This is a genomic window from Microbacterium sp. NPDC019599 (assembly GCF_040632175.1).
In the GTDB taxonomy this organism is placed as follows: domain Bacteria; phylum Actinomycetota; class Actinomycetes; order Actinomycetales; family Microbacteriaceae; genus Microbacterium.
Map to the genome: position 1 here is coordinate 566,600 of NZ_JBEYBL010000002.1, position 54,291 is coordinate 620,890.

Here is a 54,291-nt window from a genome sequence, read left to right on the forward strand (position 1 = left end):
CGAAGGGCGCGATCACGAGCCCCGCCAGTCCGCCGATCGCCACGCCCGAGAGATACACGCGCCCGGTCCAGCGGTGCACGCGAGGCCGCCGCTCGCGCAGTCCGCGCCAGAACTGGAGGGGTCCGAGCATGAGCGCGACGGCCGCGCCGACGATGTGCGCGTAGAGCGCGACCTGGACGAACGCGGGCTGGCCGGCGTAGTGGCTCGCGAGGCCCACCTCCTCGCCCGCGAGCTGGGGCAGCGACGCGGTGAAGTACGGGACGGCCGCGAAGGCGACGATCGCGAGCGACCCGAGGGCCATCACGAGCCATGCGACGCGTCCCGCACCGCGCCGCGGGCGCGGCGAGACGGTCGCGGGAGGGGGTGCGAGGAGTCGTTCGGTCACGACTCCGACGCTAGGGAGAGGGCACGGCGCGCGGGATGGTGCTGTCCCCCGCGTCCGCCCGGGGGCTGGCCCGGCCGGCCCGGCCGCGAACTCGCCGCCGCCGGCTCAGCGGCGCGCGTCGAAGAAGGCGCGCAGGAGCGAGGATGCCTCGTCCTCCGCGACGCCCCCGACGACTTCGGCGCGATACGGCAGACGCCGGTCGCGCAGCACGTCGTACATCGAACCGGCCGCGCCGGCCTTCTCGTCCCATGCGGCGAACACGACGCGCGAGACGCGCGCCTGGAGCGCCGCGCCCGCGCACATGAGGCAAGGCTCGAGCGTCACGACGAGCGTCGAGCCCTCCAGGTTCCAGTCGCCGGTGCGCTGCGCCGCGGCCCGCAGGGCGACGATCTCGGCGTGCGCGGTGGGGTCTCCCGTGTGCTCGCGCAGGTTCAGGCCCTCGCCGATGATCGTGCCGGCAGCATCCGTCACGACCGCCCCGACCGGCACGTCTCCGTGCGCGCCCGCGTCGGCCGCGAGGGCGAGCGCGCGATCCATCGCGGCGCGGTCGATCGGGTCGGCGAGCATTCCTGCATGCTACGCGGCCGCCCGCGTCGACTGCCTAGACTCGACAGGTCGACAGGGAGGAACGGATGCCGGATCTGCGGGTGGATCTCGAGCGCATGCGCGCGGTGGGCGCGGACCTGAACCGGGTCGCGCACGAGTTCGAAGGCGCCGATGTGCGCAGCGACGGCATCGCCGACGCGACCGGGCACCCGGGACTCGCGGACGCGGTCCGGTCGTTCGCGCACTCGTGGAACGACACGCGCGAGGAGATGACCGGCGGCATCCGCGCCTTGGGCGATGCCGCGTCGGCGATCGCCGACGGGTTCGGTCAGACCGATGCCGATCTCGCGGCCGCGATCTCGGGAGAAGGCTCATGAGGCCGGCGGACTGGTCGGCCGCGGGGCTTGCGGCGGATCCGATCCCCGGCGACCCCGTCGCCGTCTCGGTCGGCGGGCGCGACTACCTCGCCGTGGCCGACGCGATCGACCGGACCGCGCGGAGCCTGCGCTCCCTCGGGGTCGACGGCCAGCACGCCGAGGCGGTCTACGCGCTCGCCGAGACCGCGGGCACTGTCGCCGACGACATCTCACGCGCCGAATCCCGCTACCGTGCCACCGGCGATGCGCTCGTCGAGTACGCCGGCGTGCTCGAGTCGGCGCAGTCGCAGTCCCTCGAGGCGCTGTACCAGGCCCGATCCGCTCGGGATGCCGCTTCTCACGCGTCTTCGGATCAGCACCGCTACCTCGCGCTGGCCTCGAATGAGACCGACCCGGCGACCGCCCTGCGGTACACCTCGCTCGGCGACGACGCCGCGTACGAGCTGCGCGTCGCGGACTCCCAGGTCGCCGCGGCTGTCGAGCGGATCGACGCCGCGCGGCGTGATCGCGATCGCGCCGCCGAGCACGCGAGGCAGCGCATCCACGACACGACCGCCGACGACGGGCTCAACGACTCGTGGTGGCAGGACTGGGGCAAGGACGTCCTGTCGGTCGTCACGGACGTCGCCGGCATCGTGGCGGCGGTCGCCGGGATCCTCGCCCTCGCCGTCTCGTGGATCCCCGTCATCGGCCAGGTGCTGGCCGCCGCCCTGCTCCTCGTCGCGGGCATCGCGGCGATCGTCAACGCGATCGGCAACGTCATCCTCGCTTCGACGGGAGACAGATCCTGGACCGAGGCGATCATCAGCATCGCCGGGGCGGCGCTGGCCGTCGTCGGTCTCGGGGCGGCGGCGCGCGTCGTGGGCTCTGCCGCCGCCGCGGGCCGCATCAACGCGGCGGCGCGGCTTCAGGCCGGATTCAAGGGCGAGATGCTGACGGTGCGCGAGGCGCTGCGCGTGCGGCCCTCCGCGATGGCCGAATCCGAGGCGCTGTGGCGGGCTCCGCTCAAGGAGGTCGCCGACGGTGACGTGGTCTACCGGCTGTACGGCACGCCGCCCGGTGTGCCGGTCGGCGAATCGGCACGGGCCTGGGGCGCGTCGTACTCGCCCACGGCGCCGTGGGAGCTGGCCAGCGTCCGCTCGTCACTCGGACTCCCGTCGGTCAATGCGGCCGACAACCTGGTCATCGCGGAGGTCACCGACGCATCGAGGAACGTGCTCACCCGCCACGCACTCCCGCTCGACGGCATGCCGGGCGGCGCGACGGAGTACATCTTCCCCGGCTCCTTCGGCGACCTGAAGGGCGTCGACATCCTCGACAACGTCGTCTTCCAGGTGCCATGACCCGCATCGCAGAGCTCGACTTCAGCCACAGCGTCGTCACCTTCGACGATCCCGAGCACCCCAGCGGCCTCGGGATCCCGACGACGCAGCCCCTGCAGGGCGACCCGTTCGAGGCCTTCGCAAGACTGGGTCCCGATCGCTACGCGTGGCTCACGGCGACCGCCGTGTGGGGAGAGAACGAGCATCCGTGGGCGCTCGTGCGCCGCTATGACGTCGACGGCGACAGCGACGCGCACGTGCCGAGCAGGCTGCCCGACCCTCGCCTGCGGCTGTCGGGCGAAATCGTCGTGACGGACGACCTCGAGGCGGGCAGAGCCGCGCGCTCCCCCGGCTCGGCGCCGCGCCGCCCGAGACGCGTGCAGACGCGCGCATGGACCGAGGACGATGCGCGGCCGTTCGACGTCGTCGTCACCGACGGGATCGCCGACGCGGATCCCGCGACGCTCGTCGTGCTGGCAGGCGGAGGCATTCCCTCGGGGGCGGCTTTCCTCACGGAGGCGGGTCTCGCGGGCCGCCTCGCGCAGAGCGAGGAGAACCTCACGGTCGACATCACGCCCCGCGGGGAGGTCGTCCCGCCGCCGGCGAGCTGGTGGCAGCGGCGCGCGCTCGCACGGCTTCCGCGCCGCATCGTCGTGGCAGGGACCGCCCGGCCTGACACGAGCGGGAGTGCCCATGTCTGACGGAGCCGAGAAGCGCATCGACATCGCACCGTCGACTGACGTGGGCTCGGAGCGTCTCGCAGCAGCCCTCGCCGCCGTCGATGTCGGCGCCATCGGGCGTGCGCTGCGCCACGACTACGTCATCGTCCCGCTCATGCGGGGCGCCGACGGCGAGACGCAGACCCGCGTCATCGAGGCGAACGATCCCGACGGCGAGCACCGCTGGGTGCTCGCGCTGTTCTCATCGACGCAGGCGTTCGCGCAGTTCATGGGCGACAGCCCCGAGCGCGAGTTCGCCATCCGGCGCGGGTCGTCGCTCACCGGGTTCATCGAGCAGTACCGGCATCTGCTGCGCCGCGTCGTCTTCGACCCCGCCGGCCCGCATCCCGTGCAGGCGTCCGTCGAGGACGTGCTCGCCTCACTCCAGCCCGCGGCCGGCGATGACGACGTGTCGTGGATCGCCGACGAGTCCGGCGCGCCGGCGCGCGGCATCCGTCCCGGCGAACGCGTCGTCGGGCTCGACCTTGCGCTTCCCGACGACTGGGCGACGATCGACCTCACCGACCCGAAGCGCACGAAGAAGGGCGTCGAGGCGCTGCTGAAGGCCCAGCTGCGCGGCATCCCGCAGGCCCCCGTGCTCACGGCGCAGCTCACTGCCTGGCTCACTTCGACGGCGCGCGATGCCGCGGCGGCAGGCGGCCAGGAGATGGCCTTCCTCACGCGGCGGACCGAGGTCCCCACGCCCTCCCCACTCGCCGCTGACGCGTCGAGCGGAGCCTCGGGGCGCGTGGGCCCGGCTGCGGCCGCCGTGTCGCTCACTCGCTACTGGCAGGACCTCGGAGCGCCGGGAGATCACCTCGACCAGCTCGCCGCTCGTCTGCACGCCGCGGGAGGCGACGCGCAGCTCGCGCGCGCCGAGACAGCGGCCGGCCCCTTCGTGCGCCACATCCACCGGCGGCTCGGTCCTCCCGAGCTCGCGGCGCGTCCCATCGTCGTGCTCGACTATTGGCTCGAGTTCCCCGACCGTCGCGGTCTGTGCCTCGTGAGCTTCTCGACACCGCACCAGGACGCGGTCGAGGCGATCGCCCGCCTGGCCGACGGGATCGTCCTGGCGGCGAGCTGGGAGCTCGCTCCCGGCGACGCGGGGTCGACGCACTAGCCTGAGCGTATGCGCCTGCACGTCGCGGATCACCCGCTCATCACCCACAAGCTCACGGTGCTTCGCGACGCCGGCACCCCGTCGCCGGTCTTCCGGCAGCTGACCGAGGAGCTCGTGACGCTCCTCGCGTACGAGGCGACGCGCAACGTCCGGGTCTCGCCCATCGAGATCGAGACCCCCGTCACCCGGACGACCGGCGTGAAGATCGGCGAGCCGCGCCCGCTGGTCGTGCCGATCCTGCGCGCAGGCCTCGGGATGCTCGAGGGCATGGTCAAGCTCATCCCCACGGCCGAGGTCGGCTTCCTCGGCATGGTGCGCAACGAGGAGACGCTCGAGCCGTCGACCTACGCCGAGCGCCTTCCCGAGGACCTGAGCGACCGGCAGTGCTTCGTGCTGGACCCGATGCTGGCAACGGGCGGCTCGCTCGGCGCGGCCATCGAGTTCCTCTTCAAGCGCGGCGCGCAGGATGTCACGGCGATCTGCCTCCTCGGCGCCCCCGAGGGCGTCGGGGCGATCGAGCGCCAGGTGGGCGACCGCGATGTGACGCTCGTGCTCGGCGCGCTCGACGAGCGCCTCAACGACCGCGGGTACATCGTGCCGGGCCTCGGCGACGCCGGCGATCGGCTCTACGGCACGGTCTGATCACCGCTGCGACGACCGGGAGCGCGGACGTTCGCACGACGGATTCGGGATGCTGTCACAGCATCCGTTCCAGGAAATGAGTGGTGCGGCACCCGCCCCTCGCCGAACGGGTACCGCACCTGCGCCTGATGGCGCTCGACAAGGTTAATCCGGCGGGGAAATCTGCCCTATGGGGTTGACATTTCCGAAGAGCGTCGCGTAGCGAACGGCACGCATCATGCCGTCGCCCCGTCCGCGACGAGGCGCGCGAAGCCGCTGAGCCGAGCGACCCCCTCGGGCGTATGCGGCAGATCGTCCAGCAGCCCCGGCGCGTGCACGATGTACGCCGTGTGCTTCGCGCGGGAGATCGCGACATTGAGGCGATTGCGCAGCAGGAGGAACTCGAGGCCGCGCGGCGCATCCCTTCCCGACGAGGCGGCGAGCGAGACGATCGCGACGACGGCTTCCTGACCCTGGAACCGGTCGACGGTGCCCACGGGGACCTCGCCGAACCCCGCCTCGTCGAGCACCCGCTCCACGTCGACCTGCTGCGCGTTGTACGGCGTGACGACGATGATGTCGGACTGGGCGAGCGGGCGTGCGGGCAGAACAGCGGCCGCGCCGTCGTCCGTCGAGGCGTCCGTCCAGGAGCGGCCGAGCAGATCGCGCACGAGCTCGACGACGACGGCGGCCTCTTCGGGCGACTGGGTCGCGTTGCCGTGATGCCGGATCGCCAGGGGATGGACACCCGGCGCGATCCCCTCGAGACGTCGCAGGGCCGCCGAGGGGTGCGACACGAGCTCTCCGTTGTAGGAGAGCCGCGAGACGGGCCCCGCGACCGCGGGGTGCATGCGCCACGTGCGGCCGAGGAAGTAACCGTACTCGGGCGGCACGACGTCGGCCCCGTCCATGACCCACCCGAGCGCCGACGTGTCGACGGGCTCGGGGTGCGTGCCCTGACTCACCTGCGGCAGCTGCTGCGGGTCGCCGAGGAGCAGCAGCCGAGGCGCCGCGAGCGACACGGCGATCGTCGACGCGAGCGAGAACTGCCCGGCTTCGTCGATGACGAGCAGGTCGAGACTGCCGCGCGGCACGCGCCCCTCGTGGCTGAAGTCCCACGCGGTCCCGCCCAGCACGAACCCACCCTGCTGCTCGGCGACGAACGCCGCGACGCCGTTCTTCCGGATGACGGTGAACGAGGTTCCCGTGGCCGCGGGGTCCTTGGGCGCTTTCGCGACCTGCCGCGACGGCACGCCGGCGGAAACGATGCGATCGAGCATGTTCTCGACGACGGCATGCGACTGGGCGACGACGCCGACCCGGTAGCCGTGGTCGACGACGAGGCGAGCGACCACGTGCGACCCGACGTACGTCTTGCCCGTGCCGGGTGGGCCCTGGACCGCGAGGTAGCTGCGATCGAGGTCGAGCAGGCTCCGCGCGATCGCGTCGACGTCGTCGCCGGTCGAGATCGCCAGCGCGCCGCTGCGGGTGCGCGGCGGCCGGCGGCGCAGGATGTCGGTCGCCGGGTCGTCCGGCAGGGCGGGCGCCGCGTCGAGCACCGAATCGGCCCACGCGTCGATCGCCGACTGCTGGTTGCCCGCGCGCGGGGGTGCGGCCGGAGTCAGCGCGGCCGGCAGGTCGGACCAGGTGACGCCGTCGACAGCCGTCTCCTCGACGATCGCGCCGTCGTCGAGCACCTCGACGACCGTGACGGACCGAGCCGCATGGATCCATCGCGGCGACGGCTCGTAGGGGAACGGCGCAGGCAGATCGTAGAGCGCGAACGGGTTCGAGCCCTCGGACAGGCGTGTTCCCGGGGCGAGCTCGCCGCGCAGCTCGACGAGCCGCCGCTCGCCGCCGCGGCCGCTCTCGCCGAAGTGCCAGTCTTCGACGACGCGAGAGCGCGCCGCGTCGATGACGACGATGTCGCGCGTCTCCTCCCACACCGAGATCGGCTCGCGCAGGCGCAGATAGTGCGTCGCCCAGAACGCCTTCGACTCGCGCGGGTAGTAGTCGATCGCCGCGGCGCCGAGGCGCAGCGACCTCGCGTCGAGAGAGTCGTCGGGATGCTGCGCCGCGAGGTTCGCGAGGGCGAGCGCGCGCGGCGACGGCTCGTACACCGACTCCCCCGGTTCGCGGTCGGACGCCGGCCGCAGCCCCGCCTCCTTCGCGCACTCGACGAGCCAGTCGCGCAGGCGCCGCGTCGAGACGCAGTCGTAGCGGTTGTAGTCCGCAAGATCGTCGAGGATCTCGCGCGCCGCACCCGGAGCACCGTCGTCCTGCAGAGCCCGCGCCTGCACGTAGCGCACGATCGAATCGTCGCCCTTCTGGACGTCGCTCGTCCGCACTTCCGCGCCCATGTAGAGCGGCTCGAGCTTCTTGATCGAGTACGACCGCGAGCCGACCCGGAGAGCGCGGCGCACGATCGGGTACAGGTCGACGAAGACACCGTCGCGCAGGAGCCGATCGACCTCCGCCTCGCGGGCCCCATGACGGGCCGCCATCGACAGCAGGTGCGTCGGCTCGTAAGGCGCGTAGTGGTAGATGTGCATGCCGGGATGCTGTGCGCGCCGCAGCATCACGAGGTCGATGAAGCGCTCGAGCGCCGCACGCTCTTCGGCGAAGCTGTGCGCCCACAGCGCGGAGTACTGCTCGCGGAGGTCGACGAATCCGAAGAGGTAGTCGATGCCCCACTGCACGGGATCGCCCGGCGGGGGCGTCTCGGTGTACAGCGGGTCGCCCTCGAAGTCGAAGAACAGATCGCCGAGGTCGGGTCGCGGCAGCGCGCCGAGCGCCTTGGGGTGCACGACCTCGTACGTCGGGACCGGCACGGGCGCGGTTGCGACGAGCATCGCCGTCGCCGAGCCCGCGGTCGCCGAGCCGGCGGTCACCGGACCCCCGGACGCCGCCGAACCCCCGGTCGCCGCGCTCGTCGAGGCGTCGAAGCCGGGACCCACGGGACGGTTCGACCCGTCGACGAGCTCGGGGACCGGAACCCCGAGCCCCGCGGGGCTCGCGAGCTGCAGGCGCGCCTGCGTACGCAGCGACGCGAACGTCTCGGGATTCATGCGGGGCGGAGCCGTGGATGCCTCGGCGAGCGCGTCGATCGTCTCGATGCCCCCCGACCGCAGGCGGTCGCGCTGCACGGGTCGCATGCCCGCGACGAGGAGGAGGTCGCGGTGCCGGACCACCTCGAGCTCGCAGGTCGCGCAGCGCCCGCATGCGACGACGCCGAGCTCGCCGCGGACGTCGCCCCACGCGATCTCTGGCCCGACCGCTCCGAGGTCGAGGCGCCGGTCGTCCACGAGCGCCCGGAGCCGGTCGCGCCTCAGCTCGAAGACCGGAAGCAGGTCGGACACCTCGTGCTCGCTGACCGATCCGTCGCCGAGCAGCAGCTGGACGTGGTCCGCACGAGACACGCCGAGCCGATCGAGCTGCACGACGTACGCCGCGAGCTGCATGAGCGCCGTCACGCGAGCGCGCCGCGCGAGCTTCGTGTCCTGCACGATCCAGCGCCTCGGCTGATCAGGCGCGCTCTGGGGCTCTCGGACGAGGAAGTCGGCGAACCCGACGAACTCGTCGGTCGCGAATGCCGCCTGATAGACGACCTCGACCGAGTCCGACGCCAGAGCCGCGTTCGTGAGAGCCACCGCGTCGGCGAGGGCGACAGCATCCGTCGATCGCGTCTCGGGGATCTCGACGACGCCGTCGCCGTAGGCGGACCGATACTCCGCGAGGACCCGTCGCTCGTGCTCGCCCCCGAGCCGGCCGGCGCGCTCGAGGGTCGCGTCCTCGGGCTCCTCGACCGCCGGGACGCGCCCGAGTCGGGCATCGATCGCCCGCAGCCAGGCGAACTCGCACTCTGCGGCGGCTTTGAGGTCGCTCGCGCTCCACACGATCCGGCCTTCGTCCTCGATGTATCGCATATCCGCCTTTCGCTCCTCGACCCTAGCCGCGGCATCCGACACTCCCCCGCAGTGTTCTCGGTCGTTGAGCGAGGGAGCGAAGCGACGGAGACGGAACGCACCGAAACAACGGGCAGCGCAGGTTCGGGGCGTTTCGTCTCGCTTCGCTCGCTCAACGACCGGGTTCCGCGCGAGTCTCCTGACAGACTGGGCGCATGAGCCTCCCGTTCGAGAGCGCGTACCGTCACGGCTTCGCACGCATCGCGGCGTGCACGATCCCGATCGCGATCGCCGATCCCGCAGCCAACGCCGACGCGGTGCTCGCGACCGCGCGCGAATGCGATGCGGATGCCGTCGCCGTGGCGGTCTTCCCCGAGCTGTGCCTCACGGGCTACTCGATCGAAGACCTCGTGATGCAGGATGCTGTGCTCGACGCCGTCGTGGCGTCCATCGAGCGGCTGGTCGAGGCATCCGTCGATCTCTTCCCCGTGCTCGTCGTCGGCGCGCCGCTGCGCCACGCGAACCGCCTCTACAACTGCGCCGTCGTGATCCATCGCGGCGAGCTGCTGGGCGTCGTCCCGAAGTCGTACCTGCCGACGTACCGTGAGTTCTACGAGCGCCGGTGGTACGCGCCCGGCGACGACCAGGCCGGGCAGGACATCCGCGTCGGAGCCTACGAGGCGCCCTTCGGCCCCGACCTCCTGTTCGAGGCGCTCGACGTGCCGGCGCTCGTCGTCCACGCCGAGGTGTGCGAGGACGTGTGGGTGCCGATCCCGCCCTCGTCGTCGGCCGCGCTCGCGGGCGCCACCGTCCTGCTCAATCTGAGCGGCAGCCCCATCACGATCGCGCGCGCCGAAGACCGCAAGGACCTGTGCCAGTCGCAGTCGCTGCGGTGCCTCGCAGCGTACGCGTACGCGGCGGCGGGTGCCGGCGAGTCGACGAACGACGTGTCGTGGGACGGCCAGACCATGATCTTCGAGGGCGGCCAGCTGCTCGACGAGACCGAGCGCTTCCCCGACGGACCGCGCCGCAGCGTCGCCGACGTCGACCTCGACCGGCTGCGCCAGGACCGCATCCGCCAGGGCACGTTCGACGACAACCGCCGCACGCACGACCCGTTCTTCCGCGTCGTGCACTTCGAGCTCGATCCGCCTGCGCGCGACATCGGACTGCGCCGTGCGCTCGACCGCTACCCCTTCGTGCCCGACGACCCCGCGCGGCTCGCGCTCGACTGCTACGAGGCCTTCAACATCCAGGTGTCGGGGCTCATCCAGCGCATGACCGCGATCGGCGGCCCGAAGCCCGTCATCGGAGTGAGCGGCGGTCTCGACTCGACGCACGCCCTCCTCGTCGTCGCGCGCGCGATGGACCGCATGGGGCGTCCGCGCAGCGACATCCTCGCGTACACGATGCCCGGGTTCGCGACGAGCGAGCACACGAAGTCGAACGCCATCGCCCTCGCAGAGACGATCGGCGCGACGATCGAGACGATCGACATCCGCCCGCTCGCGACCGAGATGCTGGAGCGCATCGGCCACCCCTTCGCGGACGGCGAGCCCGTCCACGACATCACGTTCGAGAACGTGCAGGCGGGCCTGCGGACGGACTACCTCTTCCGGCTCGCCAACCACCACGGCGGCATGGTGATCGGCACGTCCGATCTGTCGGAGCTCGCGCTCGGCTGGGCCACCTACGGCGTCGGAGACCACATGAGCCACTACGCCGTGAATGCCGGCATCCCGAAGACGCTCATCCAGCACGTCATCCGGTGGGTCATCGCGCAGGAGGGACACGAAGGCGGTTCGACCGATCTCAGCGAGCGCGCCCGCGAAGTGCTGCAGTCGGTCCTCGACACCGAGATCAGCCCCGAGCTCGTCCCGGCCGGGCAGGACGGCAGGATGCAGTCGACGGAGGACCGCATCGGCCCGTACGCCCTGCACGACTTCGCGCTGTACTGGATCCTCCGCTTCGGCATGCGGCCGTCGAAGATCGCCTTCGTCGCCGAGCACGCGTGGCGGGATCCGGATGCCGGCGCCTGGCCCCCCGGATTCCCCGACGAGGACCGCTACGCGTACGACCTTCCGACGATCGCCAAGTGGCTCCGGGTGTTCCTCAAGCGGTACTTCGCATTCGCGCAGTTCAAGCGGTCCGCGATCCCGAACGGCCCGAAGGTCTCGCCCGCGGGCTCGCTGTCGCCGCGCGGAGACTGGCGCGCGCCGTCGGACGGCAACGCCCGCACCTGGCTCGCCGAGCTGGATGCGGCACTGCCGGAGTACGCGCCGAGGTCCTGACGCGCGCCACGGGAGGCGCTGTCCCCTTCGGGAGGGCCGGATCACAGCATCCGACCTCACGAAGAGGACAAGACCTCCCGTTCGGGGCGGCCGCTCAGTCCTCGTTCGAGTACGCCAGCGTGATGATCCAGCCGTCGCGCGAGAGGTCCAGCAGCGAGTAGTGCACGGGGCGGTCGGGGATCCAGCCCTTGTGCTTGGACAGGTCGAGGCGCACGTACTCGGCCTTCATGCGCACGCCGCGGCCGTCCGCCTCGCGCACGGCCTGCACCTTCGTCCAGTGCGAGAGCAGCGAGTCGAGGTTCTCGACGTCGAAGATGCGGGAGTGGCGCTTCATCTCGGCGAGCGTCGCCTCGTCGGGGTGCGCGTCGCGGAGGTCGATGCCCAGGCGCACGCCGTCGTCGGCGATCGCGGCGACGGTCGCCGCGCGGAAGCTCGCGGTGCGGATCTCGATGGGCAGCTCCTGCCCGTCGATCTCGGCGAACAGCTGCGTGTGGAAGCCGAACTGCGCGGGCGCCTCGCGGTCGATGCGGACCGCCTTCTCCTCGACCTTCATGCGCGCTGCGACGAGCTGACGAGCGAGGATGCGCTTGCGGTCGTGCTCGGTGACCTTCGGATCCCAGCCCAGGCGGGCGCCGATTCCGGCCGGAGTGTCGAGCAGAACGGATTCCATGTGCGAGACCTCTTCCTGCGGAGCGAGCCGCACTTTCATACTGGCCCATCGCACCGCACCCTGCACTCTGATTGCCTCGGTGTCGTGCGAGCCACGGGGCGCGCCGTGACGTCAAGGCCCCTCGCAGGGCCGCAGGCCGGTGCCAGACTGAGCCTCATGGCGGAGCGCGCGACGGTCGTCGGCAGCGGGCCGAACGGGCTCGCAGCGGCCGTCGCGCTCGCCCGCGCGGGCTACCAGGTGCGGGTGCTCGAGGCGTCCGCCATGATCGGCGGCGGCACGCGCACGGCCGAACTGACCCTCCCGGGATTCCGCCACGACATCGGCTCCGCCATCCACCCCGCCGCGCTCTCGTCGCCGTTCTTCCGCGCCTTCGGCTTGAGGGAGCGGATCGAGTGGATCGTGCCCGAAGCGGCGTTCGCCCAGCCCCTCGACCCCGTGACGTCCGGCGGCGACGCCCGGGCCGCCATCGCATGGCACGATCTCGAGCGGACCGCCGCGGGACTGGGACGGGATGCTGGAGCCTGGCGCGCCGTCGTGCGCCCGCTCTCCCGGCACCTCGACGGGGTCGTCGACTTCACCGGGCATCAGCTTCTCCGCGTGCCGCGGCATCCCGTGACCACGGTGCGCTTCGGCCTCCGCGCGCTCGAGCTGGGCAGCCCGCTCAGCCGTCGGACATTCCGCACGGAGGAAGGCGCCGCCCTCTTCACGGGCGTCGCCGCGCACGCCAACGCGCCGCTGCCGACGGTCGCTGCCGCCGGCCCTGCGCTGTTCCTCCTCGCGCACGTCCACGCGGGCGACGGGTGGGCATACCCGCGCGGAGGCGCCCAGGCGATCGCGGACATCCTCGTCGCCGATCTCCGCGAGCACGGCGGCGTCGTGGAGACCGGCGCGCGGGTGACCGATCTCCGAGGTCTCGACTGGGGCGATCCCGCTGCGGGCGACGTCCTGCTGCTGGACACCTCGCCACGCCTCGTCCTCACGCACCCCGGCATCCCGCCCGCGTACGCGCGTGCCCTCCGCCGGTACCGCTACGGGCCGGCCGCCGCGAAGGTCGACTTCGCCCTCGACGGCCCCGTGCCGTGGGCGCATCCCGATGTCGCACTCGCCCCCACCGTGCACGTGGGCGGGACGCGCGACGAGGTCGAGGCGAGCGAGAACGCCGTCGCGAAGGGGCGGGTCAGCGAGCGGCCCTACGTGCTGGTCGTGCAGCCCTCGGTCCTCGACCCCACGCGCGCACCCGAGGGCAAGCACGTGCTGTGGGCGTACATCCACGTGCCGTCCGGCTCGACCCTGGACCCGACCGAGCTCGTGACGCGGCAGGTGGAGCGGTTCGCCCCGGGGTTCCGCGAGCGGATCCTCGCCTCAACGGCCATGCCGGCGGCTCACCGCGAGGCGTTCAACCCGGCCGACATCGGCGGCGACATCCTGGGCGGGGCGCTCTCGCTCGTCCAGGCGGTGCGTCGGCCCGTCCTCTCCCGGGCGCCGTGGCGCACGCCGATGCCCGGCGTCTACCTCGCCTCGGCCTCGACCCCGCCCGGCCCCGGCGTCACGGCGATGCCGGGGTGGTACGCCGCCCGTCAGGCGCTCTCCGACAACGCGGGGGTCGGCGTCGAGCTGGACGACCTCTTCGGCTGACGCCATGGACGGGTTCGCGGCTGTCGACTTCGAGTTCGCTCGGCAGGTGCTTCAGCGCGGGATCGGCATCCTGTATCTCATCGCCTTCGTGTCGACCCTCAACCAGTTCCGGCCGCTGCTGGGCGAGCGCGGCCTCCTCCCAGCCCCCGAGCTTCTGGCGTGGGCGAAGGCGCGGTCCCGGTGGCCCCTGCGCCCGACTCTCTTCCGGTACGCGCGGTACACCGACGGCCGGCTCGTCGCGCTGTGCATCGCGGGGATCGTGGTGGCGGCCGCGCTCGCGGTCGGCGTGCCCCAGCTGGGGCCGCCCTGGGTGCCCATGCTGTGCTTCCTCGTGCTGTGGCTCGCCTACATGTCCGTCGTGTCGATCGGCCAGACCTTCTACGGCTTCGGGTGGGAGATGCTGCTCCTGGAAGCCGGCTTCCTCGCCGCCTTCCTCGGATCGGACGACCAGCCGCCCGCGACCGCCGTCATCGTGCTGTTCTGGTGGCTCCTGTTCCGGCTCGAGTTCGGTGCGGGGATGATCAAGATCCGCGGCGGGCGCGAATGGCGAGACCTCACGGCGCTCACCTTCCACCACGAGACGCAGCCCATGCCGGGGCCGCTCAGCCGGCAGGCCCACCTGCTCCCGCGGTGGTTCCACAAGGGCGAGGTCATCGGCAACCACTTCGCGCAGCTGGTCGTGCCGTGGTTCCTGTTCGCGCCCATCGTGGGGCTGTTCGTACCGGGCCCGGTCCCGGCCATCGTCGGTGCCGTCGCGGCGGGGCTCGTCATCGCGACGCAGCTGTGGCTCGTCCTGACCGGCAACTTCGCGTGGCTCAACTGGGCCACGATCGTCATCGCCTTCTCGGCGGTCGGCGTTCCGGGCATCGGGGCGCCGTCGCGGCCTGCCGTGAGCGATCCGCCGTGGCTGGTGGACAGCATCCCGCTCCCGTGGCTCGTCGTGACGAGCGCCGTCGCCGTGCTGTACCTCGTCATCAGCTGGCCCGCCGCCCGCAACCTCGCGGCGCACCGGCAGCTCATGAACGCGAGCTTCAACCGCTGGCAGCTCGCGAACGCCTACGGTGCGTTCGGCACCGTGACCAAGCGCCGCATCGAGTACGTCGTCGAGGGCAGCTCCGGCGGCGCGGGCGACGATGCCGACTGGCGCGAGTACGAGTTCAAGGGCAAGCCCGGCGACGTGCGGCGCGTTCCGCGACAGTGGGCGCCCTACCACCTCCGGCTCGACTGGCTCATGTGGTTCCTGCCGCTCGGCCGGTCGCTCGACGACTGGTTCACCGCGTTCCTCGGCAAGCTGCTGGAAGCGGATGCCGCGACCCTCGCGCTGCTCGCGAGGGATCCGTTCCCCGGCGAGCGGCCGGAGTGGGTGCGCGTCGTGTCGTACCGCTATCGCTTCGCGACCCGCGAGGAGTTCCGGTCGACGAGGCAGCGATGGATGCGCGAGGACCGGAGAGTGCTCGTGCGACCGGTGCGCCTGCCGAGGTGAACCGGCCGGCGCACGGGTCGACGCCTATGTGGCGCGGGCTACGACGCCCACTGCGTCTTGGGCCAGGTGACCGCGGCGATCGCCGCCTGACCGGTGACCGACGGGTGGAAGTAGTCGCGCGTCGAGATGTGCGCCTTCGTGAACGCGAAGCTGTACAGAGCGCCCTGGTCGTACCGGCAGGTCGCGAACTCGGCGCAGACCCTCTGCAGGATGGCGTTGTAGTCGATGACCCGCTGCTGGACGGCAGCGCGGCGTGCGACGTCGGCGGACCTCGTGCTCGTCGGACTGGCCAGGAGCGACTGGCAGAGCCCCAGGAGCGCCCAGGTGAGCCGCGCGCTCGCGCTGCCCTTGTTGACCTCGTACATCAGCATGAGGTTCGGGACGCTCGCGATGAAGATCTGCCGCTGGGCGCCGTTCGCCGTGAGCGTCTGCAGGCTCGTCCGGATGTTGGTCTCGAACGTCCCGGTGGACGTCATGGCGCTGACGGTCCTCGTGCAGGCGTCGTTCGCGCCGATCTCAATCGTGACGTAGCCGGCGTTCTGGGTCACGGCCTTCTGCGCCTGCGCGAGCAGACCGCTCGAGTTCGCCGAGGTCGCGGCATTGGTGTGCACCGTGAGCGGTTGGCCGGGATACGCGGCACGCAGTCGGGACGCGTGGGAGACGACAGTCGTCGACGTGCCCGTCGACCAGCTGTTGGAAGCACACGTCGTGAGGCTCGAGCAGGTCATGATCGCCTGAGTCATGGAGTCGCCGAGACCCGCCATGACGGCCGGTGGCGCGGGTGCCGCATTGGCTGCGGAACCTCCGAAGACTGCGGTCGTCGCGACGACGACGCCCGCCACGAATCCGGCCAGGACGCGACGCGTCCGAGGATATGCGTTCATGCGATCCCCTCCACTCTGAGGCGGCGAGGGCCGCGCGGACCGTACGGGAACGCGTACTCCCCCGTGCTTTCGGGCGACCGATGCCCCCAGGCGCCGGTCATGGCGCAAACCCTATACCGGTGGGAACGGTGCCACAACGGCGAACCCGGCCGTCTGGCTGATGACGCTCGGACCTCGCGGCGTCGCGGAGACCACGAGCTGCGCGGGCAGCTGCTCCTTCATCGCCTCGACGTGGCTGATGAGGCCGACGGTGCGACCACCCTGGCGGAGCTCGTCGAGCGTGCGCATCGCGAGGTCGAGGGTGTCGGCGTCGAGCGACCCGAAGCCCTCGTCGATGAACAGAGTGTCGAGGCGGATGCCGCCGGCGCGCGCCGTCACGACCTCGGCCAGCCCCAGCGCGAGGGCGAGCGACGCCAGGAACGTCTCGCCGCCAGAGAGCGACTGCGCGGAGCGGGTGCGGCCCGTGTAGGCGTCGAGGACCTCGAGCCCCAGCCCCGACGCGACCCTCCGCGCGCCGACGGCGTCGGTGTGCTGCAATCGGTAGCGACCGGCCGACATCGAGCCGAGGCGGAGGTTCGCGGCATCCACGATCTCTTCGAGCTCGGCGGCCAGGACGAACGTCTCGAGGTCCATGCGGCTGTCCGTCCGTCCCGCGACGGCGTTCGCCAGCCCCGCGACGATCTCGTACTCGGCCGTGCGCTCCGCCGCGGCGCCGTGCGCCTGGCCGGTTCGGGATGCTGCTTCGGCGAGCTGGGTCGCGATCTCGGCGTCGCGAGCCGCCGTCGAGATCGCGTCCTTCCAGCGATCGCGGGCGGCCGAGGCCTCGGCCTCGGCCGCGGCGAGGTCCACGAGCTCCTCGGGCGCACCGGCGAGCTCGCTCTCGAGGTCGAAGAGCCGCTTGCGCTCTCCGGCGAAGTCTGCGTCGAACTGCTGCACGGCAGCCGCGAGCACCGACTGCGCGCCGGCGTCCAGCAGCGCGGCGGATGCTTCCGCGACCGTCGAGAACGACGACTCGTCGATCCGCCGGTCTCGGTCCGCGCCCGCCTCTGTCGCGACGGCTTCGAGGCGCACCGTTTCGTCGACCGCATCGGCGAGCTCGCGCGCGAGCGTGCGGCGGCGCCGGGCGTCGGCGATCCGCTCGGCGACCGCGGCGAACGGCCCGCGCGCGGCCTCGACGGCGGCGCGTGCTCCGGCGACCTCCTGCGTCGCCGCCGCGCGGCTCTCGCCGGCAGCGACGAGCCGCGCCGTGAGCCGGTCTCCCTCCTTCGCCGTTGCGGCGTCGGCCTCGCGCAGCTCCTGCAGCTCCTTCTTGAGCCGGCCGATCGCAGCAGCCGCGTCGATGGCCGTCTTGAGGGCCGCCTCGGCAGAGGCATGATCCCCCGAGAGCTTGTCGACGGCCTCGCCGCCGGCCCGCGCGGAGGACTCCTGGTGCGCCGCGCGGGCGTCGCGGGCGCGCTCGGATGCCACGCGGGCCGCGTCCGCGGCGGCCTCTTGCGCGGTCTCCGCGGCCGCGATCACATCGTCGGTGACGGGTTCATCCGACGCGGATGCGGGATGCGGGTGCTCCGCCGACCCGCACACGGGGCACGGCTCGCCGTCGGCGAGTGCGCCCGCGAGCTCGCCCGCGTACCCGTCGAGACGACGCTGGAGAAGCGTGCGGACGGTGCGCGAGGCAGCCTCCAGGGCTTCCGCCGCGACGAGGTGCGAGACATCCGCGTCCTGAACCCGCCGCGCGAGCCGCTCGGCTTCGCGAGCGGCCTCGAGCCGTCGCTTCACGTCCGCGAGGGCGTCGCGAGCGGGATCGACAGGCGCCGCCGACGATTCGGCGGCCGCGAGCTCGGGTTCGAGTGCGGCCCGTCGTGCCGCGCGGTCCTCGGCCTCGGCTGCGAGGTGGCGAACGGCTTCTTCGATCGCCTGCACGGCTCGCTCCGCGCGAGCGCGCGCGTCGTCGAGGCCGGGGAGCGAACGCTCGAGGTCGGCGGCCTTCGCCCAGACCGCGAGGTCGCCGGAGAGCGCATCGATGAGGTCGCGGAGTTCGCCGGACTCGGCATCCTGCTCCCCCGCCTCCACCCACGCCGCGCGAGCCGACTGCTCGGTCGCGAGCGCTCTGTCCGCGGCCGCGCGGGCGCGCGCAGCGGACTCGATCGGCCCGCGGAGGAGCTCCGCCGACCGTGCGCGATCGAGTGCGCGCCGGTCATCGGCGATGGCAGGCTCACGGCGCTCCAGGATCGCGAGCGCGGCTCGTGACGCGACCCGCTCCTCCTGCCGGCGTCGGAGGGCACTCAGTGCGCCGTAGTCGGCGAGCGCGGCGTCATGGGCCGCGTGGGCCACGCCGAGCAGCCGGGCCGACTCGTCGGCGCGATACCGGGCGCGCGGAACGGCTCGGTCGACGGCGTCGAGGCGGTCGGCGGTCGCCGCAGGGGACGCCTCGTCGTCGGATTGCCCCGCGAGATCGTTGTCGGCGACGATCCGCTCGGCGTGTGCGAGCAGCGCCTCGAGCATGGCCCCGTCGGCCTCGAGCTCCTGGTGCGCGACGCGCCTGCGCTGCTCGAAGGCCTGCTCGTACTCCTCGTAGCGGCGCGTGCCGAAGAGCGTGCGCAGCAGCGCCTGCCGGTCGTCGTTCTTCGCCAGGAGGAACTCCGCGAACCGGTTCTGCGCGAGCAGGATCACCTGCTGGAACTGGTCTCGCGTGAGCCCCAGGATGCCGTCGAGCAGTTCGGCGGCCTCGCGGTGCTTCGCCGCGCGGCCGATCCACGCGTCGGCGACGAGCTGCTCGACGAGCACGGACGACTTCTGGACCGTCGTCCCCTCGCCGCGGGCCTTCGGCCGCTCGTACTCGGGGGTTCGCGTGAGCCGCCAGCGACCGCCCGCCGTGGAGAACTCGAGGCGCACCTCGGTCGACTCGTCGGGGTCTGCGTGGTCGCTGCGCAGCCCGCGGTCGCCGCCGTCGTACCGGGGAACCGTCCCGTAGAGGGCGTAGCAGACGCCGTCGAGGATGCTCGACTTGCCCGCACCCGTCCGCCCGGAGATGAGGAAGAGCCCGTCGGCGTCGAACGCCTCGAAGTCGACGGTCTGACGCTCGCGGAACGGCCCGAAGGCCTGCAGTTCGAGGCGGTGCAGCTTCACGCCGGCGCCTCCGCCTTCTCGACCGCTCCCTCGACGCCGGCGGGCACGGCCGCGGCGTGGTCGGCGATCACTTCGCGGATGATCTCGCCCTCGCGCGGCGACGCCCCGACGCCGTTGCGCACGTGCGCGAGGAACGCGTCCACGAGGTCGTGGTCGTCCTTCGCCGTGCGCACGCGCGCGGCGTAGGTGAGCCCGTCGGGAACGCTCACGACGCCCGGGGCATGCGCGACCGTCGCGCAGAACGGGAAGCGCTGCTGCAGGCGTCGCATGGGGTCGCGCTGCGGCGCGGCATCCGTGTACCGCGCGCTCACCCAGGCGTCCTCGTCGGCAGCGAAACGGGGATCGGTGAGCAGCTCGTCGAGCGTGCCCTCGAGGTTCACGAGCCGGCGCGGGACGGGGAGGTCGAGCCATTCCGTGCTCGCGAAACCCTCGGCATCCAGTTCGACGATCCACGACCCGCGCGGCTTGCCGGCCTCGCCGAAGCTGTAGTGCAGGGGCGCGCCGGCATAGCGCACCGTCTCGGAGAGCCGCTGATGCCCGTGGATGTGCCCCAGCGCCATGTAGTCCGGACGATCGAGGGTCGACAGCGGCACGATGTCGAGACCGCCCTGCTGGATGTCGCGCTCGACGCCGGGCGTCGGCACGACGTCGCCCGCGAAGCAGTGTGCGATCGCGACCGAGCGGCCGCCCCGCTCGTCCAGATCGGCCTCGATGAGCGCCATCGCATGCGCGAGAGCCTGTGCCTGCGTCCGCAGCTCGACTCCGTCCCACAGGTGTCGCACGAGCGCCGGTTCGAGGTACGGGATGCCGTAGAAGTGGACCGGCCCGTGCTCGTCGTCGATCGTGATGGGCGTGCCGACGGAGAGCGGATCCGTCACGACGTGGATGCCGTCGCGCAGAAGCGCGGACTGGAAGCCGAGCCGCGCGGCCGAGTCGTGATTGCCGCTCGTCACGACGACGTGAGCCCCCGCGTCGGCGAGCCCGCGGAGCGCGTCGGACAGCAGCGTGTAGCAGGCCGCCGCGGGCACAGCGGAGTCGAACACGTCGCCTGCGACGATGACGACGTCGACGTCGCGCTCGCGGACCTGCGCGGTCATCGCATCGAGCACGCCGCGGAGCGCATCGAGCGTCGCGTGACCGTGGAAGGTCCGCCCGATGTGCCAGTCCGAGGTGTGCAGGATCCGCATGCCACTCACGGTATGCGGGCCTTCCGACATCCCGGCCGAGGCGGGCGGGCGGTTCGCCGAGTGCGATCCGTTCGGACCGATCGGATGCTGTGACGCACAGCATCCGATCCGCTTGCGCGCCGCCGTGCGTTTCCGGAAAGTCTGCGGTGCGTCACCCCACCGAAACACGGAAGGACGTACCGTGGAATATGGCGCCCTCGACCGACCACTCTCCGCGATCGACGGTCGTCGCTCTCGTCGGATCAGAGAGCGACGTCCTCCTCTCCGGCCTCCACGGCCTGCCTGCACTGCTCGCGCTGTCCCTGCACGGCGCCGAGCCCGCCGAGGCCTCGCGGGCGCTCGCGACGGCGACGACTCCGTACGTCGTGCACGACGCGGATCCCCTCGAGCACGTCGCCGCGGCGTGGGTCGAGCTTTACGGCGAGCAGTCGACGCTGGGGACCCTCGAGCTCGAGGTCGACACGGTCCTGGCCCAGTTCGACTCGGGCGTCGCCGTCATGCCGGACTACTACATCGTGCTCGGACCCGACGCGATCGACGGCACCTGGCGGCACTGGTGGCTCGGAGCGCTCGCGCATCGGGCCCCGTCCCGCGTCCTGCCGGTCGAGGCGTCCGGCTCGGCCTTGCGCGCGCGGCTGCGGGCCCTTCCCGCCTCGCGGCCCTGGCCCGAGCCGGCCGAGTGGCTCCCGCGCGTGCACTTCGACATCCCCGACCGCGTCGGCCTGCGCGACGAGCCCGGGGCCGCCTGACCTCCGCTGCGGGACGGATGCTGCTCCCGCGGTGCCACGATGGTTCCATGCCCGAGCCGATCGACATCGTCGCCGCCGTCATCGAGCACGACGGGATGCTGCTTGCCTGCCGACGCGCGCCGGGCAAGGCCGCGGCGGGCCGGTGGGAATTTCCGGGCGGCAAGGTCGAGCCGGGTGAGTCGGGCGAGGATGCGCTCGCGCGTGAGATCCGCGAGGAGCTCGGCGTCGGCATCCGCGTGACCGGGGTGCTGACGGCCGACGTGACCGGGCCGATCCGGCTCATCTGCCTGCGCGCCGAGCTTCTCGGCGAGCGCCCGACGGCCAGCACCGACCACGACGAGCTGCGGTGGGTGGCTCGGGGCGAGCTCGCCGATCTCGACTGGGCCGATGCCGATCGGCCGGCGGTGGAGCTGCTGAGCCTGCAGGCCGACAGGACGTAGTCTCCCGTCATGGTCGACCGCGCCGACAAGCCCGAGCTGCACGTGGACACGGTCGCGGAGTGGGAGGCCTGGCTGGAGTCCGACCCCGACCCGGGCGGCGTCCGCCTGCGACTGCGGAAGAAGGCGACGACCCGACCAGGGATCACCTACGCCGAGGCGCTCGATGTCGCGCTGTGCTTCGGGTGGATCGATGGACAGTCGAAATCCGTCGACTCCGACTACTTCCTTCAGACCTTCACGCCACGGAGAGCCCGAAGCCTGTGGTCGAAGGTCAACATCGGTCACGTGACGCGGCTGATCGAGGAAGGTCGCATGCGGCCCGAGGGTCAGCTCGAGATCGACCGCGCCAAGGCGGACGGGCGATGGGACCGGGCTTACCGGCAGCGCGACGGCGACCTCCCGGTGGAGCTGCAGGAAGCACTCGACGCGGATCCGGAGATCGCCAGCGCCTTTGCGGCCCAATCGGCGCAGAATCGGTTCGCGATGGCCTTCCGCGTGGCCAATCTCAAGCGGCCGGAATCACGTGCTGCCCGCGTTGCCCAGTACGTCGAGATGCTGAAACGGGGAGAAACCCTGCACTGACGGCTACGGCTCGAGGACGTGTGGGCGTGATGCCCCCGGTCAGGTCGTGGAGTTCATGTGCGTCTGACGGCGCGGTCGCGCAGGCGGGTGGGGGAGGTGGTGACGGGTCTCCACCGGAGGGTGGGGTCGTACCATCGCGGGGCTTGGATTTCGGGATGCCGTGGTTGATCCGGATCCGCCAGGTGCCGGTGTCGATGAACCGGTGATGGGTCCAGCAGAGCAGCACACCATTGTCGGTGTGCGTCGGCCCGCCGTTGGCGTGGTCGGTGACGTGATGCACTTCGCGTGGTCGCCGCGGGCATCGCTGCGCAGAGTCATGCACGCCGTGGCGCCGACGCTCGTTCCGGCAACCGAGGGCGCACGAAACCCCACGGTGGATGTCGTCAGTGGCGCGGCTTGCGGCGCGGGCGGTCGTCGTCGCGGCGCGCCCCGCGCCGGGGGCCGCCCGTGTCGAGCCGCAGTTCGATGAGCCGCCCCGAGATGCGGGTCCCCTCGAGTCGGTCGAGCGTTGCCCGCGAAAGGTCGGCGGGGAGCTCGACGAGAGAGAAATCCGGCCGGATCTGGATCGCCCCGAAGTCGTCCCGCTTGAGGCCGCCCTCGTTCGCGAGCGCCCCGACGATCTGGCGGGGCTCGACGCGATGGCGCTTGCCGACGGCGATCCGATAGGTCACCATCCCCTCGCGGCGCGCGCGAGGCCTCCGCTCGCCGCCGTCGCGATCGCGGTCGAAGCGCCCCGGCCGCTCGCCGCGGTCGCGGTGCGACGGTTCCGGGTCGGGCTCCAGCAGGAGCGGCGACTCGCCCTGAGCGACCACGGCGAGGGCGGCCGCGACATCCACTTCCGGGACGTCGTTGTGCCGCACGTAGTGGGCGACGATGTCGCGGAAGCGGTCGATGCGCTCCGTCTCGCCGAGGGCCGCGGTGATGCGGTCGTCGAAGCGCGCGAGGCGCGTGACATTGACCTCGTCCACGCTCGGCAGCGGGATCTCGGTGAGTTCCTGACGCGTGGCGCGCTCGATCGCCCGCACGAGCCCGCGCTCACGCGGCGTCACGAAGCTGATCGCGTCACCCGACCGTCCGGCGCGGCCGGTGCGGCCGATGCGGTGGACGTAGGACTCGGTGTCGGTGGGGATTTCGAAGTTCACGACGTGCGAGATGCGCTCGACGTCGAGGCCGCGGGCGGCGACGTCGGTGGCGACGAGGATGTCGAGCTTGCCGGACTTGAGCTGGTTGATGGTCTTCTCGCGCACCGGCTGTGCGACGTCGCCGTTGATCGCAGCCGCCGAGAACCCCCGCGCGCGCAGCTTCTCGGCGATCTCCTCCGTCACGCTCTTCGTGCGGCCGAAGACGATGATGCCGTCGAAGTTCTCGGTCTCGAGGATGCGCGTGAGGGCGTCCATCTTCTGCTGGTACGACACGACGAGGTAGCGCTGCGTGATCGTCGACGACGTCGTCGTCCTGGTCTTGACCGTGATCTCTTCGGGGTCGCGGAGGTATTGCTGCGAAATGCGCCGGATCGCCGCGGGCATCGTCGCCGAGAACAGCGCGACCTGCTTCGCGTCGGGAGTGTCGGCGAGGATCGTCTCGACGTCTTCCGCGAAGCCCATCTTGAGCATCTCGTCGGCCTCGTCGAGCACGAGATACTTCAGCTCCGTCAGGTCGAGCGTTCCCTTGTCGAGGTGATCCATGATGCGTCCGGGCGTGCCGACGATGACGTGGACGCCGCGGCGGAGGGCCGACAGCTGCACACCGTAGCCCTGGCCGCCGTAGACGGGGAGCACGTGCACGCCGCGCAGGTGCGAGGCGTACTTCTCGAACGCCTCGCACACCTGCAGCGCGAGCTCCCGCGTCGGGGCGAGCACGAGCGCCTGCGGCGTCTTCTGCGACAGATCGAGTCGGTCGAGGATCGGCAGGGCGAACGCCGCGGTCTTGCCCGTGCCGGTCTGCGCGAGACCCACGACGTCGCGACCGGCCAGAAGGGTCGGGATCGTCGCGGCCTGGATCGCCGACGGCGTCTCGTACCCGACGTCGCGCAGTGCCGCGAGCACCGAACCGCCCAATCCCAGGTCGGCGAACGTCATCGTGGCGGGCTCCTGCGGAGCCGCTTCCTCGATCGGAGCATCGGACGTGGTCACGCTTCAGAGTAGTGCGCGCTCCTTGCACGGCGACCCGCCCCTACAGAAAAAGCCCCGACCGTTACCACACAGCCGGGGCGAGACGAATGAGAAGTTCGCCTATCCCGATGAGCGTACCGCGCGCACCTGGGAGATGGCCCGGCGTCGGTCGACTCCGTTCGATCTCACCTGGCGCACTCCCGCACGCCGGCAGCGCCGCACGCGGCGCGGCGGAGCTGGGATGAGGACCGCAGGGATTCCGCGCCCCGCCGTCACGGCGTCCACCACGGTCGCAGCGGAAGGTCGCCGTCGTCGCTGTTGCCCTGCGAGTTGACGGCAAGCACGTGGTGCAGCTCGATCCCGCCCGATTCGAAGGCGAGCCGTGATCCGGCCATGTACAGGCCCCACACCTTTGCGGCCGGAAGTCCGATCTCGGCGACTGCTTCGTCCCAGTGCTCGACCAGGTTGGCGCACCAGTCGCGGAGCGTCAGGGCGTAATGGGGACGCAGGTTCTCCTCGTGCAGCACCTCGAGGCCGGCATCCTGTGCCTCGGTGATGATGCGACCGGAACCGGTCAACTCGCCGTCCGGAAACACGTAGCGGTCGATGAAACCCTTCGCGGCGGGCTCGGCCTGGTTGTCGCAACGGGTGATGCAGTGGTTGAGCAGCAGGCCGCCCGGGCGCATGCGCGAGCGCAGGAAGCTGAAGTACGACGCGTAGTTGCGCACCCCGATGTGCTCGAGCAGCCCGATCGACGAGACCGCGTCGAACCCCGTCTCGGCGATGTCGCGGTAGTCGCCGAAGCGCACCTCGGCATGCTCGTCGAGCCCTTCCTCGGCGATGGCGCGCTGCGCCCACGATGTCTGCTCGCGCGACAGCGTCACGCCGACGGCCTGGACGCCTCGGCGCGCGGCGTAGCGCACCATGCCGCCCCACCCGCATCCGACGTCGAGCAGCCGGTCGCCCGGCTTCAGCCGCAGCTTCTCGAAGACGAGCCGGTACTTGTTCTCCTGCGCCTCCTCGAGCGCGGCGTCGACGCGCGGATAGCAGGCGCACGTGTAGGTCATCGACGGACCCAGCACCCACTCGTAGAAGCTGTTCGAGACGTCGTAGTGATGGTGGATGGCCTCGGCATCGCGGGTCTTGCTGTGCCGCAGGCCGCCGGCGACGCGCCGCCAGCGCGGGGGCACCTCCTGCGGAGGTGGTGCAATAGGCCGAAGATGCTCGAACCCGATCGAGCGAACGATCCGGCCCATGAGCCGCGCCGGCGGCCGCGTGAACTCGAGACTCTCGGCGAGGGCTTTGAGCAGCTCGTACGGGTCGCCCGGGTGCACCCCGTGGATGTCGAGATCGCCGGCGATGTAGGCCCGCGCGAGCCCGAGATCACCGAACCCGGTGACGAGGTAGGTCGTGCCGCGGGGCGTCTTCAGATCGAGTCCGAACGGCGCCTCCTCGGGTCCGGCAGAACTGCCGTCGTACGCGGTGAATCGCAGGGGCAGCCGACCCCCCGCGAAGATCTCGAGCACGTCCGCGAGGGTCAGCCTTCCGGCCTCCGCTTCGGCCTTGTCTGCCGCGTCGCCACCAGCCGCGGCATCCGTCCGGTCCTTGAATGTGGTCATCGTCGTTGCACAGCCTTCTGGTAGAGCTCCAGCAGTCGAGCGTCGGGGTCGTACCGCGTCTTCACCGACCGGTAGTCGGCCCCGCCGTAGAGCTTGTCGAAATCGTCTCGCGTGTAGTACGCATCGGAGTAGAGCGACTTGTGCCCGTCCGATTCGCTCACCCGGCGCTCGATGAGCCGGTTCGTCTCACCTTCGGTCGCCCCGATCGGCACCGTCGACCAGAAGCCGACGTTGACATACATCTCGCGCGGACGCAGCGGGTACAGCGGCCACGCGTCACCGTCGCGCAATCGCAGCGGACAGAGCCATATCGGCGCGATCGGCACGTTCCCGAGGAACCATTCGACGAACTCGGCGCACCGCGCGATCGGCACTTCGACGTCCTGGATCACGCGCTCACGCGCCGGCCGGCCCCGCAGCTTCTCGAGGCGATCGCCGATGTCGAATCGGCGTTCCAACCGCATGAGCCTGCCGTACGTTGCGCTGCGCAGGTACCGCCGCGGCCACAAGCGACGGACGAGAGGATGCTGCGCCCCGAACGCCGCCGAGCACCAGAACCAGTCGGTGTCCCACCGCCACAGGTAGTCGTGGATGGTGAGCCGGTCCGCTTTCGTGGCGTCGTCGTGCTGGATGGACCGGTAGTAGATCCGTCCGCCGGTGTAGTCGCTGACGGGGCCCGGCGCGGAGGTCTGCGTGCCGACGCACAGGTAGCTCTCGTCGGCGCTGAACACGACGCCGTCGAGGTAGTCCACCGGCAGGTCGTCCAGACGACGGGTCCTGGCGACGCGGTCCATCGCCGCGATCAGATCGGCGATCGCATGGAACCGCACGTGCGTGAGCGCCACGAACGGCCTGACGGTCTCGAGCTCGATCCGCAGGCGCACCGCGTAGCCCAGCGTGCCGTAGGAATTGGGGAAGGCTCGAAACAGGTCGGCATGCTCGCCGGGCGATGCCGTGACCACCTCGCCTGCTCCCGTGAGGATGTCCATCTCAAGTACCGATTCGTGCGGCAGCCCGCTGCGGAACGACGTCGACTCGATGCCGAGCCCCGTCACCGCGCCGCCGAGCGTGATCGTCTTCAGCTGCGGCACCACAAGGGGTGCCAGCCCGTGAGGCAGCGTCGCGGCCACGAGATCCTCGTAAGCGCACATGCCCGCCACGTCCGCCGTTCGCCCAGCAGGATCGACGTTGATGACGCCGGTCAGTCCCGACGTGTCGAGGCCACCGGCATCTGTGCTCGCACGCGTGCGGAACAGATTCGAAGTGCGCTTGGCCAGCCGGACCTGAGCACCCTGCGGCAGCGCCCGATAGCTCTCGAGCAGCCGCCGCACGCCGACGGCGTGAGCAGTGCGGGCGTCAGTCGCAGCAGCGGACACGGCCCCACGCTAGTCCGCGGCGGGGTTCGGGTGAAGGATCCCCCTCGCCGCCAGTCTTCGGGCACTCAGAGCCGGCGCCGGACTCGGGTGCGGTGTTCCGGTTCGATGAGGGTGTTTCGCGGGTCAGGTCGTCTGGCAGAGTGCCGGCGTGCCGTCACCTCAGGAGAAGGTGAGTACTCGACGAGCCCGCCGGCGAGCGAGCCCGCCTGCGGCGCGACCCCCGTCTCGGAGAGGCTTCTCGGCTACCGTGAAGGCATGACGCGCCCCGCTCCGATCCAGGACGTCCCGATCGGCGGGGACGGCATCCGCCTCGGTCAGTTCATGAAGTTCGCCGGGCTCCTCGACTCCGGTGGGGACGTGAAGGAGGCCATCATCGACGGCTTCGTGATGGTCAACGGCGAGGTCGATCGCCGCCGCGGCCGGCAGCTGCAGCTCGGCGACGTCGTCACTTTCGAGGGGCGCAGCGTCCGCGTCTGCCCGTAAGCGTGAGGCGGCGCCAGGATCGCTGAACCCTCCCCGAACCCTGCGACATTCACCGGTTTGGAACAATGAAGCATGGCTTCCGAACCAGTTCCCCCGGTCGACGTCGAAGCAGGTGAGCGGATGTGGCGCGAGTATGCCGCCGCCCACCCTGAGGCCGTCGCGGCATGCCGCGAGCACACGATCGAGCACTTCGGCGACTCGCAGCGGCTCGCTGACGAGCTCCTCGCCGAGGTTCTGAGCGGGAGGAAGCGCGCGACGTCGGAACTCGTCGCCGACTTCACGGCGCGCGGCGATGAGCTGCCCCGCGTCGGGTCCCACTGGATCGCGTGCGACGGCCGGGGCGTGCCACAGATCATCATCCGGAGCACCGAGCTGCGGCTCGGCCCCTTCGCGAGCGCCGACGACGCATTCGCGGCCGACGAGGGCGAGGATGACCTGAGCCTCATCAGCTGGCAGGCGAACCACCGTCGATATTGGAGCCGGGTGTCGGCGGCTCGAGGGCGTCAGTGGTCCGAGGACGATGAGATCGTCTTCGAGCGCTTCACCGTGGTCTGGCCTCCGCAGCACGCCGACTGAACCTAGCCCCGGAGGTGCTCGCCGAGGGCTTCGAGCAAGCCTCGGGTTCCTTCCTCGCGATCGGGGCCGTCCGCCCAGAACTGGTCGAAGAACATCCCGTGCTCGACGTGCGTGAGACGCGTTCCTTCGGAGATCTCCTCGAACTCGAAGGATGCCACCGACGTCGACATGTGGATGCTGTCGAGCCACATGTCATAGGTCGTCACGATGCGGACGTGCTCGACGATGTCGGTGTAGACGGCCTCGTAGCGCGACAGCGGGCCGCCGTGGAACCTCGCCTCGTCGACATCCCGCCCTCCTACGCGGAAGTCGAACCGCCACTCGCCGCGCTCGAAGGTGTCGGTGTCGCCGAGCCAGCCGCGCTTCTCCTCCCCGTCCGAGAAGGCCTGCCAGACCCGCGCGACGGGTACGGGATAGTCCCGGGTGAGGGTGAATCCGGAGTGCGCGATGCGGCGCTCGATCGACATGGACCTGTCCTACCGGCGGAAGGTGACGTGGATGGTGCCGCTCTCGGCGACCTCGGTCGCCACGGTGTGGGTGTGCTCGAGACCGCGGAGGTCCTCCCACACGCGATTGCCGCGCGCGAGCACGATCGGCGCGACGGCGACGTGCAGGTCGTCGACCAGGCCGGCGCGCAGGAAGTCGCGCGCTGTGCGTATCCCGCCGCCGACGCGCACGTCGAGACCGCCCGCCGCGGCGCTCGCCTCGGCGAGCACGTCCTCGATCGCCCCGCTGCGGAAGTGGAACGTCGTGCCGCCGTCCATCGGGATCGACGGGCGTGGCGCGGAGTGGGTCAGCACGTAGACGGGAGAGCCGAACGGCGGCTGATCGCCCCACCAGCCCTTCCAGTCAGGGTCGTCGGGGTACGCGTGGAGGCCGAACATCGCGGCTCCCATGATCTCGGCGCCGACGCCCTCGAAGAACGCCGCGGCGTAGGACTCGTCGACGCCGGTCGTTCCCGCGCCGCTGGCGTCGCCGAAGACCTTCTCGCGGAACGTGCGGGTCGCGGCGTACGCCTCAGTCAAGGGCCCCCAGTCCTCCCCCATCGGATTGTCGGACGAGGGATCGGGCGCCGCCGTGTAGCCGTCCAGCGACGAGAACAGGTCGATGCGAACGCGGGTCATGTCAGATCTCCTTGGTGGTCGAGCGGGCCAGATGGATGCCGAGGCGGTCGGCCTGGCGCTCCGCGGTAGTGCGCTGTTCGCCGAGCCACACGTGCAGGACGTCCAGGGCACCCGGTCGCAGGCTCACGGTGCGCACGCGCCCTTGCTTGCTCGACGTCACGACCCTCGCATCCTCGAGGACGCGCAGGTGCTGGAGCAGCGACGGCAACGCCATCGAGAACGGCGCGAGCAGCTCGGACACCACTGCCGGCGACTTCGAGAGCCGTTCCACGACCGCCCGGCGAGTGGGGTCGGCGAGCGCGCGAAGCACCGTGTCGACCTCCTCGCGATAGTTAGGCATGTACCTAACTATTGCGGATGACGTGCGCCTCGTCAACCATCGGCGCCCCGTGGGATCGGCCGATAGCCTGACCTCAGGAGGGCATCATGTCGACACCGAATGAAGAGATCCGACCCGGGTCGGAGATCGACCTCGCGATCGAGCGAGCGCTCGCGGGAGCCGATCTGCGCGCAGGAGACGCCACGACGTCCGCCGCCTTCGTCGTCCAGGACGAAGAGCCCGCTCCCGTCGAGGACGGCGTCGGCGGCCTCGACGGCGGCGACTGACGGAATCGGGTCGGACTGAACGAACTTCATGCCGAGCAGAGTCGCGCGGGCGGAATGGGAACGGGGGCCGGGCCCGAAGGCCCGACCCCCGCATCCGGTCAGGTGACTACTTCACCACGTTGAAGGCATTCACGTTGCCCGCGCCGTAGAAGCCGTTGCGCGCACCGCCGGTGCACGTCGCCTGGTACTGCGGGAGGGTCGGGCGGGGGTTGTACACGCCCTCGGGGCACGGCAACGGGGTTGCGGTGCGCTCGAGGAACGACGCCAGCGCGTTCGCCGTCAGGTTCGGGTGCGCCGACAGTGCGAGCGCCGCGACACCGGCCGCGTGCGGTCCAGCCATCGACGTTCCCTGCGAGTACCCCCAGCCACCGGGAACGGTGGAGAGCACCGCGTGCTCGATCGTCGACACGGTGGGGTCGGGCTGACGCGTGTCGCCGCCGGGGGCGGTCACGTCGACGACTCCCTGTCCGTATGACGAGTAGTAGCTCTTCAGCTGCTCCGTGCCGACGGCCGACACCGTCACGACACCGGGCGCCTCGGCCGGCAGGTCGCGGCATGCGCCGGTGATCGTGCGGTCTTCGACCGGGAAGCTGCCGTCGTTGGGGCTCGACGAGTCGACGAACTTGTGCTGGAGGTCGACGTTGCTGTTGCCGGCCGACGCGATCGTGAGGGTGCCCTGCGACGAGGAGTACCGCAGCGCGCGCTGGACAGCCTGCCAGACCGGTCGCTGACGGGGGTCGTTCACGCAGTTGAACTCCCACGGGTCGATGAAGTAGCTGTTGTTCGTGATCGGCATGCCGTGGTCGGCGGCCCATAGATAGGCGCAGATCGCGGCCTCCGGGTAGATGAAGCCGTCGTCGTTCACGACCTTCACAGAGGCGACCTTCACGCCGGGTGCCACGCCCGCGATGCCGACGCCGTTGATCGCCGCGGCGATCGTGCCCGCAACGTGCGTGCCGTGCGACGAGGTCGTCGGGCTCCACGCCGCCTGGCTCGTGTCGACGACACCGCCCAGGCACGACGCGCTCTGGTCGAACGCGACCTGGGTCGCGAGGTCGGGGTGGGTGGCGTCGATGCCGGAGTCGAGCACGCCGACGACGATCGACGGGTCACCGGTCGTGATCGCGTGCGCCTCGGGGACGTCGATCTGCTCCATGTCCCACTGACGGCTCCACAGCGGCTCTCCCGTGGGGTCGCCGGTGGCGTCCACCGCAGCGGAGTCGACGGTCTGGAGGACCTCGTCATCGGCGAGCGTCGTGCCGAGGCCGCTCGTGGAGGCGACGGCTTCGACGCCCGCGCCGGCGACCTTCTTCTCGAACGACGTGTTCGTCGAGCGCGCGACGAGAACGCCGATCTGGTTGTACGTCGCCACGACGCTGCCGCCCGCGGCGGCGACCCGTGCCGCAGCGGCCGCCGTGCTCTTCCCCTGGGGGGCCAGAACCAGATACGTCGTGTCGGGTCCGGTTGCCGCGGCCGGTGTGACGGCAGCGGCGATCATGCCGACGGTGAGGGCGAGGACGGCTGTGCCGCCGATCACCCTGTGCTGATACTTCATGTGTCTCCTCCATTGGATGACCGGCATCGACCGGGTGGGCCGTGCCGTCGGCCCCGCTCGGGGTGGCGAGGGGGCCGCTGCTGCGTCGTCGCAGCACTCCCGCGATCCTATGCACGGCATGCCGCCCGGCGCATCACCCGTGGCAGCCGCCGCGCGGTGTGATATGCGGATGTCTCGACCTGCCGGTCAGAGCTTGTAGCCGATCGCGCGCAGCAGATCCCGGCGGTCGGCGACATCCTGCTCGGTCTCGACCCCCACGGGCGGCTCGCCGTCGACCACTCCTGCAACGCCGCGGCCGGCATCCGTCACAGCGACGAGGACCTGCACCGGGTTCGCCGTGGCGCAGTAGATCGTGCACACCTCCGGCACTGCCTTGACCTGGTTGAGGACGTTCACGGGGAAACCGTCCCGCAGCATGATCACGAAGCAGTGTCCGGCGCCGACCGCCAACGCTCCGGCGACCGCGAGATCCACGAGCGCGGCGTCGTTTCCCGTGCGCCTGACCAGGCGGGCACCGGATGCTTCGCAGAACGCGACGCCGAACTTCAGGGTGCCGCCCACCCCGGCGAGCGCCTCGTGCAGGTCTTCGACGGTCTTGATGAAGTGGGACTGGCCGAGGATGACGTTCACGTCCTCCGGCTTCTCCAGCGGAACGACCTCGATGTCGACAGCCACGATGACCTCCTTGGACGCCGCCAGGATAGCCCCGCACGATCGCCGCCGCACCGGCCGGAGTCTCGCGAACAGTGCAGGCCTTCCATCCGGGCGCGAGCGCGATCAGTATGGTCTGGTCGGCATCGAGCGAGATGGGACCACCATGAGCGTTTATCGGGTTATCGACGTCATCGGCACGAGCGCTTCCTCCTGGGAGGATGCCGCCCGAGAAGCCATCAGCACCGCCGCCGGATCGCTGCACGATCTCCGCGTCGCAGAGGTGACGAAGCAGGACGTCGTCGTCGGCGACGACGGTGCGCTGCTGTTCCGGTCCCGGCTCCAGCTGTCGTTCAAGTACGCGCCGGAGTGAGCCGGCCCTCGTTCCTCCCGTCGGTCGGCGGCGACCGACGGGTGACCGTGGCGGGCCGCGACGGATGTCGATAGCCTGCCCTGGTGTCCGAGCGCGCAGTGCCCATCCTGCCCAGTCGCGACCTGGCGAAGACCCTCCGGTTCTACGAGGCGCTGGGCTTCGAGAACCGCGGCGCGCCGCCGGAGGAATGGAACTACCTCATCCTGGGGCGCGGCGACGTCGAGCTGCACTTCGTCGAGGATGATTCCGTCGATCCCCTTCGGACGGCGAGCGCCTGCTACGTCTACGTGAGCGACGCGGATGCGCTGTTCCGAGAGTGGTCCGGCACCGTCCGACCCGACCAGGCCACCGGCACGCGGGTCACGCATCCCGTCGACACCGACTACGGCATGCGCGAGTTCGCGGTGGTCGACGACAACGGGAACCTCATCCGGATCGGGACGGACATCTCCTCGGCCTCCGCCTGACATCACGACCCTAGGCTCGAAGCATGAGGTCGCGGGCGGAGAATCCATGGCGCTGCCCGACGTGCGGCGACGCGCTCAGATTCGAGATCCTCGACGACGAGCGGTTCCTCGTGGCGTGGTCGTGCCTCAACTGCGGGCTGATCCGGACGACCGAGCCGGTCTAGCCACCTCGACAGCGGCCCGCGCGGGCGGTCAGTCGTCGTGGAGCTGTGCGAAGTAGGACAGGCCGACGAGCATCCCTTCCGGGCTGAGCAGTCGGGAGATCGTCTGACCCCACGGCTCGACGTGGGTCGAGGCGAGGATCTCGTGACCCGCTTCGCGGAGTTGCCGCTCGCCTGCCTCGACGGCTTCGGGTGAGGCGAGCTCGAACTCGAGCCAGGCCTGCGGCACCGGCAGGTGAGCCGGCCACTCGGTGCTGCCGAACGTGGACTCGGCAGCATCCGACAGTCGCCACAGAGCGAACACCTTCACGCCGCCGAGCGACTTCGTGTCGAGGTAGCCGGGCGACTGCTCCTCGAACGTGATGCCGAGGGCTTCTCGATAGAACGCCCGAGAGGCGCCGTCGTCTCGAACGATGGGACCGAAACCCGCCACGAACTGCACGTCCATGCCCTCACGATAGGCCGAGACTCCGACACGCCCGATCCACCGGATCGGGATCAAGCCGCGCGCACACGTCGGCAGGACGGTCGGGCTCTCCTCAGGTGCGGGACGGCTCGCCGATGATGTGCTCCGGCGTGACCTCGCGCGTCGCGACGATGTCGCGGTAGATCCCGAGCTTGCGGTCGAGCCGCGCGAGGTGCTCGCGGTCCTCCGCCATGCGCGTGACGAGGGCGGCGTGATACCGCTCGAGCACAGCGATGCGGTCGGGGATCGTGTGGTCGCCCGCGTGCGTGAGGGCGACGAAGGTCTTCATCTCGCGGATCGGCATCCCCGTCGCGCGCAGGAGCTGGAGGAAGCGCACCCACTCGATGTCGCCCGGCGAGTAGCGGCGGTGGCCGCTCGGGGCCTTGTCGATCTGCGGGAGCAGCCCCTCGCGCTCGTAGTACCTCAGCGTGTGCTTCGAGACGCCCGTCTCGGCGGCGGCCTGGTCGATGGTGAGCGGGTCCATGATCCGCAATCTAGTCGCTTGACTTCGAGTGCGCTCGAACTTCTACCGTCGGATCCATGACGACACGACAGACGACCCTCCGGCCCGCCTTCCTCTTCGGAGAGACCGAGATCCCGCTCGCTCCCATCGCGGTCGGCGCGATGCTGATGGGCACGCGCACGCCCGAGGACGAATCGCGGCGCATCCTCGACCACTACCTCTCCGAGGTCGTTCCGCGGTTCGCGGGCGCCGACGGCACACCGGCGCGCGGCATGGTCGACACGGCCGACTGCTACTGCTGGTGGGAGATGCCTGGCGAGTTCGGCGGCCACAGCGAGCGGCTCCTCGGCCGCTGGCTCGCCGACACCGGCGCCCGCGACGCGGTCTACCTCGCGACGAAGGGCACGGCGACGCTCACCGACCTCGACGACGTGTGGCTCCCCGACGGGACGGCGAACTGGGAGGTCGCGCGGACGAAATTCGTCGGCGCCTCGCGCCCCGTGCTCGAGCAGTCGCTCGCGGCTTCGCTGGAGCGGCTGGGGGTCGACGCGATCGACCTGTACTACACGCACGTCGACGACCCGCGCACACCGCTCGACTTCTCCGTCGGGACCATGGCCGACTTCGTGGCCGATGGCCGCATCGGCGCCTACGGCTGGTCCAATGTCAGCACCAGGCGGCTCGCGGACGTCTTCGCCGTCGCCGCCTCGCGCGGCTGGCCTGCACCGACCGCGCTCCAGCAGCAGCACAGCTTCCTGCGTCGACGTCCGGAGGTCGAGCACCTCAGCATCGTCGACGCCGGTCAGCTCGACTTCCTGCGGACGCACCCGGGGCTCCAGCTCGTGGCGTACTCCCCCGTCCTCAAGGGCATGTTCACCGATCGATCGAAGCGTGCGGACGACTTCTGGATGATGGAGCCCTACGCGGGCCCGGACGCAGAGGCACGATTCGCGGCCGTCGACCGGGTCGCTTCCGAGTCCGGTGCGACAGGCAACCAGGTGGTCCTCGCATGGATGCTGTCCGCCCGCTCGCCGCGTGTGCTCCCGCTCATCGGCGCACGCAGTTTCGACCAGTACCTCGAGTGCATCGAGGCACTGGATGTCGAGCTCACGCCGGCGATGCTCGAAGAGCTCGACGCGGCAGGGGCCTGAGCACCGGCGCGCGCGGCCGGCTCGGCAGGCCGGCCGCGCGGCGCCTCGGCTCAGTCGGTCGCGATGCCGTGCTGCTCCGCGTGACCGTCGAGCAGCTCCCAGATCCTCAGGTGCGCGTCGAACCAGCGTTCCGCCCGATTCGGGGTCTCCGCCTGCAGGATCGCACGAAGCTGCTCAGCCAGCTCCGCCGCAGCGGGAGCGTCGTCCAGCTCGGGCAGCAGCCACTTCTGCCCGGGCGCGGGAAGCCCTGCCGCCAGGAACCACGTGCGGGCCGCCGCCGCAGCGGTCTGACCGTTCAGCAGCAGCTGCACTGCGACATCCGGTCGGGCGAGGGCCGACACCGCCTGGTTGCGGGCGAGTCGATAGGCGCGGTACGCCTCGCGGGCGAGCCGCGGTCCCTCCTGTTCGAACCGGGCGGCGATCTCCGTCCGATACCGCTCACCCACGCCGGACCCGCGATGCAGCAGCACCGCCGTGCGGAGTTCGTGCGCCCACGTCGACAGGTCCTCGGCGCGCCGATGGACAGCATCCGCCCCCATGACCTCGAGGTCGACGGCGCCGACGGATCTCCACGCGATATGGAACGCGAGGTCCGGCCGTCCATCGAGCGCCGGCCGCACGACCCCGAAGGCCGCATCCACCGTCGCCTGGTCCGGCGACTCCGACGTCGGCTCAGCGACGACCGTGAGCAGGATCGTGTCCCAGTCGCTCAGCTCGTCGTCGTGGCCCGTCGCACGCGATCCGACGAGGTACCAGTCCCCGCTCACCAGCAGCGGGCCGAGCGGAGAGCTCAGCCCCGTGCCCCGCAGCTCCGCCACCGTCTTGACCACGTCTGCCCGCCCAATCCTCGCCTGCTCGTCGGCTCCGCACTCGAGCCGCTTGCCGCACGGCCTGCGGTGGTTTCGCGCTGTTCCCGACCCGTTCCGCGTCGCACGACTGCGGTCGCGGATGTGCGGTGCCATGATGGCGGAAACACCGTCCTCCGCGCCATCGCGGGACGGCGATCCGAACCCGATGTCCTCGTCCGTTCGTTCGAGTCATCCCGTCGAAAGGTGAACCATGGCACTACTGGGTCGTCGAGAAGAGCGTCAGGAGCGGCGCGAGGAGCGGCGCGGAGGCGGGGACAAGGAGATCTTCCAGATGAGGGAGAAGCTCGTGTCGGTCGGCGATGACTACTGGATCGAGACCAACACCGGGCGGCGTGCCTTCAAAGTGGACGGGAAGGCCCTCCGCATCCGGGACACGCTCGTGATCCGCGACCTCGCCGGCAACGAAGTGGCCAGGATCCAGGAGCGCAAGATCGCGATCAGGGACACGATGTCGATCGAACGTCCCGGCCGGCCGGACGCGTCGATCAAGAAGGCCCTCATCAACCCGCTGCGCGAGCGCTACACGCTTCAGGCCGACGACATCGGCGAGATCTCCATCCAGGGCAACATCGTCGACCACGAGTACGAGTTCGAGCGCGGCGGCTCGAAGATCGCCGAGGTGTCCAAGCGATGGCTGCGCCTTCGCGACACCTATGGTGTCGAGATCAGCCCGGGTGAGGACATCGCATTGATCCTCGCCGCCACGGTGGCTCTCGACCAGATGTAGCTCCGCGCAGGGCACAAGCCAGTCGAGTCGCCAGGACACGCGGCTCGCGATGCCTCGGCATCGGCGTGTCCTGGCGACTCGACCAGGGGGCAGTGAGACTCAGGCGGGGATCGTGTGATCCCGCACGAGGTCGGCGTACCAGTGGCCCGAGTCCTTCACGGTGCGCTCGAGCGTGTCGAAGTCGACGCGCACGATGCCGAACCGCTTGGCGTAGCCGTAGCCCCACTCGAAGTTGTCCAGGAGCGACCACACGAAGTAGCCGCGCAGGTCGACTCCGCGCGAGAGCGCCCGGTGCGCGGCCGTGAAGTGGCGGCGGAGGTAGTCGAGGCGATCGGCGTCCGGAACCGAGCCGTCCTCGGCGACCTCGTCCTCGAAGGCGGCACCGTTCTCGGTGATCATGAGCGGCTGCTCGGGGAACTGCTCCGAGAGCGAGACGAGGAGCTCCTCGAGCCCCTCGGGCGCGATGTTCCAGCCCATGGAGGTGTACGGCCCCGGCTGCTCGACGAACTCGACGAACTGGTCGCTTCCGGGCCACGCCGTGCCGCCGGCGGCGCCTTTGTGCCCGTCGTTCATCTGCTTCGGCGAGACGCCGTCCCACAGCGCCACCGTCGCGGTCGAGTAGTAGTTGACGCCCAGGACGTCGATCGGCTGGTGGATCGTCGCGAGGTCGCCGTCCTGCACGAACGACCAGTCGGTGACGGATGCTGTGTCCTCGAGCAGATCCGCGGGGTACTCGCCGCGCAGCATGGGCCCGGTGAAAGCGCGGTTCGCGAGGCCGTCGATGCGGCGCATCGCCTCGGCCGCGCCATCCCCGACTCCCCGCAGCACGTGGAAGTTGAGCGTCACGGAGTACTCGGGCGTCCCGGTCGAGGTGGCCCGCAGCGCCTGCAGCGCCCGGCCGTGCGCGAGGTTGAGGTGGTGGACCGCCGCGAGGGCTGCCGCGGGCTCGTGCCGGCCGGGCGCGTGCCCGCCCTGACCGTAGCCGAGGTACGCCGAGCACCACGGCTCGTTCAGGGTCGTCCACGTGTGGACGCGGTCGCCGAGCGCGGCACCCATGATGGCCGCGTACTCCTCGAACGCGTCGGCCGTCGCGCGGACGGGCCAGCCGCCGGCATCCTCGAGCAGCTGCGGGAGGTCCCAGTGATACAGCGTGGCGACGGGCTTGATGCCGCGCTCGAGCAGGCCGTCGACGAGCCGCGAGTAGAAGTCGATGCCCTTCTGGTTCGCGGGGCCCGTGCCGGTGGGCTGGATGCGCGGCCAGGCGATCGAGAAGCGGTACGCGTCCAGACCCAGATCCTTCATGAGGTCGAGGTCGCTCTCGACACGGTGGTAGTGGTCGCACGCCACGTCCCCCGTGTCGCCGTTCCACACCTTCCCGGGGGTCTTCGAGAACGTGTCCCAGATCGAGGGGCCGCGGCCGTCCTCATCGAACGCGCCCTCGACCTGGTACGACGCGGTCGCCGAGCCGAAGGTGAAGCCCGGCGGGAAGACGAGTCCCGAGTCGCGGTAGTCGGTGCGGCCCTGCGTCACAGCTTCTTGCACATTCGTCATCGTGTCACTTCCGAGAGGTCAGCGGTGAAGGTCTGGCTGCGGCCGTCGGGCGTCGTGACGGTGACGGACTTCTGCCCCTCGCCGCCCGCGAACACGCGCAGCGCGAGCCCGTCGAGGTAGTCGTAGTCGGGCCGGTCGTGGCGTGCACCCCACGGGATGACGGCGCCGGGCCGGACGTAGATCGGCAGCGAGGTGAACCCGTGGTTCTCGCGACGCCAGCCGCCGCCCTGCACCTCTTCGCCCGTCAGGAGGTGCGTCCACGTGCCTGCGGGCAGGTAGAACTCCACGTCCCCCGACGGCGTGAAGACAGGGGCGACGAGGATGTCGGGGCCCAGCATGTACTGCCGGTCGAGATACGCGACCGAGGGGTCGTCGGGGAACTCGACCTGCATCGGCCGCGCGAGCGCGATGCCCGTCGCCGCGGCATCCACCCCCGCCTGGAACAGGTACGGCATGAGCTGCATCTTGAGGTGCGTGAAGACGCGCGTGACCTCGACGGCCTCCTCGTCGAACGCCCACGGCACGCGGTACGAGCCCGAGCCGTGGAAGCGCGAGTGCGAGCCGAGCAGGCCGAACGCGGTCCAGCGCTTGTAGACCCCGGCATCCGGTGTTCCCTCGAACCCGCCGATGTCGTGGCTCCAGAACGCGAAGCCGCTGAACGCGAGCGAGAGCCCGCCGCGCAGCGTCTCGGCCATCGATTCGAAGGTCGAGGTGTTGTCGCCGCCCCAGTGCACGGGCATCGACTGGCCGCCGGTCGTCGCGGAGCGCGCGAACACGACGGCGTCGCCCTCACCGCGCGCGTCGACGAGGACGTCGTGGACGGCCTTGTTGTACAGCTGCGTGTAGAGGTTGTGCATGCGCGACGGGTCGGAGCCGTCGAAGTACTCCACCTCGAGGGGGATGCGCTCGCCGAAGTCGGTCTTGAAGCAGTCGACGCCCTGGTCGACGAGCGCGCGCAGCTTCGACTGGAACCACCCGGTCGCGTCGGGGTTGGTGAAGTCGACGAGACCCATTCCCGCCTGCCACAGGTCCCACTGCCACACCGAGCCGTCGGGGCGCTTGACGAGGAAGCCCTGCGCGGCGGCCTCGGCGAACAGCGGCGACCGCTGCGCGATGTACGGGTTGATCCACACGCAGACGCGGAGGTCCTTGTCGTGCAGGCGCGCGAGCATTCCGTCCGGGTCGGGGAAGACGCGCGGGTCCCACTCGAAGTCGCACCAGTTGAACTCGCGCATCCAGAAGCAGTCGAAGTGGAAGACCGAGACGGGCAGCTCGCGCTTGGCCATCTCGTCGATGAACCCTGTGACGGTCGCCTCGTCGTAGTCCGTCGTGAAGGAGGTCGACAGCCACAGGCCGTACGACCACGCCGGCACGATCGGCGGGCGTCCCGTGAGCGCCGTGTAGCGGGTCAGGACGTCCTTGGGCGTCGGGCCCGCGATGACGAAGTACTCGAGCTCCTCCCCCGCGACCGAGAACTGCACGCGCTCGACGGCCTCGGAGCCGACCTCGAACGACACGTGGCCGGGGTCGTTGACGAGGATGCCGTAGCCCCGGTTCGAGAGGTAGAACGGGACGTTCTTGTACGCCTGCTCGCTCGACGTGCCGCCGTCGGCGTTCCAGATGTCGATAGTCTGGCCGTTCTTGACGAGCGGTCCGAACCGCTCGCCGAGGCCGTAGATGAGCTCGCCGACGCCGAGATCGAGCTGCTCGTGGATGTACGTGTGCGACGTGGGCGCGCTCAGGCCCGTGCGGGCGTTGCCGGCGACGCCGTGGCTGACGTCGGCGCGGTCGGCGAGCTCGATGAATCCCTGCGCCTTGTGGCCGCTGCCGGTCACCCGCGTGCCGTCGACCTCGAAGGAGAGGTTCCACGGCGTCCCCGGCGCGATGCGCGCCGTGAGCGGACCGCTCGTGAGCACGCCCCCGTCGTCACCCGCCGAGGCCGTGCCGGCACCGCTGACGGCGCCCGGCAGGTCGAACCCGCCGTGCCACGCGCGACCCTTGTGGTGCGAGATGCGCACCCGCACGATGCCCTCGAGGGGCGAGGAGAGCTCGACCGTGAGCGTCGGGCGGTTCAGGATGTCGCCGCGCTTGGCGATCACGATCGTCGGCGCCGTCACGACCAGTCCGTCGCCGTCCGCCGTCGCGTCGGTCGGCCAGATGTCGAAGGCCTCTTGCGAGTAGAGCGCCGTGACGCCCGGGCGCAGCTGCCAGAACCCGTCGGTGAACTTCATTTACTTGACTGCTCCTGCCGTGATGCCGCGAGTGAGGGTGCGCTGGAAGATGAGGAAGAAGATGATCGTCGGGACGATGCTGATGAGCGCCGCTCCCGCCGTCGTCGTGACGTCCATGAGCCGATCGCCGGTCAGGACGCTGATCGCGACCGGGACGGTGTGGTTGGCGTTCGAAGGCAGGAACGTCAGCGGGATGAGGAACTCGTTCCACGTCCAGATGAAGAAGAAGATCAGCAGGACCGACAGCGTGGGTCGGCTGATCGGGAAGACGACGCGCCACAGGATCTGCCAGCGCGACGCCCCGTCGAGGGATGCCGCCTCCAGCACTTCCTTCGGGAACGTGCCGTACACCGAGGACAGCAGATACGTGCCGAACGCCGCCTGGATGACGGTGAAGACGATGATGACGGACCACACGTTGTCGTACAGGTCCACCGACTTGAACATGTAGTACAGCGGATAGAGCAGCGCCTCCTGCGGCAGCAGGTTCGCGAGGAGGAACAGCAGCACGATCCACGTGCGTCCCCGCACGCGCCCGATGCCGATCGCGAAGGCGTTGAGCACCGAGATGAGCACGGCGAGCACGGCGACGACGCCCGAGATGAAGATCGAGTTCCAGACCTTCTGCGGGAAGTTCACGCGCTCCCAGAAGGCCTGGATCCCCGAGAGGTCGATTGCCTGCGGGAGGGCGAAGGGGCCCGACGTCGCGTAGTCGATCGGCGACTTGAAGGCGTTGACGAGGATCAGGTAGAAGGGCACCAGGATGACGATCGCGCCGAGGATGACGGCGGCGAGCAGCATCCAGTCGATGGTGCGCTTCTTGGTCATGCCGCCGCGGGCGCGGCGGGGCTTGCGCGGGGTGAGAATTGCGGTGGTGGCGGCCATCAGAGTCCCGCCCTTTCCTTGCGCTCCAGCGAGCTCTGCACGCGGATGAAGATGATCGAGACGGTGACGACGAGGACGGTGAGCACGGTGGCGATCGTGGCTCCATAGCCGATGTCGCGCTTCGTGAAGAACTCCGTGTAGGCGTAGTACGCGGGGACGAGGGTCGCGCCGGCGGGGCCGCCCTGCGTGATGACGTACACCGGACCGAAGACCTTGAGCGCCGCGATCGTGCACGTGAGGGTCACGACGAACACTTCGGGCCGGATGATGCTCAGCGTGATGGCGCCGAACCGCTGGAACCAGTTCGCGCCGTCGAGCTCGGCGGCTTCGTACAGCTCGGGATCCACGCGCTGCAGGGCCGCCATGAAGACGACGACCGGGTAGCCGATCTGCACCCATACGAGCACGCCCATGAGGACGAGCAGGGCGGAGGGCATCTGGCCGAGCCAGTCGACGGCGGGGATGCCGAAGATGCTCAGGATCTGGTTCATCGCGCCGGTTGCGCCCGGACGGAACATCCAGCCGATCACGATGCCCGCGACCGCGATGGGGAGGATCTGCGGGAGGTAGTAGGTGGCGCGCAGGAAGCTGCCGACCTTGCCGCCGAACTTGCGTCCGACGACGTCGAACAGGAGCGCCGCGACGATGAGGCCCACGATCGTCGGGACGACGACCATCGCGAGGACCATCCAGACGGAGTTCGTGAACGACGTCCAGAACTTCTCGTCGGTGAAGATCTTGAGCCAGTTGTCGAGGCCGATGAACTCGGGGGTGCGGACGCCACGCCACTTCGTGAACGTCAGGTAGACGTTGAAGAGGAGGGGGATGACGACGATGACGAGCAGCAGGACGAAGCCGGGCAGGAGGTAGAGCCAGTATCCGGCGGTGCCGCCCTTGCGCTGCGGGATCGACGGTTCCTCGCGGGGAAGCTTGGTGCGCTCGGCGGCGCGGGTCGCGCGGCGGTTTCCGCGCGTGGCGCCGCTGTCGGCGCGTGTGGCGCCGAGGTCGGCGCTCGTTTCAACAGTCATTGTCGACTCCCAGTGGGGCGGGGCGGCGGGTTCAGCCGCCGCCCCGCGATCGGGTCAGCGGAAGTCCGCTGTTCCTTCTTCGTACTCGGCGCCGAGGTTCTCATTGGTCGTCGCGGCGTCCTGCGTCCCCGTCACGAGGCCCTGAAGCTGCTGGACGATGACGTCGTAGAAGCCGGCCGCGGGCCAGTCGGGGTAGAACGACAGGCCGTCGTTGTCGAGGATGCCGTTGAAGGTCGCGATGAGCTCCTGGCTCTTCGGGTCGGTGATGTCGGCGGGGTCGGCGGCGACGGGCACACCGCCGTTGTTGCCGATGATCGCCTGGATCTCGGGGCGCATCGTGATGTCGATGAACTCGTACGCGAGCTCCTTGTTCGCGGCGTTCTCGGGAACGACCCAGAGGTTGCCGGACGAGCCGAGCGAGAGCGTCGAGTCGGGGAAGGCCTGGTACGTCCAGTCGAAGCCGGTGGCCTGCTCCACGAAGCGGCCGTACCACCACGAGCCCGACACGAAGATCGGCGCCGTGCCGTTGATGAACGAGACGCCGGCGTCCTCGGCCTTGACCGATGAGACGTCGGAGGCGATGTAGCCCTCGTCCACGTACTCCTTGAGGGTCTCGGTCGCGTAGGTGAGCTCGGGGCCCTGCCAGTCGACGGGGTTCTCGTAGAGCTGGTAGTCGTTGACGAACTGGCGGTCCGCCTGCGACAGCGCGAGCTGGTACCAGAGCTGACCGAGCGGGTACTCGGCGCCCGCCTCGGCGAGCGGCGTGATGCCCTGCGCGACGAACGCGTCGAGCACGTCGATGAACTCGTCGTAGGTGGTGGGGACCTCGAGGCCCGCCGCCTCGAACATGTCGAGGTTGTAATAGACGCCGACGAACTCGCCGTAGTTCGGGATGCCGTACCAGGTGTCGCCGCCCATGACGCCGTCTTCGGTGTACTTGGCCGTCGTCTGCAGCGAGGGGGCGAGCTTGTCGGCCCAGCCGTACTCGTCCACGGCGTCGGAGATGTCGGCGATCAGGCCCGTCGAGGCGAGGAAGCCGGCGGTCGCGTTGCCCTTGTTGAACTCCATGAGGTCGGGAGCGGCATCCGAGTCGAGCACCTGGCTCGCGGTCTTCTGGATCTGCTCGAACGACTTCTGCTCGAACTCGACCGTCGCGCCGGTCTCCTCCTCGAAGACCTTGATGGCCTCGTTCCAGGCCTTGGCCATGGCGCTGTCTTCGCCCTCGTAGTGCCAGAGCTTGAGCGTGTCGCCGCTCTCGCCCTCGGACCCGCCCGCGGCGCAGGCCGACAGCGCGAGCGCGGCGACGGCGAGCGTCCCGGCTGCTGCGAGGGTCCTCTTCTTGGTGATGCGTGCCATCCTCGGCACTCCTTTCTCGGTTCCCGGGGATCCCGGGCGGGTGGGGTTCCGCGGCGGAGCCGGTGCGGCTTCGGCGACGCGGAGGCGGTATGGAGTTTTTCGGGTGAGGGTCAGACCCGTCGCGAGCCGGGCGGGGCCGCGACGGAGGCTCGGTCGTAGTAGACCGGAGGCAGGAGGTGCAGCCCCGGTTCGGGGCGCTCCGGGGTCAGGCTCCGGACGGCGAGTTCGACGGCGAGATCGCACGACGACTCGGGGACGAGCGGTATGACGTCGAGCGCCTGGGGAAGGACGCCGATGTCAAAGGATGCCGCGACCGACACGATCGAGACATCGCCGGGGATGCCGAGCCCGCGGTCCGCGATCTCGCCGAGCACCGCCTCGTGGACGTCGTCGGTCGCGTGGACGAGAAGGGCCGTCGCGCCCGCGTCGAGCAGCTCGGCCGTCGCCCGACGCGTCACGTCGGCGCTCGACATCCGATCGCCCGACACGCGGAAGTCGTGGCGCAGACCGCGCTCGGTGGCGCGGCGCTCGAAGGCGGTGCGCACGCGCGGAGGGAAGTTCGACTTCTCGTACGCGACCTGCGGCTGCCCGATCAGGCCGATCGCGCGGTGTCCCGCGTCGGCGACGCGATCCACGGCGAGCTGCGCGGCGGCGTCGAAATCGAGGTCGACGCACACGAGGCCCTCGTGGTCGTTCGGGACCCCGATGAAGACGGACGGCGTGTCGATCGAGCGCGCGAGCGCGACGCGCTCGTCGTCCGGTGCGACGTCGAGGACGAGGATCGCGTCGACCAGGCCCGTGGCGGCGACGCGTGCCATGCCGGCCGAAGCCTGCTCGTCGGTCAGGAGCAGCACGTCGTAGTCGCTGCGGCGCGCCGCGACGGCCGCCGCGAGCACGAACGACATGTGGGTCGGAGCGTGCGTGTCGCGGCGCAGCGGCTCGGTGAGGGCGAAGATGTGCGTGCGGCTGCCGGCCAGCATCCGGGCGCCGGCGTTGGGACTGTAGCCCAGGTCGCGGACGGCCTCCTCGATGCGCTTGCGGGTCGCGGGGGCGACGGGGCGCTTGCCGCTCAGGGCGTACGACACGGTGCTGATCGACACGCCGGCGGCCTCGGCCACCTCGTTGATCTTCGCCATGCGGACTCCGTCGTGCGTGCGGCTGCCAGCGCCGCCAGTGGGCTGATCTCCGGATCTCTCCGGAGTATCGAAGCGCTTCGCGGAAACGCTTCGACAGGCATGTTACGCACAGCTGACTCGCGAGCGCAACCCTTTCGTGGCCACAACCAACAAATTGATCGCGAACCGGCCGGTAGCGTCGAGGCATGACCTCGGCGACGCGCTTCTCCTGGCAGGGCGCGACGATGGCGGTCGACACGAGGGGCGCCGGCTCGCACACCTTCCTCCTCGTCCACGGGATCGGCATGGGCCGCAGCGTCTTCGCAGACCTCACGCGGCACCTCGTGCCGCACGGCCGCGTCGTCGCGATCGATCTGCCCGGCTACGGCGAGGCCCCCGAACCGCCGCGCACGCTCACGATCGAGCGGAATGCCGACCTCGTCGCCGCCTTCGCGCGCCGGCGTCGCTACCGGGACCTCACCATCGTCGGGCATTCGATGGGCGCGCAGATCGCAGCCGAGGTCGTGGCGCGGCATCCCGATGTCGCACGGCGGATCGTGCTCGTCGGGCCCACCGTCGACCCCCGCGCGCGACGCGCGTCAGCGCAGCTCGGACGCCTCGCGAAGGACATCGCGATCGAGAGCCCGCTCGTGTGGGCGCGCGGCGCGCGCGAGTACGTCCGGGCTGGTCCGAACCTGGGGACGAAGCTCCGCGCGATGCTCGTGCACCGCCTCGAGCGCACTCTCCCCCGCGTTCGCGTGCCGGCACTCGTGCTGCGCGGCGAGGACGACGTCGTGGCCCCGCGGGAGTGGTGCGAGGCGGTCGTCCGCCTGCTTCCGGACGGATCCCTCGCGGAGGTGCCGGGCCACGGTCACGAGACGATGATCCGGGATGCTGCTCCCGCGGCATCCCTCATCGCAGGCTTCGCGGCGTCACACTGAGCGCCCGGCGTCCGTCTCTGACCCCGTCCGGGGCCGCGAGAGGGCACGAATGTGCGCGACACGCCGTTCCGAGTGCACACATTCGCCCTCTCGCTACGGCGTCGGCCGCCCGGGCGTGGGCGGCCGGGCGCCGGGGCGTCAGTGGGTCGGGCGCCGCGGCGTGCGGGGGCGCCCGGCGTGCGGGCGGGTCCTCGGCGTGGGATCACCAGGGCGAGGGGCGTCCTTCGTCGCGGCGGCTGTCGTCGGGGAAGTGCGGCAGTTCGTAGCCGCCGGCGCGGATGCACAGCCAGCGCAGCTGCCCGGCGCTCGCCGGCGAGCAGCGCCACGTCCGCCACACACCCTGGCCCACGCGCACGACCGTGCCGGCCTCGACCTCGACGATGTCGTCGTCGAGGCCCATCTGCCCGTTGCCGCCGAGGAAGACGTACAGCTCCTCGATCCGCTCGTGGACGTGCCAGTAGCCGGCTTCCTCTCCGGGCTCGAGCGCGTTCGCCGTCAGCCCGATGAACTGCATCTCGAGCTCATGGTCGACGACGCGCCGACCGTCTCGCGAGCTCTCGGGGCGGAACCCTCCGTAGTGGTCCCGCCACTCGTCGAGCCCGCCGATGTCCAGCACCTGGTAGTCGCTCACGGCGCCACTGTACCCACGCCGATCGATGGCTCGGCTCATCCGCGCGTTCTCGGCAGTCCGGATGAGCCGATCTCCGCCTTCCGAGCCGGCGGGTTGCGCGCCCTACGCGTCGCCCGTCGTGATCTGACGTGCGAGCTCCATGATCTCGTCGTCGGGCAGGTCGATGGCGGACTGCTCGAAGCGCTGCTTGAGCACCTCGGCGACGCGCTCGGTCGTCTCGGTCGCGGCCAGATCCTGGCGCGTCTGCGCGACGATCCCCGCGATCTTGTCGACCTCGGTCGCGTTGTTCTGCGCCATCGCGGGCAGACGCTGCTCCTGCTCCGGGCCGAGCGCGCCCTCTTTCTGCGCCGCGCTCGCCGTGAGAGTGTCGCGGCCGCCGTCCTGCCCGTAGTGCGAACCCGGCTGCGCCTCGGTCGAGGAGCCCGGGCCCTGAGGCTGGGACGTCCCGCCACCCTGCGCGTCATCGGCGTCCTGCGACGCTCCCGAACCGTCGTCGATGACGCCGATCCCGACGGCCTGGTGGCTGGCCGTGTCGCGTGCGGGCTGCGCGTCGCTCGCGGGTTGCGAGTCGCGCGGGGGCTGCGCGTCGCGCGGTGGCGGCATCGCACCGCCCTCGCCGTCCTCGGCCGCGCCCGACTGGGCCGCCGCAGCCGCGTCCTGCGGCTGTCCCTCCATGCCGGGCCGGCCCGCGCGGGTGTCCTCGCCCTCTCTGGGCGTGTCGGTCGCACCGTCGGCGTCCTCGCGGTCGGGGTAGTTGACCCCCGGCTTCTCGTACTCGTTGCCGGTCGTGGACACGTCAGTCCTCCTCGTCGTCCGGGTCGGCCGCAAGGTCGGGGTCGGCGCCCTGCGTGGGAACGTCGCTCTCGACCGGGTCGGCACCGCGACGGGCACTCCCCGCCGCATTGTCAGCCATCGGGATGTCGGCGGTCCAGCCGTCCGTCACCGAGGCGTCTTCGAGATCGTCCGATAACTCGTCGGTCGCACCGTCGGCCTTCCGACCGTCCTCCCAGCCGCCTGCGGGGTTGGCGTCGATGACGCCCTCCGGCAGGTCTCGATCGTCCTCACGCATGTCGCGCTCCTCTCGACCCTTCCAGCGTCCAGCGCTGCGGGCCGCCGCGTCACGGGCTTGACGCGGGAGGGATCGCCGACTACGCGGAGCGGCGCGTCCGCAGGATGCCGGCGCGGCCGGGGTTGGCCTCGAACCAGTCCGCGACGTACCAGCAGACCGGGAGGACCGATCGGCCGCCTTCAGCCTCGATCTCGGCGACGGCGCGGTCGACGAGCTCGCCCGCGTAGCCGTGCCCGCGGAAGGTCGGAACCGTGTAGGCGCGCGTCAGCGCGACCGTGCGTCCGTCGTCGCGATAGTCCAGCACGCTCACGAGGTCCGACCCCTTGAAGAGGGCGTATCGCGAGGCGTCCGGCTCGTGCTCGAAGGTCAGCTGGGTCACCCCGACAGGCTACGCCGCGGCGGCGACACGAAGGCCGTGCGACGCCGTGAATCAGCAGGGTGCCCAGCCGGTCGGACATCGCCTGCGCGGCGGCTGAGCAATGTGCTGAGGATTCGATCGGGCGGATGCCGGCATCCGTGCGATTTGACACATTCGGACGTACTCCGACATAATCGGGCGCATGACTGACAACGCGCTTTCTCTGTCCGCCTGGGAGGCGAACGGGACTGCCGGCATGATGATGGCCGGCCGCGTTGTCATGTGTTGTCGAATGTGCCGCTGATTCGGTGACCCCCGCCGGACCACGCCGCGGCGCCGGTTCCTGATCTGGAACCCCGCGACGAGTCCCCGAAGCATCGATGCGCCCCACCCCTCGCGCATCCGGATGCCTCGCACACGGCCCTCAGGGCCCGGCCATCGGCCGAACAACGACACGCCACCGGCTCCCGCCGGACTCCCGCAAGGACATCGTCATCATGTCGAACACCGCTCTCCTCGACCGCACCTCCGCTCCCGCCGCTCCCGTCCGCCACCTCCGCGCCGTGACGGCCCCCATCCCGACCGCCGAGCCCGCGCCCGCTGCCGCGGCATCCGCGCCCGCACAGCGCAACCTCCCCCCGGGCACCGCGCCCCGCGGATTCGCCCTCTACGTCGGACTCGACGAGGGCAAGGCCGCAGCGGCCGGCGTCTCGCTCGGCGTCCTCGTCGACGCCCTGCGCCGCACGATCGCCGACCTCGCCCCCAACGCCGAGACGTACGCCACGGTCGCCCTCGCCCCGATCGGGTCGGGAGGACGCGATGTCGACGTCGTGCGCCTCGCGCTGCATGAGCCGTCGGCCATCGCCCGCACGAAGCAGGAGGATGAGGAAGAGGACGACCGCGCTCCCGGCGGCGTCGTCGTCGACATCTCGCGCAAGCGCGTCCTCATCGAGGGCGAGTCCGCCGCCTTCACGTTCAAGGAGTTCGAGCTGCTGCAGTACCTCGTCCTGCGCGAGGGCCGCACGATCGAGCGCACCGAGCTGGTCTCGTCGCTCTGGCAGGGCGCGACCGACGACGAGTCGCCCGGCGAGCGCACGATCGACGTGCACGTCCGCCGCCTGCGCGCCAAGCTCGGCCGCTACGAGGACATCGTCCGCACGGTGCGCGGAGTGGGCTACCGCTTCGACCGCCACGCCGACGTCGTCATCCGCTACGGTCACGGCACCCCGTCGCCCGACCGCTTCTGAGACCCGCCGGACCCGCCTGGTTGAGGCGCCGCCCGTCCCAACGTGAGCGTGTCTCACTACTGGTGACTTGAGCGCCGCCGAAGCGACCACTTCTGAGACACGCCTGGCCTCCGACGCACCGCTGGCCTCGACCCCGCGAGCGTGTCACACTTCCGGTCGGATACAGCCCGCTGAAGCGACCACTTCTGAGACACGACCGACCAGTTCCTGGACACGGCCGACCCCGATCACGGCGCCAGCGGCGACGAGGGACGGCTCAGTGCGTCTGCTGCACCTTCCGGGGGCGCAGGTGGGTCATGCCTCCGTCGACGTCGAGCGCCGTGCCGGTGATGGACCCCGACCGCGGTGACGCGAGGAACGCGATGGCGTCCGCGACCTCCTCGGGCGTCACCATCCGGCCCGTCGCCTGACGCGCGTCGAGCGCGGCACGCTCGGCCACCGGATCGGGGAAGCCCTGCAGCATCCGCTCGACGAAGGCGGTTGCGACCGTCGCGGGGCGCACGCAGTTGACCCGGATGCCGTCCGCGATGTGGTCGGTCGCCATCGCGAACGTCAGCGCCAGGACGGCGCCCTTGCTCGCGCTGTACACGGCACGCTGCGGAAGTCCGTTCAGCGCAGCCACGGACGAGAGGTTCACGACGGACGCGGCATCCGATCGGCGCAGCCACGGCAGCGCGGCCGCCGTCACGCGCGCCATGCTCACGACGTTGATGTCGAGGACCCGCGCCCACTCGTCGTCGTCGGCCTCCTCGACCGTGCCGACGGAGCTCACGCCGACGTTGTTGACGAGGATGTCGATGCCGCCGAGCTCCTCGCCGACGCGCGCGATCGCCTCGTCGACCTGAGCTCGCACGGCGACGTCGCACGCGAAGCCCGAGGCGCCCTCGGGGATCGTATCGACGTTGCGATCCAGCACGGCGACGCGGGCGCCGCGTGCGAGAAGCTCTGTCGCCGTCGCGTAGCCGATGCCCGAGGCGCCCCCCGTCACGACGGCGACGAGCCCGTCCAAGTCGCCGCTCATGCCTGGCCCACCGTCTGGCGCGCGGTGCCCAGCCCGTCGATCTCGAGCTCGACGACATCACCCGCCCGCAGGTACGGATTGCCCTCGATCCCCAGCGCTACGCCGGCCGGCGTCCCCGTGTTGATGAGGTCGCCGGGGCGCAGCACCATGAACTGGCTCAAGTACCAGACGACGTGGGCGACCGAGAAGATCATGGATGCTGTCGTGCCGTCCTGCCGCGAGACCCCGTTGACGCTCAGCCGCAGGCCGAGAGCCTGCGGGTCGGCGACCTCATCGGCCGTGACGAGCCAGGGCCCGAGAGGGTTGAACGTCTCGCAGCTCTTGCCCTTGTCCCACTGCCCGCCGCGCTCGAGCTGGAACTCCCGCTCGCTCACGTCGTGCGAAACGGCGTAGCCGGCGACGCACGCGAGCGCGTCGTCGGGCGACGCGAGGTAGCGCGCCTCCGCGCCGATCACGACGCCGAGCTCGACCTCCCAGTCGGTCTTCTGCGACGCGCGCGGGATGAGGACCTCGTCGAAGGGACCGACGATCGTCGACGGATCCTTCATGAAGACCACGGGCTCGGCGGGAAGCGCGGCGCCCGTCTCCTCCGCGTGGTCGCGGTAGTTCAGGCCGATGCACACGATCTTGCCCGGTGCGGCGATCGGCGCCCCGACCCGCAGGCCGGTCGTGTCCAGCGGCGAGAGGCGTTCTTCCGCCAGCGCGGCGCGGACGCGGTCGAGGCCTCCCCCGGCGAAGAAGGCGGCGTCGATGTCGTCCGCGACGCCGTCGAGGGCGTACACGGCGTCTCCGTCGAGGACGGCGGGGCGCTCCTGGCCCGGTCGTCCGTAGCGGGCGAGCTTCATCAGTCTCTCCGTTCCGCCGGGTGTCCGGCATCCGTTCTCGTGGCGCCGGGCGACGCCGGCAGGTTCGTCGCGTCGGCGGGTGTCCCCGAAGACGCCGTCGTGAAGATCACATGAATCGTTTCGCAACCAGCTGCGCAAGCCGGAAACCGGGCGGAACGGCGACCATTGAGCCGCTGATAGATCAGATGATTTGCGGCGGCCGACCCGCGTCGCGCCCTAGGATGGCGCTCATGGACGAGCACCGCGCGCGGTCGCAGACGGACGTCGTGATCGACGGCGTCCGCGACATGATCCTCGACGGCAGCATCACGGCGGGCTCGCGCCTGCCGGTCGAGAAGGACCTGTGCGAGCAGCTCGGCGTCTCGCGCGGATCCCTCCGCGAGGGCGTGCGGGCGCTCGTGCGGCTCGGCGTGCTGGAGACCCGGCAGGGCGACGGCACGTACGTCACCGACCTCGACGCGGCGACCCTGTTCGGACCGCTGAGCTTCCTGGCCGACCTGCAGACACCCGAAGCGTCGGTGCATCTGCTCACGGTGCGGCGCATCCTCGAGCCCGAGGCGGCGGCCCTGGCTGCGACGAACATCGACGACGACGCCCTCGCTGCGGCGCGCGCCGTGCTCGATCGCGGCGACGCGCTGCTCGCGGAGGGCGACATCGACCTGGAGGCCACGATCGACGTCGATGCCGCGTTCCACGCCGTCGTCGCCCGGGCGAGCGGCAACCCTGCGATCGAGGCGCTCGTGCAGGCGCTCATCGGACGCACGGCGCGGGCGCGGCTCTGGCGCGCGATCCACGAGGCGGGCGCCGTCGAGCGGACGCAGCGCGAGCACCGCGCGATCCTCGCCGCGCTCGAGGACGGCGACGCCTCGAAGGCGCGCATCCGCATGGCCGTCCACGTGCTCGGCGTCGAGGAGTACACGGCGTCGCAGTTCGTGTCCGCCGCTGCGGAGGACTGAGCTCACCCCACCACCTCGAGCGCTCGAGGGTCGAGCAGACCGCGGGCGCCCAGCTCGGCCCAGAACTCCTCGGGGATCGCGGTCTCGTAGCGGGCGACGGCGTCGGTGACGTGGCGGGCCGTGCGCGTGCCGATCGCGATCGAGACGACGGCGGGATGCCGCAGCGGGAAGGCGACGGCCGCGTCCGGGACCGTGATGCCGAACTCGCGGCACACCTCGGCGATCGCCCGGGTCCGCGTGAGCAGCTCCGCGGGGACTTCGCCGTAGTTGTAGTGCGCGTCGGGGCGCACGTCGGCAGAGGCGAGGAGCCCCGAGTTGTAGATCGCCGCAGCCACGACCGAGACACCGTGCTCGAGCGCGGCCGGGAGGAGGTCGTCGAGTGCACCCTGCTCGAGCAGCGTGTACCGCCCGGCGAGCATGACGACGTCGATGTCGGCCTCGCGCGCGAACGTGGCGAGCATCGCCGACTGGTTCATGCCCGCGCCGATCGCCCGGACGAGGCCCTCGTCGCGCAGCTCCGCCATCGCGGGGAGCGCTTCGCGCAGCGCCTCGCCTTCGTGCTCGTCGGGATCGTGGAGGTAGATGATGTCGACGTGGTCGAGGCCGAGGCGCTCGAGGCTCGCCTCGAGCGTGCGGCGGATGCCGTCGCGGCTGAATGCCCACTCGCGCCGCAGCGACGCGGGCACGACGAAACCGCCGTCGTCCATGCGGCCGGCACCCGCGGGATTCGGCACGAGCTCGCGCCCGACCTTGGTCGAGATGACGTACTCGTCCCGCGGCCGGCCTTGCAGCGCGGCACCCAGCCGCTGCTCCGAGAGCCCCAGCCCGTAGTGCGGCGCCGTGTCGAAGTACCGGATGCCGGCATCCCACGCCGCGGCGACGGCATCCGTCGACGCCTCGTCGGTCGTCTCACGGTAGAGATTGCCGAACTGCGCGACGCCGATCCCGAGCTCGGTCGTGGCCAGGCCTTGGCCCCATGTGCGGCTCTGCATCGAACCATCCTTCAGGTCAGCGTAATCATCTGATCAATCCACGTCATTGTGTCATATCCACGGTGGGAATCGCATCCTAGGCGCTGTATCATCGGATGACCGGATCGATCAAGGAGGACTGCGTGCGGGCAGCGGCATACACAGGCGACCGCAAGGTCGAGGTCGTCGAGGCGGAGGCCGTTCCGCCGTCCGCCGGGCAGGTGCAGGTGCGCGTCGCGTACGTGGGACTGTGCGGAACGGACCTGCACGTCGTGCACGGCAGCATGGACGCGCGCGTGACCAAACCCCTCGTCTTCGGTCACGAGATGAGCGGAACGGTCGAGGCCGTCGGCTCAGACGTCGAGGGGTGGGTGCCGGGAGACCGCGTGACCGTCATGCCGCTCGACTGGGACGGGACGTGTCCGGCCTGCCTCGCCGGCAACCAGCACATCTGCCAGCACTTGAACTTCATCGGCATCGACTCCCCCGGCGCCCTGCAGGCGTTGTGGAACGTGCCCGCTGCGACCCTCGTCCGCCTCCCCGCGGACCTCGCCCTCGATGCCGCGGCCCTCGTCGAGCCCGTCGCCGTGGCGGTCCACGACGTGCGCCGGTCGGAGCTGCGGGAAGGCGAGAAGGCCGTCGTGATCGGCGGCGGTCCCATCGGCGTCCTGATCGCGACCGTCGCGCGCCGCTTCGGCGCCGACGTCACGGTCGTCGAGGTCGATCCGGCGCGTCGCGCGCAGGTCGAATCCCTGGGCTTCGCGACGATCGACCCGCGCACGACGGACCAGATCGCGTGGGTCGAGGAATGGACCGGGGGCGCGGGGGCCGACGTCGTCTTCGAGGTGTCGGGCGCTGCCGCCGCCGTCCTCGGCGCGACCGACCTCGCCAAGGCCCGCGGCACGATCGTGGTCGTCGCGATCCACCCGACTCCGCGCGAGGTGAACCTGCAGCGCGTCTTCTGGCGCGAGCTGCGACTCCTCGGCGCCCGCGTGTACCAGCGCACCGACTTCGAGAAGGCCGTCGAGCTCGTCGCGGAAGGCGTCATCCCCACGGAGGCGCTCATCACGGAGATCGTGCCCCTCCAGCGGACGCAGGACGCGATCGGCGAGCTCGAGGCGGGCCGCGCGATGAAGATCCTCGTCGACGTGCAGGAAGGCCAGCCCGTATGACCGCCCCCTCGTTCGACCTGACCGGGAGGCTCGCCGTCGTGACGGGCGCGAGCCGCGGCATCGGCGCGGCCATCGCCGAGGCTCTCGCCGCGAG

55 protein-coding genes (2 of these 55 only partly in view) are annotated in these 54,291 nt (G+C 70.8%); 24 read left to right on the forward strand and 31 right to left on the reverse strand.

The window, feature by feature from the left end:
* Positions 1–385, reverse strand: partial view of a DUF2306 domain-containing protein gene (locus ABZ477_RS06085; protein WP_360129403.1) — the 5' portion only. The gene continues 359 nt to the left of window position 1, outside the view; only the first 385 of its 744 coding nucleotides appear in the window; it begins with the start codon at positions 383–385; the stop codon falls past the left edge of the window.
* Between the two features lie 105 nt (positions 386–490).
* Positions 491–922, reverse strand: a complete 432-nt coding sequence (locus ABZ477_RS06090; RefSeq protein WP_360129835.1) for a nucleoside deaminase — start codon at positions 920–922, stop codon at positions 491–493.
* A 95-nt stretch (positions 923–1,017) separates the two neighbouring features.
* On the opposite strand from ABZ477_RS06090, the gene ABZ477_RS06095 reads away from it, so the two are divergent.
* Genes ABZ477_RS06095 through upp form a run of 5 tightly spaced genes read left to right on the forward strand, consistent with a single transcriptional unit; the run spans position 1,018 to position 5,111 of the window.
* Positions 1,018–1,308 (forward strand): hypothetical protein, encoded by a 291-nt coding sequence (locus tag ABZ477_RS06095; protein WP_360129406.1) that lies wholly within the window; start codon positions 1,018–1,020, stop codon positions 1,306–1,308.
* Positions 1,305–2,651: a putative T7SS-secreted protein gene (locus tag ABZ477_RS06100; RefSeq protein WP_360129409.1), complete on the forward strand. Its 1,347-nt coding sequence runs from the start codon at positions 1,305–1,307 to the stop codon at positions 2,649–2,651. The genes ABZ477_RS06095 and ABZ477_RS06100 overlap by 4 nt, the downstream gene beginning before the upstream one ends.
* Positions 2,648–3,331: a hypothetical protein gene (locus tag ABZ477_RS06105; RefSeq protein ID WP_360129412.1), complete on the forward strand. Its 684-nt coding sequence runs from the start codon at positions 2,648–2,650 to the stop codon at positions 3,329–3,331. The genes ABZ477_RS06100 and ABZ477_RS06105 overlap by 4 nt, the downstream gene beginning before the upstream one ends.
* Positions 3,324–4,469 (forward strand): hypothetical protein, encoded by a 1,146-nt coding sequence (locus tag ABZ477_RS06110; RefSeq protein ID WP_360129415.1) that lies wholly within the window; start codon positions 3,324–3,326, stop codon positions 4,467–4,469. Before ABZ477_RS06105 ends, ABZ477_RS06110 begins: the two co-directional genes overlap by 8 nt.
* 9 nt (positions 4,470–4,478) lie before the next feature.
* Positions 4,479–5,111: a uracil phosphoribosyltransferase gene (gene upp, locus ABZ477_RS06115; protein WP_360129418.1), complete on the forward strand. Its 633-nt coding sequence runs from the start codon at positions 4,479–4,481 to the stop codon at positions 5,109–5,111.
* Between the two features lie 215 nt (positions 5,112–5,326).
* On the opposite strand, the gene ABZ477_RS06120 is transcribed toward upp, so the two are convergent.
* A complete protein-coding gene (locus ABZ477_RS06120; RefSeq protein ID WP_360129421.1) occupies positions 5,327–9,016 on the reverse strand; it encodes a TM0106 family RecB-like putative nuclease in 3,690 nt (1,229 codons plus the stop codon).
* A 194-nt stretch (positions 9,017–9,210) separates the two neighbouring features.
* Here ABZ477_RS06120 and ABZ477_RS06125 point away from each other — a divergent pair, with 194 nt between their 5' ends.
* Positions 9,211–11,286 (forward strand): NAD(+) synthase, encoded by a 2,076-nt coding sequence (locus ABZ477_RS06125; protein ID WP_360129424.1) that lies wholly within the window; start codon positions 9,211–9,213, stop codon positions 11,284–11,286.
* 94 nt (positions 11,287–11,380) lie between these two features.
* Here the strand turns inward: ABZ477_RS06125 and ABZ477_RS06130 are convergent, their stop codons facing one another.
* Positions 11,381–11,956 carry a hypothetical protein gene (locus ABZ477_RS06130; protein ID WP_360129427.1) on the reverse strand — a complete coding sequence of 192 codons (576 nt, stop codon included), beginning with the start codon at positions 11,954–11,956 and terminating at the stop codon, positions 11,381–11,383.
* A gap of 156 nt (positions 11,957–12,112) precedes the next feature.
* Here ABZ477_RS06130 and ABZ477_RS06135 point away from each other — a divergent pair, with 156 nt between their 5' ends.
* Both ABZ477_RS06135 and ABZ477_RS06140 read left to right on the forward strand, forming a co-directional pair.
* The gene (locus tag ABZ477_RS06135; RefSeq protein WP_360129430.1) at positions 12,113–13,591 is read left to right on the forward strand and encodes an NAD(P)/FAD-dependent oxidoreductase; all 1,479 of its coding nucleotides are present in this window, start codon (positions 12,113–12,115) and stop codon (positions 13,589–13,591) included.
* Positions 13,592–13,595: 4 nt separating this feature from the next.
* A complete protein-coding gene (locus tag ABZ477_RS06140; protein ID WP_360129433.1) occupies positions 13,596–15,074 on the forward strand; it encodes a lipase maturation factor family protein in 1,479 nt (492 codons plus the stop codon).
* Between the two features lie 38 nt (positions 15,075–15,112).
* On the opposite strand, the gene ABZ477_RS06145 is transcribed toward ABZ477_RS06140, so the two are convergent.
* The 3 genes from ABZ477_RS06145 to ABZ477_RS06155 form a co-directional block, all read right to left on the reverse strand.
* Complete coding sequence (locus ABZ477_RS06145) at positions 15,113–15,958, reverse strand: SGNH/GDSL hydrolase family protein (RefSeq protein ID WP_360129436.1); 846 nt, start codon at positions 15,956–15,958, stop codon at positions 15,113–15,115.
* A 111-nt stretch (positions 15,959–16,069) separates the two neighbouring features.
* The gene (locus tag ABZ477_RS06150) at positions 16,070–19,084 is read right to left on the reverse strand and encodes an SMC family ATPase (protein WP_360129439.1); all 3,015 of its coding nucleotides are present in this window, start codon (positions 19,082–19,084) and stop codon (positions 16,070–16,072) included.
* On the reverse strand, positions 19,081–20,271 hold the full coding sequence (locus tag ABZ477_RS06155) for an exonuclease SbcCD subunit D (RefSeq protein WP_360129442.1): 1,191 nt from the start codon (positions 20,269–20,271) through the stop codon (positions 19,081–19,083). Before ABZ477_RS06155 ends, ABZ477_RS06150 begins: the two co-directional genes overlap by 4 nt.
* Positions 20,272–20,459: 188 nt before the next feature.
* On the opposite strand from ABZ477_RS06155, the gene ABZ477_RS06160 reads away from it, so the two are divergent.
* The 3 genes from ABZ477_RS06160 to ABZ477_RS06170 are packed head-to-tail and all read left to right on the forward strand — an operon-like array spanning position 20,460 to position 22,042.
* Complete coding sequence (locus ABZ477_RS06160) at positions 20,460–21,020, forward strand: hypothetical protein (RefSeq protein ID WP_360129445.1); 561 nt, start codon at positions 20,460–20,462, stop codon at positions 21,018–21,020.
* Between the two features lie 47 nt (positions 21,021–21,067).
* Positions 21,068–21,460: a (deoxy)nucleoside triphosphate pyrophosphohydrolase gene (locus ABZ477_RS06165; protein WP_360129448.1), complete on the forward strand. Its 393-nt coding sequence runs from the start codon at positions 21,068–21,070 to the stop codon at positions 21,458–21,460.
* A 9-nt stretch (positions 21,461–21,469) separates the two neighbouring features.
* The gene (locus tag ABZ477_RS06170) at positions 21,470–22,042 is read left to right on the forward strand and encodes a YdeI/OmpD-associated family protein (protein ID WP_360129451.1); all 573 of its coding nucleotides are present in this window, start codon (positions 21,470–21,472) and stop codon (positions 22,040–22,042) included.
* Positions 22,043–22,425: 383 nt separating this feature from the next.
* Here ABZ477_RS06170 and ABZ477_RS06175 read toward each other — a convergent pair whose 3' ends face one another.
* From ABZ477_RS06175 to ABZ477_RS06185, 3 genes are all read right to left on the reverse strand, one after another.
* Positions 22,426–24,120, reverse strand: coding sequence for a DEAD/DEAH box helicase (locus ABZ477_RS06175; protein WP_360129838.1), 1,695 nt, complete (start codon positions 24,118–24,120; stop codon positions 22,426–22,428).
* A gap of 305 nt (positions 24,121–24,425) precedes the next feature.
* Positions 24,426–25,772, reverse strand: a complete 1,347-nt coding sequence (locus ABZ477_RS06180; RefSeq protein WP_360129454.1) for a class I SAM-dependent methyltransferase — start codon at positions 25,770–25,772, stop codon at positions 24,426–24,428.
* Positions 25,769–27,148, reverse strand: coding sequence for an FAD-binding oxidoreductase (locus tag ABZ477_RS06185; protein ID WP_360129457.1), 1,380 nt, complete (start codon positions 27,146–27,148; stop codon positions 25,769–25,771). Before ABZ477_RS06185 ends, ABZ477_RS06180 begins: the two co-directional genes overlap by 4 nt.
* 255 nt (positions 27,149–27,403) lie before the next feature.
* On the opposite strand from ABZ477_RS06185, the gene ABZ477_RS06190 reads away from it, so the two are divergent.
* Together ABZ477_RS06190 and ABZ477_RS06195 are read left to right on the forward strand one after the other, a co-directional pair.
* Entirely contained in the window at positions 27,404–27,631 is a 228-nt protein-coding gene (locus ABZ477_RS06190) for an RNA-binding S4 domain-containing protein (protein ID WP_360129460.1), read from the forward strand.
* Positions 27,632–27,703: 72 nt separating this feature from the next.
* On the forward strand, positions 27,704–28,207 hold the full coding sequence (locus ABZ477_RS06195; RefSeq protein ID WP_360129463.1) for an ASCH domain-containing protein: 504 nt from the start codon (positions 27,704–27,706) through the stop codon (positions 28,205–28,207).
* 2 nt (positions 28,208–28,209) lie between these two features.
* On the opposite strand, the gene ABZ477_RS06200 is transcribed toward ABZ477_RS06195, so the two are convergent.
* The 3 genes from ABZ477_RS06200 to ABZ477_RS06210 are packed head-to-tail and all read right to left on the reverse strand — an operon-like array spanning position 28,210 to position 29,671.
* On the reverse strand, positions 28,210–28,674 hold the full coding sequence (locus ABZ477_RS06200) for an SRPBCC domain-containing protein (protein WP_360129466.1): 465 nt from the start codon (positions 28,672–28,674) through the stop codon (positions 28,210–28,212).
* A 9-nt stretch (positions 28,675–28,683) separates the two neighbouring features.
* On the reverse strand, positions 28,684–29,331 hold the full coding sequence (locus ABZ477_RS06205; protein WP_360129469.1) for a dihydrofolate reductase family protein: 648 nt from the start codon (positions 29,329–29,331) through the stop codon (positions 28,684–28,686).
* A gap of 1 nt (position 29,332) precedes the next feature.
* Entirely contained in the window at positions 29,333–29,671 is a 339-nt protein-coding gene (locus ABZ477_RS06210; RefSeq protein WP_360129472.1) for a metalloregulator ArsR/SmtB family transcription factor, read from the reverse strand.
* A gap of 86 nt (positions 29,672–29,757) precedes the next feature.
* Between ABZ477_RS06210 and ABZ477_RS06215 the strand changes: the two genes are divergently transcribed.
* Positions 29,758–29,937 (forward strand): hypothetical protein, encoded by a 180-nt coding sequence (locus ABZ477_RS06215; protein ID WP_360129475.1) that lies wholly within the window; start codon positions 29,758–29,760, stop codon positions 29,935–29,937.
* 106 nt (positions 29,938–30,043) lie between these two features.
* On the opposite strand, the gene ABZ477_RS06220 is transcribed toward ABZ477_RS06215, so the two are convergent.
* Positions 30,044–31,492: a S8 family serine peptidase gene (locus ABZ477_RS06220; RefSeq protein ID WP_360129478.1), complete on the reverse strand. Its 1,449-nt coding sequence runs from the start codon at positions 31,490–31,492 to the stop codon at positions 30,044–30,046.
* A gap of 186 nt (positions 31,493–31,678) precedes the next feature.
* Positions 31,679–32,167 (reverse strand): adenosine-specific kinase, encoded by a 489-nt coding sequence (locus ABZ477_RS06225; RefSeq protein WP_360129481.1) that lies wholly within the window; start codon positions 32,165–32,167, stop codon positions 31,679–31,681.
* Between the two features lies 1 nt (position 32,168).
* Between ABZ477_RS06225 and ABZ477_RS06230 the strand changes: the two genes are divergently transcribed.
* The 3 genes from ABZ477_RS06230 (at position 32,169) to ABZ477_RS06240 (ending at position 33,147) form a co-directional block, all read left to right on the forward strand.
* Positions 32,169–32,516, forward strand: coding sequence for a dodecin family protein (locus ABZ477_RS06230; protein ID WP_360129484.1), 348 nt, complete (start codon positions 32,169–32,171; stop codon positions 32,514–32,516).
* Between the two features lie 83 nt (positions 32,517–32,599).
* Complete coding sequence (locus ABZ477_RS06235) at positions 32,600–32,983, forward strand: VOC family protein (RefSeq protein ID WP_360129487.1); 384 nt, start codon at positions 32,600–32,602, stop codon at positions 32,981–32,983.
* A gap of 23 nt (positions 32,984–33,006) precedes the next feature.
* The gene (locus ABZ477_RS06240; RefSeq protein WP_360129490.1) at positions 33,007–33,147 is read left to right on the forward strand and encodes a hypothetical protein; all 141 of its coding nucleotides are present in this window, start codon (positions 33,007–33,009) and stop codon (positions 33,145–33,147) included.
* 28 nt (positions 33,148–33,175) lie between these two features.
* Here ABZ477_RS06240 and ABZ477_RS06245 read toward each other — a convergent pair whose 3' ends face one another.
* Together ABZ477_RS06245 and ABZ477_RS06250 are read right to left on the reverse strand one after the other, a co-directional pair.
* Complete coding sequence (locus tag ABZ477_RS06245) at positions 33,176–33,592, reverse strand: VOC family protein (RefSeq protein WP_360129493.1); 417 nt, start codon at positions 33,590–33,592, stop codon at positions 33,176–33,178.
* A 91-nt stretch (positions 33,593–33,683) separates the two neighbouring features.
* Entirely contained in the window at positions 33,684–34,094 is a 411-nt protein-coding gene (locus ABZ477_RS06250; protein ID WP_360129496.1) for a MerR family transcriptional regulator, read from the reverse strand.
* A 56-nt stretch (positions 34,095–34,150) separates the two neighbouring features.
* Here ABZ477_RS06250 and ABZ477_RS06255 point away from each other — a divergent pair, with 56 nt between their 5' ends.
* The gene (locus ABZ477_RS06255; protein ID WP_360129499.1) at positions 34,151–35,224 is read left to right on the forward strand and encodes an aldo/keto reductase; all 1,074 of its coding nucleotides are present in this window, start codon (positions 34,151–34,153) and stop codon (positions 35,222–35,224) included.
* Between the two features lie 50 nt (positions 35,225–35,274).
* Here the strand turns inward: ABZ477_RS06255 and ABZ477_RS06260 are convergent, their stop codons facing one another.
* The gene (locus ABZ477_RS06260) at positions 35,275–36,054 is read right to left on the reverse strand and encodes a hypothetical protein (protein WP_360129502.1); all 780 of its coding nucleotides are present in this window, start codon (positions 36,052–36,054) and stop codon (positions 35,275–35,277) included.
* A 229-nt stretch (positions 36,055–36,283) separates the two neighbouring features.
* Here ABZ477_RS06260 and ABZ477_RS06265 point away from each other — a divergent pair, with 229 nt between their 5' ends.
* The gene (locus ABZ477_RS06265) at positions 36,284–36,820 is read left to right on the forward strand and encodes an LURP-one-related family protein (RefSeq protein WP_360129505.1); all 537 of its coding nucleotides are present in this window, start codon (positions 36,284–36,286) and stop codon (positions 36,818–36,820) included.
* A gap of 99 nt (positions 36,821–36,919) precedes the next feature.
* Here the strand turns inward: ABZ477_RS06265 and ABZ477_RS06270 are convergent, their stop codons facing one another.
* The 6 genes from ABZ477_RS06270 to ABZ477_RS06295 all read right to left on the reverse strand — a co-directional run bounded on the left by ABZ477_RS06270 (position 36,920) and on the right by ABZ477_RS06295 (position 45,007).
* Positions 36,920–38,371, reverse strand: coding sequence for a GH1 family beta-glucosidase (locus ABZ477_RS06270; RefSeq protein WP_360129507.1), 1,452 nt, complete (start codon positions 38,369–38,371; stop codon positions 36,920–36,922).
* A complete protein-coding gene (gene yicI / locus ABZ477_RS06275; protein WP_360129510.1) occupies positions 38,368–40,602 on the reverse strand; it encodes an alpha-xylosidase in 2,235 nt (744 codons plus the stop codon). Before yicI ends, ABZ477_RS06270 begins: the two co-directional genes overlap by 4 nt.
* Complete coding sequence (locus tag ABZ477_RS06280; RefSeq protein WP_360129513.1) at positions 40,603–41,487, reverse strand: carbohydrate ABC transporter permease; 885 nt, start codon at positions 41,485–41,487, stop codon at positions 40,603–40,605.
* Positions 41,487–42,515 (reverse strand): sugar ABC transporter permease, encoded by a 1,029-nt coding sequence (locus ABZ477_RS06285; RefSeq protein ID WP_360129516.1) that lies wholly within the window; start codon positions 42,513–42,515, stop codon positions 41,487–41,489. The genes ABZ477_RS06280 and ABZ477_RS06285 overlap by 1 nt, the downstream gene beginning before the upstream one ends.
* A 54-nt stretch (positions 42,516–42,569) precedes the next feature.
* A complete protein-coding gene (locus tag ABZ477_RS06290; protein WP_360129519.1) occupies positions 42,570–43,871 on the reverse strand; it encodes an extracellular solute-binding protein in 1,302 nt (433 codons plus the stop codon).
* Between the two features lie 110 nt (positions 43,872–43,981).
* Positions 43,982–45,007 carry a LacI family DNA-binding transcriptional regulator gene (locus ABZ477_RS06295; RefSeq protein WP_360129522.1) on the reverse strand — a complete coding sequence of 342 codons (1,026 nt, stop codon included), beginning with the start codon at positions 45,005–45,007 and terminating at the stop codon, positions 43,982–43,984.
* Positions 45,008–45,192: 185 nt separating this feature from the next.
* Between ABZ477_RS06295 and ABZ477_RS06300 the strand changes: the two genes are divergently transcribed.
* The gene (locus tag ABZ477_RS06300) at positions 45,193–45,927 is read left to right on the forward strand and encodes an alpha/beta hydrolase (RefSeq protein ID WP_360129524.1); all 735 of its coding nucleotides are present in this window, start codon (positions 45,193–45,195) and stop codon (positions 45,925–45,927) included.
* Positions 45,928–46,129: 202 nt separating this feature from the next.
* Here the strand turns inward: ABZ477_RS06300 and ABZ477_RS06305 are convergent, their stop codons facing one another.
* From ABZ477_RS06305 to ABZ477_RS06320, 4 genes are all read right to left on the reverse strand, one after another.
* Entirely contained in the window at positions 46,130–46,558 is a 429-nt protein-coding gene (locus ABZ477_RS06305; RefSeq protein ID WP_360129527.1) for a cupin domain-containing protein, read from the reverse strand.
* Between the two features lie 102 nt (positions 46,559–46,660).
* On the reverse strand, positions 46,661–47,353 hold the full coding sequence (locus ABZ477_RS06310) for a hypothetical protein (RefSeq protein ID WP_360129530.1): 693 nt from the start codon (positions 47,351–47,353) through the stop codon (positions 46,661–46,663).
* Position 47,354: 1 nt separating this feature from the next.
* Positions 47,355–47,627 (reverse strand): hypothetical protein, encoded by a 273-nt coding sequence (locus tag ABZ477_RS06315; protein ID WP_360129533.1) that lies wholly within the window; start codon positions 47,625–47,627, stop codon positions 47,355–47,357.
* 79 nt (positions 47,628–47,706) lie between these two features.
* Positions 47,707–48,006, reverse strand: coding sequence for a GNAT family N-acetyltransferase (locus ABZ477_RS06320; protein WP_360129536.1), 300 nt, complete (start codon positions 48,004–48,006; stop codon positions 47,707–47,709).
* A gap of 476 nt (positions 48,007–48,482) precedes the next feature.
* On the opposite strand from ABZ477_RS06320, the gene ABZ477_RS06325 reads away from it, so the two are divergent.
* Positions 48,483–49,232 (forward strand): winged helix-turn-helix domain-containing protein, encoded by a 750-nt coding sequence (locus ABZ477_RS06325; protein WP_360129539.1) that lies wholly within the window; start codon positions 48,483–48,485, stop codon positions 49,230–49,232.
* A gap of 256 nt (positions 49,233–49,488) precedes the next feature.
* On the opposite strand, the gene ABZ477_RS06330 is transcribed toward ABZ477_RS06325, so the two are convergent.
* Together ABZ477_RS06330 and ABZ477_RS06335 are read right to left on the reverse strand one after the other, a co-directional pair.
* Entirely contained in the window at positions 49,489–50,253 is a 765-nt protein-coding gene (locus ABZ477_RS06330; RefSeq protein WP_360129542.1) for an SDR family oxidoreductase, read from the reverse strand.
* Positions 50,250–51,098 (reverse strand): fumarylacetoacetate hydrolase family protein, encoded by an 849-nt coding sequence (locus ABZ477_RS06335; RefSeq protein ID WP_360129545.1) that lies wholly within the window; start codon positions 51,096–51,098, stop codon positions 50,250–50,252. The genes ABZ477_RS06330 and ABZ477_RS06335 overlap by 4 nt, the downstream gene beginning before the upstream one ends.
* 230 nt (positions 51,099–51,328) lie before the next feature.
* Between ABZ477_RS06335 and ABZ477_RS06340 the strand changes: the two genes are divergently transcribed.
* On the forward strand, positions 51,329–52,054 hold the full coding sequence (locus ABZ477_RS06340; protein WP_360129548.1) for an FCD domain-containing protein: 726 nt from the start codon (positions 51,329–51,331) through the stop codon (positions 52,052–52,054).
* Positions 52,055–52,056: 2 nt separating this feature from the next.
* On the opposite strand, the gene ABZ477_RS06345 is transcribed toward ABZ477_RS06340, so the two are convergent.
* The gene (locus tag ABZ477_RS06345; RefSeq protein WP_360129551.1) at positions 52,057–53,046 is read right to left on the reverse strand and encodes an aldo/keto reductase; all 990 of its coding nucleotides are present in this window, start codon (positions 53,044–53,046) and stop codon (positions 52,057–52,059) included.
* Positions 53,047–53,141: 95 nt separating this feature from the next.
* Here ABZ477_RS06345 and ABZ477_RS06350 point away from each other — a divergent pair, with 95 nt between their 5' ends.
* On the forward strand, positions 53,142–54,197 hold the full coding sequence (locus tag ABZ477_RS06350; protein ID WP_360129554.1) for an alcohol dehydrogenase catalytic domain-containing protein: 1,056 nt from the start codon (positions 53,142–53,144) through the stop codon (positions 54,195–54,197).
* Positions 54,194–54,291, forward strand: the 5' end (the start) of a protein-coding gene (locus ABZ477_RS06355; RefSeq protein WP_360129557.1) for an SDR family oxidoreductase. The gene runs 661 nt beyond the window's last position; 98 of the gene's 759 nt are visible here — the first part of the coding sequence; the start codon lies at positions 54,194–54,196; its stop codon lies beyond the right edge, outside the window. The genes ABZ477_RS06350 and ABZ477_RS06355 overlap by 4 nt, the downstream gene beginning before the upstream one ends.

Excerpts from the sequence above, each read along its gene's own strand:
- ABZ477_RS06350 (WP_360129554.1), top strand. The coding sequence starts at position 53,142 with ATGACCGGATCGATCAAGGAGGACTGCGTGCGGGCAGCGGCATACACA.
- ABZ477_RS06105 (WP_360129412.1), top strand. The coding sequence starts at position 2,648 with ATGACCCGCATCGCAGAGCTCGACTTCAGCCACAGCGTCGTCACCTTC.
- ABZ477_RS06315 (WP_360129533.1), bottom strand. The coding sequence starts at position 47,627 with ATGCGTGAGGACGATCGAGACCTGCCGGAGGGCGTCATCGACGCCAAC.
- ABZ477_RS06180 (WP_360129454.1), bottom strand. The coding sequence starts at position 25,772 with ATGACCACATTCAAGGACCGGACGGATGCCGCGGCTGGTGGCGACGCG.
- ABZ477_RS06335 (WP_360129545.1), bottom strand. The coding sequence starts at position 51,098 with ATGAAGCTCGCCCGCTACGGACGACCGGGCCAGGAGCGCCCCGCCGTC.
- ABZ477_RS06270 (WP_360129507.1), bottom strand. The coding sequence starts at position 38,371 with ATGACGAATGTGCAAGAAGCTGTGACGCAGGGCCGCACCGACTACCGC.
- ABZ477_RS06160 (WP_360129445.1), top strand. The coding sequence starts at position 20,460 with ATGGCGCCCTCGACCGACCACTCTCCGCGATCGACGGTCGTCGCTCTC.
- ABZ477_RS06100 (WP_360129409.1), top strand. The coding sequence starts at position 1,305 with ATGAGGCCGGCGGACTGGTCGGCCGCGGGGCTTGCGGCGGATCCGATC.
- upp (WP_360129418.1), top strand. The coding sequence starts at position 4,479 with ATGCGCCTGCACGTCGCGGATCACCCGCTCATCACCCACAAGCTCACG.
- ABZ477_RS06120 (WP_360129421.1), bottom strand. The coding sequence starts at position 9,016 with ATGCGATACATCGAGGACGAAGGCCGGATCGTGTGGAGCGCGAGCGAC.
- ABZ477_RS06220 (WP_360129478.1), bottom strand. The coding sequence starts at position 31,492 with ATGAAGTATCAGCACAGGGTGATCGGCGGCACAGCCGTCCTCGCCCTC.
- ABZ477_RS06110 (WP_360129415.1), top strand. The coding sequence starts at position 3,324 with ATGTCTGACGGAGCCGAGAAGCGCATCGACATCGCACCGTCGACTGAC.
- ABZ477_RS06230 (WP_360129484.1), top strand. The coding sequence starts at position 32,169 with ATGACCTCCTTGGACGCCGCCAGGATAGCCCCGCACGATCGCCGCCGC.
- ABZ477_RS06165 (WP_360129448.1), top strand. The coding sequence starts at position 21,068 with ATGCCCGAGCCGATCGACATCGTCGCCGCCGTCATCGAGCACGACGGG.
- ABZ477_RS06170 (WP_360129451.1), top strand. The coding sequence starts at position 21,470 with ATGGTCGACCGCGCCGACAAGCCCGAGCTGCACGTGGACACGGTCGCG.
- ABZ477_RS06265 (WP_360129505.1), top strand. The coding sequence starts at position 36,284 with ATGGCACTACTGGGTCGTCGAGAAGAGCGTCAGGAGCGGCGCGAGGAG.
- ABZ477_RS06280 (WP_360129513.1), bottom strand. The coding sequence starts at position 41,487 with ATGGCCGCCACCACCGCAATTCTCACCCCGCGCAAGCCCCGCCGCGCC.
- ABZ477_RS06095 (WP_360129406.1), top strand. The coding sequence starts at position 1,018 with ATGCCGGATCTGCGGGTGGATCTCGAGCGCATGCGCGCGGTGGGCGCG.
- ABZ477_RS06330 (WP_360129542.1), bottom strand. The coding sequence starts at position 50,253 with ATGAGCGGCGACTTGGACGGGCTCGTCGCCGTCGTGACGGGGGGCGCC.
- ABZ477_RS06215 (WP_360129475.1), top strand. The coding sequence starts at position 29,758 with ATGTCGACACCGAATGAAGAGATCCGACCCGGGTCGGAGATCGACCTC.
- ABZ477_RS06245 (WP_360129493.1), bottom strand. The coding sequence starts at position 33,592 with ATGGACGTGCAGTTCGTGGCGGGTTTCGGTCCCATCGTTCGAGACGAC.
- ABZ477_RS06300 (WP_360129524.1), top strand. The coding sequence starts at position 45,193 with ATGACCTCGGCGACGCGCTTCTCCTGGCAGGGCGCGACGATGGCGGTC.
- ABZ477_RS06345 (WP_360129551.1), bottom strand. The coding sequence starts at position 53,046 with ATGCAGAGCCGCACATGGGGCCAAGGCCTGGCCACGACCGAGCTCGGG.
- ABZ477_RS06195 (WP_360129463.1), top strand. The coding sequence starts at position 27,704 with ATGGCTTCCGAACCAGTTCCCCCGGTCGACGTCGAAGCAGGTGAGCGG.
- ABZ477_RS06255 (WP_360129499.1), top strand. The coding sequence starts at position 34,151 with ATGACGACACGACAGACGACCCTCCGGCCCGCCTTCCTCTTCGGAGAG.
- ABZ477_RS06240 (WP_360129490.1), top strand. The coding sequence starts at position 33,007 with ATGAGGTCGCGGGCGGAGAATCCATGGCGCTGCCCGACGTGCGGCGAC.
- ABZ477_RS06190 (WP_360129460.1), top strand. The coding sequence starts at position 27,404 with ATGACGCGCCCCGCTCCGATCCAGGACGTCCCGATCGGCGGGGACGGC.
- ABZ477_RS06135 (WP_360129430.1), top strand. The coding sequence starts at position 12,113 with ATGGCGGAGCGCGCGACGGTCGTCGGCAGCGGGCCGAACGGGCTCGCA.
- ABZ477_RS06340 (WP_360129548.1), top strand. The coding sequence starts at position 51,329 with ATGGACGAGCACCGCGCGCGGTCGCAGACGGACGTCGTGATCGACGGC.
- ABZ477_RS06290 (WP_360129519.1), bottom strand. The coding sequence starts at position 43,871 with ATGGCACGCATCACCAAGAAGAGGACCCTCGCAGCAGCCGGGACGCTC.
- ABZ477_RS06155 (WP_360129442.1), bottom strand. The coding sequence starts at position 20,271 with ATGCGGATCCTGCACACCTCGGACTGGCACATCGGGCGGACCTTCCAC.
- ABZ477_RS06295 (WP_360129522.1), bottom strand. The coding sequence starts at position 45,007 with ATGGCGAAGATCAACGAGGTGGCCGAGGCCGCCGGCGTGTCGATCAGC.
- ABZ477_RS06250 (WP_360129496.1), bottom strand. The coding sequence starts at position 34,094 with ATGGACCCGCTCACCATCGACCAGGCCGCCGCCGAGACGGGCGTCTCG.
- ABZ477_RS06325 (WP_360129539.1), top strand. The coding sequence starts at position 48,483 with ATGTCGAACACCGCTCTCCTCGACCGCACCTCCGCTCCCGCCGCTCCC.
- yicI (WP_360129510.1), bottom strand. The coding sequence starts at position 40,602 with ATGAAGTTCACCGACGGGTTCTGGCAGCTGCGCCCGGGCGTCACGGCG.
- ABZ477_RS06200 (WP_360129466.1), bottom strand. The coding sequence starts at position 28,674 with ATGTCGATCGAGCGCCGCATCGCGCACTCCGGATTCACCCTCACCCGG.
- ABZ477_RS06130 (WP_360129427.1), bottom strand. The coding sequence starts at position 11,956 with ATGGAATCCGTTCTGCTCGACACTCCGGCCGGAATCGGCGCCCGCCTG.
- ABZ477_RS06210 (WP_360129472.1), bottom strand. The coding sequence starts at position 29,671 with ATGCCTAACTATCGCGAGGAGGTCGACACGGTGCTTCGCGCGCTCGCC.
- ABZ477_RS06205 (WP_360129469.1), bottom strand. The coding sequence starts at position 29,331 with ATGACCCGCGTTCGCATCGACCTGTTCTCGTCGCTGGACGGCTACACG.
- ABZ477_RS06125 (WP_360129424.1), top strand. The coding sequence starts at position 9,211 with ATGAGCCTCCCGTTCGAGAGCGCGTACCGTCACGGCTTCGCACGCATC.
- ABZ477_RS06285 (WP_360129516.1), bottom strand. The coding sequence starts at position 42,515 with ATGACTGTTGAAACGAGCGCCGACCTCGGCGCCACACGCGCCGACAGC.
- ABZ477_RS06090 (WP_360129835.1), bottom strand. The coding sequence starts at position 922 with ATGGATCGCGCGCTCGCCCTCGCGGCCGACGCGGGCGCGCACGGAGAC.
- ABZ477_RS06175 (WP_360129838.1), bottom strand. The coding sequence starts at position 24,120 with ATGACGTTCGCCGACCTGGGATTGGGCGGTTCGGTGCTCGCGGCACTG.
- ABZ477_RS06145 (WP_360129436.1), bottom strand. The coding sequence starts at position 15,958 with ATGAACGCATATCCTCGGACGCGTCGCGTCCTGGCCGGATTCGTGGCG.
- ABZ477_RS06140 (WP_360129433.1), top strand. The coding sequence starts at position 13,596 with ATGGACGGGTTCGCGGCTGTCGACTTCGAGTTCGCTCGGCAGGTGCTT.